Genomic DNA, 57671 nt, shown 5'->3' with positions numbered 1-57671 from the left:
TACTGAAAGCCGGGGATACGGTGAAAGAATATGTCGGAACAATGTTTGTCCATAAGGCGACAGGCTTTCAAAAGGAGTGGAAAAAACCGATATTGAACGCTGAACAGTTTACGGCATGGGACTTCACTTATGCAGCGTATGACCAAAAATCGAATACCGCTACGGTGAGGATAGAAAGCGGAAAAACGCTTGTTAAAGAGGATAGGTTGCCGAGGGGAGGGATAGGAAGCTATGGAAAGACAAATGTAAATGTTGAGCCTCAAAGTTATATACTATCTTGTGGAACTGCACAGGCAATACTGGATGTAAACACTTCATCCCACCCGGACATAGAAGCTATTCTGTCGCCCGATGCAGTATGCGCGTTTGATGCTTTCGGAAGAAGTAATACGGAAAATAATGCAGCTTCGTGGACGAGTGGCAGCAAGTATATGGAATTTGAGGAAGTGCTTTGGAGTGTAAATAATAATGGTGCAGGAAGCGGATGGTATAAGGATAGGCTTCTTTTAAGTAACGGTGCATCCATGACACTTACGGCCGATGGCGGTTATCATCCGTTCAACGAAGCTGATAAACCTATAGGCTACTCTATCCGTGAAGTTGGAATGACGATTGAAATCGAATACAGCACAGCTAACGTAACAGATACGAAAGCGGAGTTGATAACCTGTCTTGGCAAATTGAATAATGGAAACCGTTACGGTCTTGTAGTAACACCGGAAGAAGCCAAGTTCCTTACAGGTGTGGTAACCGAAGCAATGGATAGCGGTGAGATAATCCGTTACGAAGATAGTGTAGGTACAAAATTCGAGCCGGGTACGAATATAAAGATAACTTACGTGTTTTATCCGGATATAGAAGCTAACGAACAGAGAGGATTGATAGGTTTTTATGTGAATGGTGAGGAAAGTGCTGCATCGAAATGGTTGGATAAGGTGAATTTCGACATAACGGAACAATTACGTTTCAAATCGGACGGTGCAGACCTTTTTATCAAGAGTATCCGCATCTATGATAAGGCTTTGGCTTCGGATGAAGTCTTGAATAACTACATAGTAGACCGCAATCACTTGGAGGATACGGAGAACGAACAAGGGGTACGTTCGCTTGACGAGGATAATAGGGTGTTAAGTGAGGGTGATACCGTGAGCATGGATAAACTTATGGGAATGATGGCGAAACGCAAGAATTCGATACTGATGCTTATAGGCACAGGTAGCGTAGGAAGCGAGGTACCGAGCGAAAGCGATACGCTTAATGTTATGGATGCGTTGGCGCAGTTAAATAATAAGAAAGCGAATAAATTGGTGAGAGAAATTCGTTTCTATAATGGTGAGGATAGAAATTTGGATTTTATCCTGAAGAATGCTTATGCAAGAATACAGGGAACGTCATCCGTGAACTATGCGAGGAAGAATCTTCGTTTCTACTTCCAGAAAACAGCACCGGGTGAGACTGTAAGTTTGAGCTATGGTGAGATAGATGGAAACGGTAACCAAAGCAATCCTATAACCACTGAGGGCAAAAAGAATCTTTTCAAACTGCGTAAAAATTCTATCGGTGCGAAACTGGCGTGCCCGAAGTGCGATTTCTCCGATTCGTCCATGACTACCAACACTGGTGGTGCTAAATTCATACATGACGGACTAAAGGAAATGGGGCTTCTTACTCCTGCACAGAGGTATGCACAAGATCACGGAATTACGGACGACATCCGCTCGGCTATAGACGGTATGCCGTGCGACCTCTTTGTTGCGAAATCTGTGGATGATGATTTGACCTATTACGGGCAGTACAACACCAACAATGAGAAGAGCGATAGTTATCCGATATTCGGGCAGGACAAGACCATAGGCGAGGAAACATGGGGAGAGGGCGACACACTGAATTATCTCGAAGCCGATGAAGAGGGGCATAAGCAGTACCTTCCAATCTGCTTTGAAACATTGAACAACTCCAACCCCTGTTGCCTGTTCCAGTGGCTGCCGAGTACGGAAGCCGACCATGCAGACTTTATGGACAACAACTTCGATGGAGGACTGGAGTTTAACCACCCGAAAGACACTTTTTGGTCGGATGGAGGAGGTGATGAGGCCGAAGAACCCAATTTGAAAGACCACCTCGGCACCGGCGACAAGTACGACAAGATGTACAAGGCTGTCGATCGTATGATGGGCTTCGTTTATCGTTGTATGAAGGAAACAGAAGCAGGAAAGAATCTCACATATAACAAGGAAACACATTTGTTTGAAAGCGTGGATTATGAGGATGCAAATGGTAAATTTCCTAAAGCCAAGTGGGCAAGTGGCACTTTCAAGAAAGAAGCGCACAAGTATTTCAACCTGCCATATCTGATAGCTTACTATCTGTACGTGGATTTTAATCTTGGTGTGGACCAATTGGCGAAGAATATGTTGATAAGGACATGGGATGGTGTGATATGGTACACCACTTACTATGACGGTGACTGCCAGCTCGGAAGTGATAACAAGTCGTTCCTTACAGGAAGGTACGATGATAACCGCCAGACCAAACGTGATGGGGCGTATGTGATGCAGGGGCATAACTCTTGGTTATGGAATCTGATACTTGCGAATTTCTCTGAAATGATGACTGAAATAATGGTTAACGGCTATAATGGCGGTACTTCGTTTATGTCAGCTTTCAGCATTCAAAAGGCTTTAGACCATTTTGATACGGAGCAGATGAAAAAGTGGTGTTCAAGGTTGTATAACAAATCGGGTATTTTCAAATATATCTATCCGTTTTTGAATGAAATGCCGGTGGGTTCTGACGGAGCGAAACAGACCTATCCTCAGATTTATGGTTTGAAAGGGTCATTGAAGGCTCATAGAGGGTATTTTATAAAAAGAAGATATGACCTTAAGCAAGTGGAGTATGGTTATGTTTCCACTCTTGGAGCACAGTTTTACCAATCCACTGCATCGTTGGATGCCGGTTATATATTGAAGCCCATGCAGTTCGCTTTAACCATTCCCTATCGTGTACAACTATCAACATCAAATGGTGTTCAGGCTGATAGCGGTGTGGTGGAAGCCGATACACTTCATACATTGCAGTTAAAAGGAATGTTCGGGGAGAATGACCCGCTGAAGATTATCGGTGCGGCCAAAATCAAGGAATTGGTATGGCATGAGGATGCCTTTGCTATTGGCTTTAACTTTGGTCTGTTCACTTCATTGGTTAAGCTTGACATGAGCGTAGAAAAGCCGGGTGGTTATCGTAATGGTTCGTTTATGTCTTCCACAAACGCTTTATTGCTACTGGAAGAACTTAATATGCGTAATAATCTATTGGCCCGCAATGGCGACAACGGCAATGTTACCACTTTAGATTTGAGCTGGCAGGCTCGATTAAAAAGTCTGGATGTACAAGGAACAGGAATAACTCGCCTGCGTCTTGCTACGGGTGCACCGATTGTACGGTTATGTTTGCCGAATACATTGGAAGAATTATTCCTGGAGTATTTGACAAAACTTCCCGAAAGCGGACTCATTTTGGAAGGTATTAATAATATTACGGGGTATCGCTTTGTGGGTTGTCCCGGTATTGATGGTTTTTCTTTGCTCGAAAAACTTCATGCGGCCAAAAAAGCAGGTACGGGAAAGCTGGAACGTTTCAGTATTGACATAGACCGTGAAGATGATGGCTCATTGCTTGAAAAATATTACGAATATGGTACGTACACCTCTACAGGGGCGATTGATAACCGCCATTCCGGACTTCGTGGCACAATACGGCTAATGAAGTACATGGAGGATGAGGAAGCGGAAAAATATCGTGAGAAATATCCTGAATTGAATATTATACAGCCTTCTTATAGTGTCATAGAGTTTGATAATAGTGTATCCGATGATGCTAACATATCAAATCTTGACAATAAGACTGGTTATAAATATGGCAATACATACGTAATGAGTGCCCATGTAGCAGCTATTTTTAAGAATCGATTCCGTGTACTTGCCAAAGTTACAAAGATGCCTACCAGTCGCAAGGAGATTATTGCCGGCCAAGAAGTGGAAGTTAATAATCCCGATGGTGAAATGACTTATTATCCGCTACATGAAAGCAGTTCTAACTTTTATGCTGATGCTGAAAATATTAATGATTGTACGGTTGCTAAGTTGAATGGTAATGAAGGTGAATGGATGATGTATGAGCCTTTCTTCTGGAGTAAAGGGGTAAATGATTATCTGAATAACAGGCATTATAGCTGCTACAGTTCAAATGGGCCGGATAATATGCCGCCGATTCCTGCAGCTACAGTATTGACATTGGATGATATAAAAGGTACACAAGGCGGTTTCTTAGCAGAACGTAAAATCTTGAGCGGCAAACCAACATTAAAGGATTCTTATAGTAGTGATAAGACTTATTCTGTTTGTAAGGTTGATGTTGCTGGATATAAGCGTGTGCGTTTTCCAAGTGTTCCCGGTACTAACCTTGTTGGTAGTGTGTTTGTTGATGTTTCCGGCAATGTGGTGAAAACTATAGTTATTCCTACTATCGGCTTGAATTTTGAAGCGGGTATGTATCTGATTACCGAGATTCCAAGTAACGCTGTTGCTTTGCATTTTTCTATTTTGAATACGGCAGAGTTTGACAAGGTGGTCCTTTCAAACTCCGACAAGATAGAGGACATGGAGCCTGATTGGGTCGCTAACGATGAGCATCTGTGTGCCGTTGTTGGCAGTTCGGTTGTTGGTAGTAAGTTGCGTGCTTGTATTACTGGAGGCTCTACGGCTGCTGCTATGACATGGTCTGATTTTCATTACTACAGCCAGCAAAGAGGAATGCAACAGATAGATGCTTTGATGCACTCACGTATTGCTAATCTGTTCTATGCAAGATACGGACGTCGGGACAGTCAGGAACAATGCGGAGCTGGGCAGCATAATAATAATCGTATTACGGGTGGTACAGCCGGTTATGGAATGCAGGATACTATCGGTTATGATGCAGCCTACGCCATAAATAACAAAGTAACAAATTCGCTTATCGACGGTCTTGTTCACCAATATGCGTGGTATGTGAGTCAAGATGAGTACGGTGCGCCTATGGTTACTCAAGTAAATAATACATGCTGTATCGGTTACGAGGATATCTACGGGAACAAGTACGATATGATGGACGGTGTGGACTTGCCGAATGATAGCGGTAATCAGGGGAAATGGCGTATTTGGATGCCTGACGGTACTACCCGTATGGTGAAAGGTAAGACATCAAGCGACCAGTGGATAACAGGTGTTGCCCATGGTAAATACATGGATATCGTACCGGTAGGAACAGCTAACGGTTCGTCCAGTACCTATTATTGCGATAAGTATTATGTATCTACTGCAGCCAGCCGTGTGGTTTGTCGTGGGTGCTACTATGCGAATGCGAATGGTGGTGTGTCGTATGCGTATACGAGTTACGATGCGTCGAGTTCGCATACGTATGTCGGTTCCCGTCTGGAAATCTAATAAATCGGCGTACAGCACGGGGACGTGTCCCCAAGGCGGAGCCGAGGGAAACAAGCCGCAGCAATAGCACCTTTAAAGGTGGAAAGCTGAAAAATCACGCGTCGGGTGGAGTTTGGTAGGCTGTTATCAGTTCGAAGAAGTCAGACCCGGGGAAAGGAAGGCCCTTATCTTCCATGTTTATTAACCAATAGCTGAATTTGTATGCGCAGGGAAGGATATATCATCGAGGAAATTATCGAATACTCCAATATGTCGGAGGCATTCGATACAGTACTGCGTGGTACAAATCGTAAAAGGTCAAAGCAAGGACGATATTTACTCGCTCATAGGGAGGAAATCATCATTGAACTTACGACTGCTATTGCGGATGGTTCATTCCAGCTTGGCGGTTACCATGAAAGAGAGATTGAGGAGTACGGTAAGAAACGTACTTTACAGATACTTTCTATGAAAGACCGTATTGCTGTGTTTGCTGTAATGAATGTTGTAGACCGTCATTTGCAGAAACGCTATATTCGGACAACCGGAGCAAGTATCAAAAGGCGTGGCACACATGACCTGATGAATCGCATACGTACTGATCTGCAAAAAGACCCGGAAGGCACGTTATATGCTTACAAGTTCGACATCTGCAGGTTTTATGATAACGTGCGGCAGGATTTTGTGATGTGGTGCTTCCGCAGGGTGTTCAAGGATGAAAGGCTATTGGTTTTACTGGAACGGTTTGTTAAGCTGCTGCCGGAAGGTATCAGTTTCGGACTGCGCAGTTCGCAGGGGGCGGGAAACTTGCTCCTGTCTGTTTTTTTAGACCATTATTTGAAAGACAAGTACGGTATCCGATATTACTATCGCTATTGTGATGACGGATTGGTGCTCGGTAAAACGAAAGCGGAATTGTGGAAGATTCGTGATGTTATTCATGAGCAAATGAAGAAAATAGATTTGGAGATCAAGCCTAATGAACGGGTATTTCCGGTAGAGGAAGGCATTGATTTTCTTGGCTATGTTATTCGCCCTAACTATGTAGGATTGAGGAAACGTATCAAACAGAAGTTTGCTCGGAAGATGCACGAGGTAAAAAGTAGAAAAAGGAGGCGGGAACTGATTGCCAGTTTCTACGGCATGACGAAACACGCTGATTGTAATAATTTGTTTAAAAAATTAACAGGCAAAAAAATGAAATCATTTAAAGATTTAAATGTCGCTTACAAGCCGGAAGACGGTAAGAAGCGATTTTCGGGTACGGTGGTAAGTATCCGTGAGTTGGTAAACCTTCCTATCATAGTCAAGGATTTTGAGATGGGAATAAAGACTGAACAAGGCGAGGACCGTTGTATTGTGGCCATAGAGCAGAACGGCGAACCCAAGAAGTTCTTTACCAACAGTGAGGAAATGAAGAATATCCTCAAACAGATTGAAGAAATTCCTGACGGTTTTCCGTTTGAGACCACCATTAAGACGGAAACTTTCGGGAAAGGTAGAACCAAGTATGTATTCAGTTAAGATGAAAAGAGTAGAAGGTACAGCCGATGTGAAACTGATAGAATGCGTCAGTCCGGCAAAGAATAAATGGCGTATCCGTTGGGATATCCAAGAACATGAAGACGGTTCCGCCGACTATATGGAAGCGGAGTTTCTGAATGGCAGACCGTCAGATGAAGTAGTTAAGGCTTTGATTATGGATTGGTATAACCAGAAGGTGGACGAAACTATTTTGAAAGGATTTTCATACGAGGGTGTGCAGGTATGGCTTTCAAGAGAAAATCAGTTCAACTACAAAGCTGCATACGATTTGGCCGTACAGACAAATGGTGCAACCCTTCCGGTTGTATTCAAGTTTGGTACGGATGAAACGCCCGTTTATCGGGAGTTCTCGGCATTGGAGGAGTTGACAGACTTCTATACAAAAGTCATGTTACATATCCAAAAAACGCTTGCTGACGGTTGGAAAAAGAAAGATACGTTCAGTCTGAATAAATATCAAGTTGAATAGTATGTGAATATTCCTTTTTGGGGGGAAGGAAAGAAAAAAGCCCCCGGCCTGTTAAAAATCATCTCACCTACTTTTAACTAAAAACGCTCGTAGCGCACGACCGGGGGCAGATACCCTCGTTCGCACTACGAGCTTTATTTTTAGTTGCTGCGCAAATAATGCGCATTAGTAAGTGAGATGTTGCAAAGATAATCATTAAAAGTTAAAGCAGTCGAATTCCGGCTGCTTTTTTTATGCTTCAATTTCTCTCTTGGCTTATATTTTAGGAGAAAAGAGTTTATGAAAGCGAGTAATGATTTGGTAGAAAAGTATGGCTGGGATAAAATTATTCACGGCTTGGTTGGTCTCTTGATTGTGGCTATTTGTGTGTTGGTTGCTGTATTCTTGTTTGGAAATAAGTTTGTTCCGGTATTGGCTGGTGCTGTTATTGGTACAGGATGCGCTTACATTGTAGCAAAATGGAAAGAAGCGCAGGATGATATTCCTGATGAGAAAGATGTTAAGGCAACTTTACGTGGCGCTTATTTAGCAGACCTTGTTATTGGTGTTGCTTATGTTTTTTCATGGATAATTAATACTGTATTCTAATGGTCGAAGTGATTGAACAGATAGGTGGGATAAAGTTTGCAGACTTACGCTTGTATGCAATCGTATTGTTTACATGCTGTATCTTTATTGTCGTTTCTTCATTCGTGGATATGTGGAGTGGCATTGATGCGGCAAGAGTAAATAAAGAAAAAATTGATAGTAAGGGGTTAAGGAGAACTGTAGCTAAAGTGGTTGATTATTTCCGTGTATTGATATTCGGTACAATGGTCGATGTCTTAGGACTGTTCATTTCTTGGTATGTAGCTCCTTATTGTATGATTTTGATAACAATGGGTATTATCTGCATAGAAGGTCGCTCGGTATTGGAAAATAGCCGCAAAAAGAAGTCTCATGCTGCCGATGTAGCTGATATGGCACAAAAGATAGTAAAATGTATTAGCAGTAAGGATGCAGAAGATTTAATTGAACAGATTAAAACTAAAGTTGAAAGAAAATGAAAGTACTAATTGATAACGGCCACGGTGAGAATACAAAGGGCAAGCGCTCTCCTGATGGAAAATTGCGGGAATATGCTTGGACTCGTGAAATCGCAGATATGCTTGTTCTGGAATTAGGCAAAATGGGTATTGATGCTGAAAGGGTTGTAAAGGAGACAATAGATGTTCCACTATCAGAGCGATGCCGGCGTGTGAATGAGATTTGTGGCAGATTGGGTACATCTAATGTAATCTTGATTTCCATTCATTGTAATGCTGCAGGTTCTGGAATAGATTGGATGCAAGCAAGAGGCTGGTCTGCTTACACGAGCAAGGGAAGCACAAAAGCCGATGTATTGGCATCATGTCTGTACGCATCGGCTGCTGAATGCTTTCCGGCCGGGATAAAAATACGCAGCGATTGGTCGGATAAAGATCCTGACTGGGAAGAAAACTTCTACATCTTGCAGAAAACGAAATGTCCGGCAGTTCTTACCGAAAACTTTTTTCAGGATAATAAGGAAGATGTTGAATTCTTACTTTCCGCTGATGGGAAAGCGCGAATTGTAAAGGCTCATGCCATTGGAATAGCTAATTATCTTAAGGTCTAAGATTATATGAAAAAATGGTTGTTTATAGGTTTAGTAGCACTGGTATCTGTTACTATTGGCTTGATTAAATCTAATCGAAAGCTGCAAAAGGAATGTGAGCGTCAATCCGGTAATATTGCAATCTTAATGAAAGACATAAAGTCCTATAAAATTCGGGATAGTTTAAATGCAGTTTCTGTGTCGGCATTGAACTTGACTATTGATGAGCTGAAAGAGTATCGTGCCGATGATGCTCAAACAATAAAAGAACTCGGCATTAAAAACAAGCATCTTGAGGCTTTGGTTAAAACCGGGATTCATTCAACAGAAACAATCTATGCAGACCGTTGGCATCCACTTCCGGACAGACCGGATTGTTTAGAGGTTAATAGCAAATGGTCTCATGTGATAGCCTGTTTCAAGGATTCTACGGTTTATTATAATATTCGTGATAGTTTGGCGGCTGTTGTTCATCGAATACCAAAACGAAAATTCTTGTGGTGGAGTTGGGGCACAAAGGGGTATAAACTGGAATTGGTTAATTTTAATCCCAACACAAAGATTGATTACAATGAATTTATAAAAGTCTCAAAATAGCAGTGAGGGGGTGTCGTGAATAGCGACCCCCTCATCTTTATAGCAGATACTCCTTTAGTGCGTCAATGCCTTGTTTGACACTGCGGGCAATAACATACTTATTTCGGCAGTTTTCCGCTTGCCTCTGAAATTCTTTTTGTTCTTCCGATTGGATGCCTTTCTTTGTCTTAAACTCTATACATAGCGAAGCGTAGCCTTTCTTTGGGATTAGTAGGATAACATCGGATACGCCGGAAGTTACACCTTGCCGTTTGAGATTAGCGGCTTCCCTTATATGGCGGCTTCCACCATTCGGAACAGCGAAGAGAAGCTTATTGGGTAACTTTGGGAATATCTTTTCCACTTCTTCAAAGAACTTGCATTGCATACGTTCTTCCTCGTTGTTTTTCTTCCTTTTTCTTTTGGATGGATTCTTTTGCTCAGCATAGCAGTTGTAGCAGATATAGCCTGCATCAGTCTTAATGACTGATACAGTTTCTTTTCCGCATACAATACATTTTTCTTTAGTCATTTTTGCTATAAGGTGTCTTAGGTTTGATTCCATATTTTTGCAGTAACCGTTTACTTAAATATATAATGGACAGATTTATTGCATTACAATTACAAGGTTGCTCCCATTAGGCATACGGAATGCTTTATTAAATAGTTTCTGGCATCGTTTGGGTGGATTGATGTATGGTTGGTGCATTTCATTGAAAAGCGTACAAATTCCTCGACCTTTATTTGTGCAAAGATGTGTTGAACCACTAAAGAAGAAAGGGCATGAGCCGCAACTACCGGGTTTGTCATAGAATTTTCTATCATTGATTATTACCATTTATTAATCCTCCAATAACTCACGATTATCATATTGATTACCAATAATCTCGCCGTTTAACACCCCTTCAATATGATAAAATTCTCCTTTTTTGAATCTACCTTTGTCGTGAAGAATGCAAAGTATAGAATGATTATATTCATCTGTATCTATTACAGCTAGTAGTTCATAATCTGTTTTAACATAACCAGAACCGATAATATTTAAGACTTTTGGGGTGAATCTTACAATATCACCAATATAGGCCTCTTTCCCATTCTTATCACGCAAGCCTATGTATTGCCCAACAGTTTCAGACTGAACAAAAAAAGTACCTATCGTCCCGTAAGTCGTATGGATTGCTGGACATTTAGTCATTTTCCCTTTAGGTGTAAGGCTTGTTATCAAATCGCCATCTATCCATAGCCCATTATTAAAGCATTTTCCTCTGAATTTTATTTCATGTTTCATACTCAATCCTCCACTTTTTCAAAGTACACATCTTGTTTATCTTGTCTTTCAAACTTGTTGACTTCAAGTATCTCATTGAAAGACGGGATGGGCATCCAGGCTACAACATTATAGGTTTGCAATCCATACAAGAAGGAATTAGCATCTTTTGCGTAGTCTTTTTCTGTCCTATGAGATATATATACTTGTTTCCCATTATAAACTATTACTTTTTGGTTTAAAGAAGGCAGTTTATCTTCAACGCTTATCCAAGGAGATTGCTTTGCCTGCCATTCTGCACCACATTGAAAATCTTCCATACAATCAGATTTCCGACTAACATAGTTATCTGGATCAACCTCCTTTAAAACCTCTTTTCTAAACTTTGTTTTATTAGTAGCATAGTCGTATGCTGCTTCTTCTAATGTCTGTTTCATAACTGTCCCGTTTTTAATTAATCTTCTTTATTTTCTAAGTCTCTGTATGCCACGCAATAGTCAAGTAAGTTTAAATCTGGTTCATTCATCAAACATTCGTTCAATCGGGCGCAGTTCATACAACACCATTCGTCAGATAATCTCCCCATAGTTTTTTAGCTAATTCGTAATTCTTTTGTGCTTCATTAACAGCTTTCTTGGCATAAGTGAGAGTATAAGCGTGTTCACGTGGATATTTGCCAGACTTAACACCCTCATGATATTCTTTCGCTTTCTCTAACTTGTGTTCGTAGAAATCGATACTTTCCGGCATAGAAAGATTGATAGTGTTTGCCTTTTCTTCCCAATATTTGGCAATTCTTTCGTGTTCGGCAGCCTTGTCGCTAAATTCAACACTTTTTCCCATATTGTTCCAAGCATCATCAATCGCTTTTCGATGCCGTTTCTCGCTATGATGTCCGACTTTGATTGGCTCTCCAAGAGAAAGAAAATCTTTGTCTTTGTTCGAGCGGTTGAAATATTCGTTACTTTTTTGTCCGGCAGACTGGGCCCAACCATGGCGGCGCTCGGCTCTTTGCTTGGCCCATTCCTGCACATTAAATCCGTCAGCTCTGACGATGGAGTAATAATAAAAGCCTTCACGTTCATAGATGAGATTGAATACAATACATTCATTCTCTTTGCCATATTTGGTTGTAACTTCAATAACTTCTCCTTTTTCGTGTTTTTCACTGCATTTTGCGAGAAAAACATTGGGTACATATTTGCTATACGTATTCATATCAATATAATTATCGGTTAAAAACTTCTTTGTGTACTTGGTTTATAGTGCCATTGATTATCAAAGAACCCTTAGCGGCACGGATTTTATTACCTTTTTCTTGAACCTGATAGCCGGCTTTTTTCAGCCGGTCTATTTTTTGTTGTGGTGTTATTTTAGAAACCTTCATCATCATAATCTGTGCTGAAAATATTAGCTACCATATCAACGATATTTTCCTCTATATCTTCCGTGGAACCGGTAACATCTTTGGCAATGGCTTTCTTATTTTGAATGATACGGTAAACCTTCTCGTCAATGGTACGTCGTCCGAGGAAATAGTAACAGGTTACAGAATCCTTTTGCCCTATACGATGCGCACGGTCTTCGCATTGGCAACAATCGGCATAAGTCCAGGGGAATTCAACAAAGGCAACATTGCTTGATGCTGTTAGGGTAAGTCCGACTCCTGCAGCTTTAATGGAACAGATGATAATATCCGTTTTGGGATTGTTTTGAAAAGAATCCACTGCTCTTTGTTTCTCATCTTGTGAGTCCCTTCCAGTTACAGATACAGCCGTAGGAAAATAGCTTTTCAGTTGATCTACCACTTCGTGAAGTGAGCAAAAGAGGATGATTTTCTTTCCATTCTCACGAAAGTCTTTTACGAACTCAATTACATCACGTACTTTCCCTCTGGCTGATATTTGGCGGAGGATATTAATACGTACCATGACTTCACCTCGTAATGCTTTCTCTATCTTTTCATCATCCGCTTCTTTGTATTTTTGTAGGTACATGATAAGATCACGCTCTGCGTCGATATACTCCTTGCGGTTAGTTATCTCACAAGTATTTACTTGTCGTATTTTATCGGGAAGGTCTGTCAGCACCAATGACTTTTCACGCCGGAACATACATTTAGTCCATAGCATATAGTTAAGTTCTTTCAGGTTTGATGCTTCATTTTGGCCGGAACAATATCTATTGACGAATGTCTTATATCCTCCAAAATCTTCCATTCTGGAAAGGATAGATAACTGCGGAATTAAATCTTTAGGCTTATTGACAACCGGAGTTCCGGTAAGTTCAATGACCCATTCCTTACCATTGCATATACCTTTACAGAATTTAGCCTGCTGAGTGGATGATGATTTGCAACGGTGGCTTTCATCAATGATTACAGATTTGAAAAGTTGGATGCTGTTTCTAAATTCCACATCTCTTAAAGTCCAACCAGATTCTTTTTTGATACGTTGTACAAAGTATTTTTTAAGCGATTCATAATTAACGATGAATACCTGATACATGCCAGTCTGATAAAAGAAAGTCCATGTATCTCGTACTTTATCCGTCAGTACCATTGCCTTTTTATCTGTGAACTTATGCCATTCTCTTTCCCAATTAACCTTTAAGGCAGAAGGACAAATAACCAAACAAGGAAAGGCATTCCCAAGATTAATGGTTGCAATGCTTTGCAGTGTCTTTCCAAGGCCCGGCTCGTCGCAATTCATGAATCGTTTGAGCTGTAATCCTCTTGCAATTCCTTTTAATTGATAGGGATATGGGTTTACTTTTAGTAAGTGGGGAATATCAAGCTCCGGCAGCTCCGGTATATTGTACGCAACTTCTTCCTCTTCTTCTTGTTTCTGTTGTCCTGTAACCCATTGGATATTTTCAAATGGTCTGATTTGATAGACCATTTTTTCAAGTTCGACACGACTGGAAACAGGAATAAGCCATTTCTTTCTGCTTCCGTCATATCTCTTGCCTGTGATTTGACGTATTCTGTCAACAATAGTGGGCTTGTACTTGAAAGTAACTTCAAAAACGTTTCCTTTTAATTCTATAATCATGACTTGTAATTTAGAGTTTTATGGGGCTGACAAAAATCAGCCCCGAATTTGATTAAGCGGCAGGAGCTATGGTTTTGGTCTTTCTGCCTTTTCTTTTAGGCTTTTCTTCTTCTGCAGGAAGTTCTTCTGCATCGGTAACAGCTTCATCGGGGATATCGCTATCAAAGTCTAACCGCTCTTGCTTAATGCCCCATTTCTCTTCAAAGAGATATGCTTCCACTTCCGCATCGCAAGCTGCTGCATCTATTTGTAGTTCTTCTGAAAATTTATATTCTTCGTCTCCGAATGGAGTAAAGATTTTCAAATCCACAATTTTACCGGATTGTAGTAATTTGCCTCCCATTATGGTTATACCCGGTACTCCATCGTTGCTATCATTGGCATATCCGGTAATGAAGTAGTTATTCAGAGTTTCATCAAAGCCCGGTGATGTAAAACTTGACTTGTAGATTTTCTCCGCTTCGGGTTGCTCGCATAATACCACAAGATGCAGTTTCAAGTGATTAAAAATCTCCTTCAGTTCGGAATGTACGATTTGGTCGCAATTCTTGGTAACCTTGTTTGTGTAGTTGGCTTCTGTGAATCGCTCGTTGTACACAACATTTAATCTGTCTTTTTTAATGACAGCCTGCTTGATGTCAATTTTTGCAGTTTCCATTGTTCTCTTTTTTAGGCTCATCCTTTGATGTAAGAATAAGCATGTTAATAAATAGATATATGATTATACCGGCTCCCATGATGAATGGGAATCCAGTAATGTTTTCGTCTAATCCCATTAGGATAATGGCTATAAGAAGCCAAAGCAAGTATTTGGGTGCTTCTTGGTCGTTTAGCATTTTTGTCTGTTGTTATTGTTGTACATACCAGCCATTTTCATTTCTTCTTTGGCTTTGCTTATTACTGTCACGCACCATGATAGCTGATGTGTTGCGGTTCGATTGCACCGTTCACACCAATCGACCAAATATCGTTCTTCCCTGCAAAGGGAGTTTACTAAAGCGTTTATTGCCGTAGCTGTAGCCTTGGCATTTTTGGCTGTTTCGGCAAGTGTTTTCATTGTTTCGGAATTCATGGCTTCGTTAAGCCAATATTTAGCATCAGCTAATAACTTGCCTGAACGGGCGACATATACAGCCAAGTCATTTCCGCGCAATACGGCTTCTTCTGCATTTTCGCTCATTGTTATATTGAGGAATGAGTCAATATCTGTAAGTTCCTTGCAGATTTGTTCTTTGGGTGTGATAAGTATGTTCATATCGTTTTCGATTAAAATATATCAAGAAAAGAGCATCCACCATTTAAAAGCCAATTCATCATATTTCTCTTTTCCACGTTTATAGGTATCATCGTCTCGTCTAATGAATGCTTTGAATATTTTCAGGTTCTTCTTGCTGATGGCATAGATAAAGTCCTGTTGACTTCCTGCTATATCCATATACCATGCTCTGGAACGGTCCCAATCAAAAAAATCTATAGCTTCATTGAACTGGTTTTGTGATTCTGCAAAAGTGGTCTTTAAATCTCCACCAAATCCAAAACCAGGTAACCACCAATCCCATTTACATCGGGTATCAAGAGTATACTCAAAGTTTCCGTAGAGAAATCGCTGGGATTTGTTTACCATGAATTTCTGGGTATCGGAGTTGGAAAGAACGGCTCTAAGGAACTCGTCTTTTCTTGCCTCTTTTCTTAAAGCTTCCCTCATGGCAAGGCCTAACTCGAAATCTTCCCGTGAATAGGTTACATCATCCACCATGCGCTTACTATAATGTACCCGTTCGTTTTCGGTAATAAGTGCATCTACCAATGTCCCAAACTTGAAGGCTTTTTCTTTATCCCCATACTGGGTACGGGGATAAAGATAGTTTTTGAGTTCTGTCAGATCGGAGTTGCTGACTTCTGTACGCAAGTAATATGAATCCGGATTTGCCATTACTTTCCTGCTTTAACTTCTTCTTCGTATCGGATATATTTTGATTTGATTTTCATTTCATCATTGCTGTTAGCTTTCTTTTCGCAGAAGGAAATCATCTTTTTGTGGATTTTTTCAAGTTCTTCTATTGTCAGATTCTGACCTTCATTTATCCACCACATCTGATATATTTCCAAGAAGCCGGCAGGGTGTAGTATTTTAATTCTTTCAGTCACTTTGGCTTTGCTAGTCCTTGTTGTAACAGAAGCGGCAGCCGTTGCAAACAGACTATTCATTTGTGCGGATTGTATAGAAGACTCCGCTTTTTGTTGCTGCTCATGTTCTTTTTGCTGTATTTCAAGTTCACGTTGTTTTCGCTCCTCTTCTTCCCGTTGTTTCCTTTCGGCTTCCGCTTTGGCAGCAGCTTCAGCATCTTTCTTGCGTAATTCTTCTTCCTCAATAAGTTCTTGCTTTTTGGAGGAAAGGCGGTCGATAAATGACTGACGTAAATCCTCCATGTCAAACTTATACTGTTGAGAGAAAGCGGAATATTTATTGCTTAGAATTTCAGCCTTGATATTCGCTTTGGTTTGTGCGTCCAGATAATAAGTTGTGATGTCTTGATTGAAAGTGTCGAAGTGCTCACGAGGGTACAGAGTTGACCAACCTCTAATACTCTTTTCTTTCAGCTCAAATGTAGCCAGTGTAATGCTTTCCCAAATATGGCTCAGATTCTTCTGTTGTTCGGCAAAATAGGAACTCATGTGTGTATTGATAGCCTGTTCAATAGCAAGCCGATACGTTCCTTTTTCCTTTTCAATATTGGCTTGTCGTTGCATCTCCTGCTGCTTCCTTCTTTCTTCTTCACGCTTCAGTGCTGCATATCTGTCACGTTCTGCAGCTATTTTGCCCGGAATTGTTGATTTGTCTTTTGGGTCAATAGCTTTTTCATCTGTCGTGAAAATGGATCGGATACGGTCGAATAGTTGGGTAACAGGCGCACGACGGCTTTTCATGTTGGTAATTGTAACATTGACTTTCTTCAGATACTCCGCAGCTTTGGCATCCAGTTCATCAGTCATGCCTTCTCCTTGAATCGTATCTAAGATTGCCTGTCCCGCTGAATTACAGTTGGCTATTGATTTTTGGTTCTTGCCTAAGGCGTCAGGGGCACTTTTCATTAAAGAGGTAAACTCTTCTACTTTTATTAATTCTGTTGACATAGCTTTAAGTATTAATGGTTAGAATCCTTCTTCTTCATCTGCTTTGCTGACATTTACAGATACCGGTTCCGGTGCGGTGAGCTGTTTTTCTTCACCAAAAGGAATGTTTGGGTCTTCCTGTGCAATATTGGCATCTTCCACAATTCCATAATCGATGATTTCTTCTTCCTCCTGGTCGGTTGCCATAATGGTATATTTTCCGGTACGTACTTTAGGGTATGCGTCGAAGGCGTGTTTAATCATTTTGTTTTCAAGGAAACCGGGGTCAATACCGCCATTATTGGAAGTGTATAAAGCATTGGCATTACCAAGTTCTCTCCGTCTGGTCTGCTCATTCCATTTGGAATTTGCTTTTTCGCTATAATGCTTCAAGCGTTCAATATCCCCTTGCATGAGCCATTGATAATCCACTGAATTATCATTGCGTACAATGCGTATGAATGCTGCAATAACCTTGGTTGATGTGCGGGGGCATTGTGCTTCATACTCGATGTTTTTTACTCCATTGACTAAAGATGCCTTGAAATGGTCTCCCTCATAAACGACGACGGGGTTGTCAGCATATTTAATTTGGCCGGCACGCATACGCATGGTAAGTTCACCGTAGCCGGTAACTGAAACGTATGCACGTTTTTCGTAAATATCGTTCCCATGTTCGTTTTTGTACCCAGTTTTGCAGTTGCGACTCAGAATATAGCAGAGCGGATGCCCTGTCTGGTCTAATGTTAGTCCATTGACTGCGATATCAAGGAAACAGCCATAAAGGGACATTTTGCTTGAAGTGGCTACATCGGGGTTATCTCGAAGTAATTTTTGAAAATTGAATACTTCTTTGTGGTACATCTGCTCACCCTTATCCGTACCCCAAATTGCATTGTACATTTGAATAAACTTTGCTTGTACACCTTCATTTTCGACAATTTTCGTTGCTGGAAGCGCATTTAGCTCTTCCATCTTAACTTGAATAATACTGCTCATAATGAGAATTTTAGTTGTTAATATTAAAATCTGCTTTGTCTAACCGTACCCAGACTGATTTGCCGGGACTATTAAACGATTGTTCTAAATCGACATCAACAAGCACCTGATTATAGCATTCCAATTTGCGTATAACCACTCCGGTAATAATGGCGTAGTCTACATCATCCCCGTAATGTCCGCACCGGAAAAAGAGTCCGGCCGTAATGTTCTGCCCTATTTGTATATCTTTTGCAGTCATGGTACTTGCATTAATACTTTGATTATGTTGGCCGGTACTTTGTTATGAATATCCATCATGGCACTTGCTGTTTCCAGTTCGGACATTTTCACATAATACTTGCCGCGTTCCTTGTTCTTTGCAGGATAAAACTTTATCCATTCCTTACTACGCCATTCTGTAATGAGACGACGTCCGTATATCTTTTCTGCTTGGGAGATTGTTACCACCTCCGGCAGTAGCCCTAATGCTTTAAGCGTCTGAATCGTTCCGATTTTTATGCCGCTTGCTACAATTCTTTCTAAATATCTTTCTCCCATTTTAGCTGTTTCTTTGGTTGGTTAATTATTGGTTACGAGCTTTCTTCACTATCTGAAACACATTGCAACTCTATGCTATGCTGCCTGTTTATAATTAGGTTGAGATATTTCTTCTGTCTTGTATCTTTGCGTTCTTCCTCTTCTTGTCCGGTAGTAATAATCGTGATGATTATCTACTGAAAATTGGAATATTACTATTCCCAAGAAGCAAAGAGCTATAATCGTCTTTTGTAGCTGTTGAAAATCTATGTTTAGAGTAAATACTCTATTAGCCCACCATGACCCCAGTTCATTTAATTTGCTGGTTCCGGTCTTTTTGTATGCTTTGTCGAGCAATACGTTGATAGTTCCGTAAGCCACGTGAAGCCTGTCTGCCATTTCTTTCTTTGCGAGTCCGCAAAAGGCAAGTCCGGCGATCTGATTTTCACGCTTGGTTAATTCATTGTTCGCTTGTAGTTCCATTTTGCAATGTTTCTAATTCGGCTGCCGCTTTAGAAACTCCTTTTGAGGCTTCCAAGGCTTCTTTAGCCATTCTGGTTGCTATTGTGAGAACTTTAGCCTTATAAGATGAACGGGCAGATGCAGGCTTGTTGTTTAGGATATTATGTACTGTGCCTTTTGAACATCCTGCTTCTTTTGCAATGCTCCCCTCATAGCCATAAGGGAGATTGGATTTAATAATTTCTAATTGATTTTCCATATACCTGATATTATTGTCTGAGTTCCCGGCAAGGTGGTCAAGCCCGGCTGGGATTGGTTATCTATTTTTGTTTTTTCTTTTCGTATTCCAAACAAGCCCTTCCATTTGCGAGCCATTTTTCGGAACCTCTTTTAGCGCAAAGACCAATAGCTTTATTTTCAGTGCTGCGACTAAAGTATTTGCACGTGGCACATCTTGAATATCCCATGATTATTACTTGCTTAAAATATTATCCAACAACTTCTTATCATCATCCCAGAGGTTATAACCCTTAGCAATCTTTCTTCTGAGGTACTCACGTTCGCCAATCATAGCGATTGCCATTTCTCTCAAATCGCTTGCATTACATTTTTCTGCTTGATCTATCAAAAGGTTAGAAAGGCATTTACGCTCTTCGTATAGTTCACGTACTAATACGGTCTTCCGTTCTATCTCTTTAAGTGCGGTTGGATTTTCAATCCACAGTTTACAAAAAAGGTCTTTATCAAGGTCTGTATTCATATAGCATTCTTCTACTTCTGAATAATCACCTACGAACTTTTCACCGATTCTATCTTCGAATTCTTTTTGTGTCATATCTTGTCTTTTTTAGAGTGAATAATCTATTTTGCTGTTTTTATTCCAACTTTATTTTGCTGTTATTGCACTTTTGCACTAACTTTATGGTGCAAATTAAATGTTTTCTTGAAATATAAACAAGAAAAACTTGAAATATTTTTCAAGAAAATAATGAATATGATTAAATAAAAACTTTAAATGTATGAAAATTGGGTTGGTAATCAAAGAGTTAATGCTTAAACAAAATATTGAAGTTGCAGATTTGGCAAAACGATTGGGTAAGACAAAACAAGCCGTATATGATATGCTTGATAAAGAAGATGTTAACACCTCATTACTTCGTGAGCTTGCTGCTATTTTTAATGTTCCAATAACTATTTTCTTTGATAATTCAGTAAATAACAATCAATCTAATACAGGAAATAATAGTATCGTTTTAGGTCAGAATAATAATGTGGATTCTTTAAACTTGGATTATAAAGAAAAACTTGAAAGTGCATTGGTTGAGATAAAGCATTTGAAAGAAGTTATTGATGCGAAAGATAAACTTCTTCAAGAGAAAGAGAGATTGATTAATGTATTAATGAATAAATAAAATGAGATATTTTTCTTTTATTATAGTTGCTGTTTGTTTATTGGGGTGTGCATCTAAAGAAGATAAAGCTATAGATGCAATAAATAAATATATGTATAAAACCTTGGATGATTATACTGGGTATGAAATTGTAGAAATAAAGATGGATAGTTTCTTTACTTCTATATATAACAACCCTTTAGCTTTAAGGTATGAGGATAGTATTTCCAATAACATTATCAATATAGGAGCTGCCCATGGGACGGTTACGCATTGTGATTTAAATATTCCAAATGAGGATAAAGTATTTATTAGAAGTTTAATAGAAAATAGTAAAAATGGCTTGTTGACAATAAAAAAGTATTCAGACTCTATTAAGTTTATAGGCATGGTGCAGCCCGTTTTTCAAGGTTGGCAAGCGCGTGTTAAATATAGAAGTAAAAACAATCAAGGACAGATTAAGTTAAGCGAGGGTACATATATATTGGATAAGGAAAGTTTGGAGGTTGTGGATAATGTAAGTTCGCATGATTTTCAAAATGCTCATTGGATAAAGGAAATCTTAGAAGATTATGATGGATTTATAAAAGAGGAAGAACGTTTGGTAAAGGAGATGTTAGATAAGGGATTTTAATTTTTTTTATTCTGCATAATATGGAACAAGATATACGTTGGCTTCAAAGATACGACAGCTTTCATCGCGCTAATAAGCGTATTCAGGATATAACGGAATCTGATAAGAAAGCGGATGATTTGTCTGAATTGGAAATGGAAGGGTTGATACAGCGATTTGAATATACTTTCGAACTTGGCTGGAAGGTTCTTCAAGATTTGTTAAAGTATAAAGGCTATGAGTTTGTGCAAGGTCCGAACGGTACGCTTCAGAAGGCTTTCGAAGACGGCTTGATTGCCGACCACGACGGTTGGCGCAGAATGGCGAAAGCCAGAGTAACCACTTCACACACTTACAATGAAGGTGATGCCATTGAAATCGTTCGTAATATATATGATGAGTATTCCCATTTGTTGCAGCGATTGGACGATAAACTCAATGAAGAAAAGTTACGGCTTGAAATGAATACATTGTTTTGATATGTACGGATTAAGTGATACGGTAATAACGGATATCTGCGGTGTATTCCGGCGTTATCCCAATATAGAAAAGGTACTTATTTTCGGTTCCCGTGCCAAGGGTACGTATTCCGAGGGATCGGATATTGACTTGGCTGCGGTAGGGGATGGGCTTACCTTTAATCAGCTAATGGATATCAATATCCAGATAGAGGACTTGGGTTTGTTATATAAGGTTGATGTGGTTGATTACAATAAGAATATAGGTACTCCTATTGGTGAGCATATAAATCGTGTGGGAAAACCTTTTTATGAAAGGAATTTAGCTTGATTTATTTCCCTATAACGGTATCAATATCATAATATACATATTGTACTTTAACCAGCTGTGAAATCAATCTGTGTCTTATTAAACAATAAACTAAATTATCCATACCTTTTTTTCAATAAAATATAAGTAAAAATGGATATTCACTATAGAATACATAAGGGAGTAACAAGAAAGCTTCAGCCCTTGGATCCTCAAAAGCAGTCTTGTGCTATGTATGTGGAGGATATTTGTGATTTTGTAGATAAATGTTTTGATAAGGATGATTTGATTATTCATCCGCTTGCTTTTTATCGGCAATACACACGTAATCAAATCCAGTTGATGATGAAAAAGAAAGATATATACGTTCTTCCGACAGAAGAACTTTGTGCTTTCTTAGATGAGCTTATTTCAGACAAATCTGCTATTGAAATAGGTGCTGGAAAAGGTTATTTGGGACGAGAACTTAGTATTCCCATAACTGATAGTTATGCTAAACGTGATCCTTATCCAATGATGATGGATAGAATATGTGGTGTACCAACAATAATTTATCCGCCAGATGTTGAAAAATTAGATGCTATTAGCAGTGTAAGGAAATATAGACCACACACAGTTATAGCTTCTTTTTTGGTTCATGAACAGACTTATAAAGACGGTAGCAAAAAATTTGGCTTAGATGGAAAAAAACTTCTCCATTTATGTAAGCGATATATTCATATTGGCAATTTGGGTATCCATTGTAATAACCCAATTTTGACTATTCCGCATACTGAGATAGAATTTCCCTATTTAATAACAAATATAATGTCTCCTTTAACGGATCGTATTTTTATATGGGGACAAGACGGAATGAGTGATTTTGAGAAAAACTCCAGTATAGAGAAGTATATTGTCAGATATGAAGCAAAAGATAAAGGAATATTTGAAATCGATTTTATGTCTTCTAATAATAATATTGAAAACCGTGCTCACTATTGGATTGAAGTCGATTTGCATACGCGTTTTATGACCGGGAAAATACCATTTAGATTAATTAGCATAGAACAGCATGAACGACAAGGATGAACTGATAGCTTCCCTTCGGAAACAGCTACGGGAAGCATTGCGAAAGTGCAGTGCTCAGGAGCAGGAAATCGCTCTTTTGAACCATGAGATAGAGTTGTTAAAACAGAAGTCTAATTTGAAATAGTTTATAACAAAAACAGCTTGCTCTGATAATTGTTTGTGAGATAATTAGTTATGTGCCGGACTTTTCTGCCTTACAAGCAGAGGGTCGGCGGTTCGAATCCGTCAACGTCCACTTCAAGAGCTTCATCAGTCCGATGAGACTCTTTTTTTATTTTCCACACTTGAACATTCTTTTCGGAGTTGTTGTTCTATTTATAATTGACATAAATGTATGAAGTCTTTAATTCTGGCAGACAATCAGGTGGTGACACGGTTAGGAATAAAGTTTTTGGCCGTTGAGAATGGAAGAACTGCTTCTTCTATAAAAGAAGCGGGGTGTCTGCATGATTTGTCTCTTCTGCTGGCTTCTTTCCCGGATGCCATTGTGGTTATTGATTATACATTGTTCGATTGTACGGCCGATCAGTTGTGGGTATTGAAAGAGCGTTTTCCTGCATCGGTCTTTATTCTTTTCAGTGAAGCCTTGAGTGAAGATTTTGTACGCCGGATGGTTTTAGGAACCGTACAGTTTAGTCTGTTGCTGAAGGATTCTGATTTATCTGAGCTGCTTGCTTGTATGAAAAGTGCAGAGCAGGGGAAACAGTTTGTGTGTGCAAAAGTAAAAAGCTGGTTGTATACTGAAGAGAGGCGGGTGTCTGCGGGGATTCCTCAGTTGACTGCTACAGAAAAAGAGATACTTCGTTCGCTTGCTTTAGGTAAGAGTACGAAAGAAATTGCAGCCGAACGTTTTCTGAGTGTGTATACTATTATGACGCATCGTAAAAACATTTTCCGGAAACTGAATGTAAACAACGCACAGGAAGCTATCCGTTATGCTTTGCGTGCGGGGATAGTTAATGTGGCAGAATATTGTATCTGATACTGAAAAGAAAGAAGTGAATTACTCCATTATAAAATAACCATATGGTGGGTTTGTAAAAATTCCTCTGTATTTTATCCTCGCAATACATAAATCAAGGATAATACAGAGGAATTTTTTGTGTTGAATACTTTAGACTATAGAATATTAATTTTCAACTTCTGTTTTGAGGTGTTTGATGGTTGTAATGAAAATCTTGGTTATATTTTGTCAAGCGCCTGTTTCAGGTCGGCAATCAGGTCGTCCACATGCTCTGTTCCGATAGACAGGCGGACGGTGCCTGGTTTGATCTGCTGCTCCTCCAGCTCTTTTTCATTCAGCTGTGAATGGGTTGTAGTAGCAGGGTGAATAACCAGTGATTTCATATCGGCCACATTTGCCAGCAGTGAGAATATTTGCAAATTGTCTATAAACCGTTGAGCTTCTCCTATTCCTCCCTTAATGTCAATTGTAAAGATGGAGCCTCCTCCTTGCGGGAAATAGCGTTTGTAGAGGAGATGATCGGGGTGGTCGGGTAGTGACGGATGATGTACAGCTTCTACTTTAGGGTGTTTGTTCAGGAATTCCACTATTTTTAAAGCATTGGCTACATGGCGTTCCACACGAAGAGAAAGCGTTTCCAGTCCTTGCAGCAACAGAAAAGCATTAAAAGGGCTGATTGCGGCCCCAGTATCGCGTAGTAGAATAGCACGGATGCGGATAATGTAGGCGGTGTTTCCGGCAACATCGGTAAATCGTATGCCGTGATAACAGGGGTCTGGTTCCGTCAGTTGTGGAAATTTTCCCGAGGCTTTCCAGTCGAATTTGCCAGAATCAATAATAACCCCTCCAAGACTTGTTCCATGTCCGCCGATAAATTTGGTTGCCGAATGCACGACGATGTCTGCTCCATGTTCTATCGGGCGAATCAGATAAGGAGTACCGAAAGTATTGTCTATTATCAGAGGAATCTGATGAGCGTGTGCTATTTGTGCAATAGCCTCTATGTCGGTTACATTCGAGTTGGGATTTCCCAGCGTTTCTATAAAAATCAGTTTGGTATTTTCCTGCAAGGCTTCTTCGAAGTTTTCTACACGGCTCGGGTCGACAAAAGTTGTATTCACTCCCGAAGCGGGAAGAGTATGGGCCAGTAGGTTGTATGTTCCTCCGTAAATCGTATTGGCGGCAACGATATGGTCACCGGTTCGGGTGATATTTTGAAATGCATATGTAATGGCAGCGGCTCCCGATGCTACAGCAAGAGCTGCAATACCTCCTTCGAGTGCGGCCATACGTTTCTCGAAAACGTCTTGCGTGGGGTTGGAAAGGCGTCCGTAGATATTGCCCGGGTCCTGCAGCGCAAAGCGTGCTGCAGCATGGACGGAGTTGTGAAATACGTACGATGTAGTCTGATAAATAGGGACAGCACGTGCGTCGGTTGTTGGATCTGCTTGTTCTTGTCCCACGTGTAGTTGAAGTGTTTCGAAATGAAGTTTTTTGATGTCCATAGTTGTAATGATTTTGTATGTTGGCTGATTTATAGCTTAAAGAGGATATTCTTCGAAAGCGTAAAGTACAGTCGACAGATAGCGCTCTCCGGTGTCGGGTAACAATACGACAATATTTTTGTCTTTGTATTCAGGCATACGTGCCAATTGTAGTGCGGCGTGTGTCGCTGCTCCCGATGAGATGCCTACCAGTAATCCTTCTTGTAAAGACAGTTCTCTTCCTGTTCGGATAGCGTCGTCGTCTTTTACGCGTATTACTTTGTCTACGACTTCCGGGTGATAAGTTTTCGGGATAAAGCCTGCGCCTATACCTTGTATTTTGTGCATACCCGGTTTGTCGCCTGAAAGGACAGCTGAGGTATCAGGCTCTACTGCGATGATTTCAATCTGAGGGTTGTACGACTTCAGTCCTTCACCTACTCCGCTCAGTGTTCCACCTGTGCCTACTCCGGCGATGAATACATCTACTTTTCCGTCGGTGTCTTGCCAGATTTCCTTGGCGGTGGTCAGGCTGTGTGCTCGGGGGTTGGCTGGATTTTCAAACTGCTGTAGAATGACGGCTCCCGGAATCTGGTCACGAAGTTCCTCGGCCTTTCTTATGGCTCCGCTCATGCCTTCGTTGTCGGGTGTGAGAACCAGCTGTGCTCCCATGGCTTTCAGAAGATTTTGCCTTTCCAGACTCATGGTTTCAGGCATGGTAAGGATAGCTTTATAGCCTTTTACTGAGGCTACCCATGCCAGTCCTACACCGGTATTGCCGCTGGTAGGTTCAATGATTACAGCTCCCGGATGCAGGATACCTTTTTGTTCGGCATCTTCTATCATGGCGAGAGCGATACGGTCTTTTACACTTCCTCCGGGATTAAAGAATTCCAGTTTGGCGATAAGATGTGCTTTTGCCTCGTAAGTTTTGCTTAAATGCTCCAGCTCCAATAGCGGAGTATTTCCAATCAGTTCGGTGAGGCTTTTGTAGATTTTTGCCATAAACGCTTGGTTTTAGTTGCTTCATTGGCAAAGTTAACAGATTGTGGGTGGAATAGCAATACCCCATTTAGGGTATATTGGAAAAGGAAAATAAAAAAAGAGAAGTAATACTTCTCTTTTCTGGTTGCGGAGGCCTGACTCGAACAGACGACCTTTGGGTTATGAGCCCAACGAGCTACCAACTGCTCCACTCCGCGATGTCATTTCTTTTGATTTATTTTGAAGCTTGAAGCTCCGTTTTAGTTGCGGAGGCCTGACTCGAACAGACGACCTTTGGGTTATGAGCCCAACGAGCTACCAACTGCTCCACTCCGCGATGTTATTTCTTAATTGCGGTGCAAAGGTAAGGACTTTATTTTAAAAAGACAAATTATTTAGTGAAATATTTGACTAATTTGCAGCTTTTCTATTGAAAAAAGTCAGATGTATACGTAAATTTTACCTTTTTGCTGTGTGTATGTTTAATTTTTTCCTGAAAATACGACAGATTCTTGTTGGGCTTATGAAGGTTAACATATTGTGATTTGTAGTTCGTAACTGTTTTTTCATAAACTCTTCATCTTCGTGACGGAAAATATACCCCGAATTTGTGTAGATAAAAGAAAAACAGTAATTTTGCTCACAATATACATAGATTGTGCAATAGGAGAGTTAGAATGACTGTACTGAAGACCAGAGCTAAATTGGTAGACGTTGCCCGGCAGTTGTTTGCCAAAAAAGGTGTAGAGGCTACGACGATGAACGACATTGCCATGGCTTCTAAGAAAGGGCGTCGTACGCTCTATACTTATTTTAAAAATAAGGATCAGATTTATATGGCTGTGGTAGAGTCGGAACTCAAGATGCTTTCGGATACAATGGATAAGGTTGCCAGGAAGCCGACTGTACCCGATAAAAAGATTTTGGAGCTGATTACTACTCATTTGGACATCATAAAGATGGCAGTTTACCGCAATGGGACTCTCCGGGCTGATTTCTTTCGTGACATCTGGCGTGTAGAGGCGATGAGAAAATACTTCGACAACAATGAAATTAAGTTGTTTCGTGAAGTGTTGAGGGAAGGAAAGGATCAGGGTGTATTCGATATTGACAATGTGGAGATTACGGCGGATATTCTACATTATTGCATTAAGGGAATTGAAGTTCCGTACATTCGCGGTCAGATAGGGGAGGACCTTGACGATGAAACAGGCTGGCGATATGTATCGAAGATTGTATATGGAGCATTGGGCTGCCAGAAGGAAAAATAAGTTTAATCTTTTAAATATAAAAAAACATGGGATTATTAACAGGAAAAACAGCTATCGTAACCGGTGCTGCTCGTGGTATCGGTAAGGCTATCGCAATGAAATTTGCTTCAGAAGGTGCAAATATTGCGTTCACAGACTTGGTAATTGACGAAAACGGAAAGAATACAGAAGCTGAAATCGCTGCATTGGGTGTAAAGGTAAAAGGTTATGCTTCGAATGCTGCCAGCTTTGAAGATACAGCAAAGGTTGTAGAACAGATTAAAGAAGATTTCGGTACGATCGATATTTTGGTAAACAATGCCGGAATTACTAAAGACGGATTGATGATGCGTATGAGCGAAGGACAGTGGGACGCTGTTATCAATGTTAACTTGAAATCGGCTTTCAACTTTATCCATGCCTGCACACCTATTATGATGCGTCAGAAGAGTGGTAACATTATCAACATGGCTTCTGTTGTAGGTGTACATGGAAACGCTGGTCAGTGCAACTATTCTGCTTCAAAGGCAGGTCTGATTGGTCTGGCTAAATCTATTGCTCAGGAACTTGGCTCTCGTGGTATTCGTGCAAACGCTATCGCTCCGGGTTTCATCATTACAGACATGACAGCTAAATTGTCTGACGAGGTGAAAGCTGAATGGGCTAAGAAGATTCCTTTGCGTCGTGGTGGTACTCCGGAAGACGTTGCAAACATCGCTTTGTTCCTGGCTTCTGACTTGTCTGCTTATGTATCAGGACAGGTTATCCAGGTAGACGGTGGTATGAATATGTAATAGATAAATAGTAAATAATCGGGGATGAAGGATGGGGAATCTTCGTGCTGGCATATGATGCTGCACATGTTCTTCATTCTTCATCTTTTTATTTCAGGGTATTATGACCGTAGTATACGAAGACAACCATATTATAATAGTAAATAAAACGGCATCCGAGATTGTACAGGGTGATAAGACGGGAGATGTTCCATTGTCTGAAACTGTAAAACAGTATCTCAAGGAGAAGTATGCAAAGCCCGGTAATGTGTTTCTGGGTGTGACACATCGTCTGGACCGTCCGGTAAGCGGACTGGTTGTATTTGCCAAAACCAGCAAGGCATTGAGCCGTCTGAACGATATGTTCCGTAACAGTGAAGTGAAGAAGACTTACTGGGCCATCGTAAAGCAATGTCCCCCTGCCGAAGAAGGCGAACTGGTCAACTATCTGGTGCGTAATGAAAAACAGAATAAATCGTATGCTTACGATAAGGAGGTGAAAGACTCCAAGAAGGCTGTTCTCGACTACAGGCTGATAGGGCATTCGCAGAATTATTATTTGCTGGAGGTAGATTTGAAAACAGGACGACATCATCAGATTCGCTGTCAGTTGGCAAAAATGGGATGTCCTATCAAAGGCGATTTGAAGTATGGCTTTCCTCGTTCCAATCCTGACGGAAGCATTTGTCTGCATGCACGGCGGATTCGTTTTATCCATCCGGTGTCGAAAGAGCTGATAGACGTTACGGCACCTGTACCTTCGGGTAATTTGTGGAATGGCTTTGAAATGGACTGATTAAAAGAAAAACGGAAACGCTTCACAGCGTTCCCGTTCTTTAAAAAACACATAGGCATCTTCATTTTTTTAGATGGTTGCATTTCAGGGGGATGAAACGCAACTTTCTCTCTTTTGTTTTTTATGGGGTTGGGTTTATAGTTTAGTTTCTGCCTCTTTTATGTTGTATGGAGTGTGTGTTTATCAATTCTCTCTATTATATATTGCAATCGGCGTGCCAAACTGTGTGCTGTCTGTAACTTGCTGTATTTCTTATAGTTGAAGAAACGGAGCTTTTTGTTAAAGTGTGGAAAGTGTGGAATGAGTGGGGAGTATTGTGGAATTATTCCACACTTTTGTCATATTTGCCTTTGTATATAACGGCTTTGTATTGAACTTATCCTATATTATACAATTTCATTTTATTATATAATGTCTTACGGTCGATGCCAAGCAGAAGCGCAGCCTTGGTCTTATTGTTACCTGTCTGTTGCAAAGCATTCAAGATACGCTGTTTCTCTACTTCTTCATCATGCAGGACAAACGATGAGGCTGGCTGGTGAGTCGACGGTTGGAAAAGAATTTCATCCCCCAGATCGTGTACCGTGATAAACTCTCCCCGTGCCAGTAAGGTAGCACGTTTCACGATATTTTTTAACTGGCGGAGATTACCGGGCCATGAATAGCGCTGAAGTGCCTCGCTGGCAGCAGCATCGAAACCAATCAAATCGCGTTCCAGTTCACGGTTGGCCTGATCCAGGAAGAAATTGGCAAAGAGCAGAATATCCTCAGGGCGTTCTTTCAGGTCGGGCATACGCAGAGTAAATTCATTGATACGGTGATACAAGTCCTCGCGGAAGTTGCCTTTGGCTATTGCTTCCGTCAAGTTTTCGTTCGTTGCACTAATAAGTCGTACGTCAACTTCTATTTCCTTTGTTGAACCAATACGGCGGATGCGCCGTTCTTGCAAGGCACGCAACAGTTGTACCTGTACCTCGTAACTCAGGTTACCTATTTCATCGAGGAACAATGTTCCACCGTTCGCTTCTTCGAAAGCACCTACTTTATCGTTCAGGGCGCCGGTAAATGAGCCTTTTATATGGCCGAAAAATTCGGAAGCAGCCAGATCCTTAGGAATCGAGCCGCAGTCGATGGCAATAAAAGGTTTGCCACTTCGTTTGCTTAGTTCGTGTATTCGGTGTGCTACATATTCTTTTCCCGTACCGCTTGCTCCGTTTATCAAAACAGACATCTGAGTAGGAGCTACCAGACGTACATAGCTGAATAACTGATGTGCAGCTTCACTTTCTCCCTCCAGAAAGCTTTGTGGAGCTGTCTTTTCCAGTTGTACTTCGGCAGCCGCCATTTCCTGTTCCGGTTTTTGTATGGCTTCTTTTATTTTTTTCAGCAGTTCATCAGGCTGCACCGGTTTGGCGATATAATCGCTTGCTCCTTGTTTGATAGCCTGTACGGCTGTCTGGATTTCTGCATAGCTTGTCATGATAATAAAAGGAGTGGTACACGACTGGCTGCGAAGCCATGCCAGCAAATGGATTCCGTCCTGATCGGGCAAACGCAAGTCGGACAGAATAAGGTCATAAGAACGTGCCGAGAGTTGCTTCTTGGCTCGTGAGCTGCTGCTTGCCGTATCAACTTCAAACCCTTTTTTCCCCAGCCATGTTTTCAGCATGGTAGAAAAAGTCAAATCATCTTCAATTATTAGAATAGACGGAACCATATAATTTTCTTTATCCGGTGTGTTTACTATTTAAAAACGCCTTGTTCTTTTCGATGGATTCTTGTCTGCATTTAGCTCCAGATATCGCCATGCGATTATCGGAATGGCATTTCATTCTTTGGTTTATTTTCCATGTATATCAAGGCAATATTTATACAAAGATAGTGTTTTTTCGCTATTGTATTTTAGAGCCTGTTCGAATTTTTCGAAATGTGGTGACGAACAGGCTCTTTTTCTAAGTTTTCTTTAGATATCGGGAAGTGTACATTAGTCTTCTTTATCACCGTTTATTGCCTTACGTGCCTGCTCTATTACATCGGCAATGCAAGCCAGTGCAGTGTCAGCCTGTTCTCTTGCTTCATCAGTCATTTCCGTTTTTCCCCGGTGGAATTCCAGCCATTGCAATGCCGGAACAGCTTTTTTAGCTTCGATCATGGTAAATGTGGGAAGCATTTTATGAGCTACAGCACACAAATCTTCCATATTCCCGGTTTCCAAAGCCTGTTTCATCCGTTCGTAATTTTTGGAACTTTCTCCGATGAAGGTTTCCAAAATCTCGTGTGCCGCTTCCGGATCATCTCCCGAAAAAGCTGTCAGGGGAGAAAAATTGTATCTGTTGCAGGCTGTTGCAGGCATGTACCTGTTTTCTTCCCGAGAAGGGACTTCTTTCCAGTCTGCCGATGTATGAGTCTTGAAAATCTTAAGCAATTCATCTTGGTTGAACGGCTTATGCAGGCAACCGGAAAAACCTTTGGCCTGAAAGTCCGTTTCATCCATATCGCTTCGGGCGGTAATGGCTATTACGGGGATTGTCTTTGCCTGCGGTACGTCGAGGCTGCGTAGCTTTTGAAGCAGTTCGAAACCGTTCATGGCTGGCATTTGTATGTCGGTCAGTACTACGTCGAAAGGCTCGGAAGCTATCAGTTTAAACAGCTCTTCGGGCTGTTCACAACTTTTTATGACGGGAGGAATACCATGTTTCGTATGATTGAACAAGTCGTAAATCATCACTTCCGTCAGATTTCGTTGAATACGGTCATCGTCTATCAGCAGAATACGCCATTGCTTTTTATCGTCGGGCAATGTCTTTTCCTGAGGAACAGGAGCTTTGGTTACCTTAGGAAGGTACAATATTACCTGAAATGTACTTCCTTTTCCCGGAATGCTCTCGATGGAAATCTCTCCGTTAAGCAGTTCTACCAACTTCTTGGTTATGGATAATCCCAGTCCGAAACCTTCCTGTCCCTGAGCACTCCTTAAGCGTGTGAATGCTTGGAACACACGCTGCTGCTCTTGTAAGTTCATTCCGCATCCAGTATCTTTCACACTGAAGCTGAATCGGTTCTGTCCATAATCTATTTCTATGGTGATACTACCTTCGGCAGTAAACTTCAGTGCATTCGATATCAGGTTTTCTGCAATCTGCCGTATGCGGAACGGATCTCCTTCCAGATTGAGGGTATGCGATATATGCTCTTTCAGGTTAAGAGAAAGTCCTTTCTTTTCGGAACTGGGTAGAAAACTGGTATAAATGCTTTCGAATAGTTCATGGGGATTGAACGTGACCGGGTGGATATCCATTTTTCCGGCTTCCAGCCGATGATAATCCAGCAATGAAGTAACCAAATCCAGCAAATGATGTGCCGAACTTCTCATGTTATGCAGGTAGAACTGTTGCCGTTTGTCCTGCACCAGTCTGATTAATAAATCAATATATCCTATGATGGAACCGGCTGGAGCCTTTATGTCGTGCGTGATGGTCAGCATCAGTTTTTCTCGTGCTACGAGTAAGTTTTCGGCATACAGCTTAGCCTTCTCCAGCTCTTTGCGGTAATGGTTGCTGCGTGTAATGTCCCGCCAGATGATGGTAAAGAATATCAGTACCAGCAGAACCGCAAGGATGGCGATGGTTGCCATGGTCCATGCCGCCTGTTGCCGGATATTTTGTTCATGTTCGATTCGGCCTTCCATAGCCTTTTGTTCGTCATCTTCTATTGTTTCCAGCAACTGGTTGACCCGCTGGCTGACCCTTCCTCCCGCAATGCGTAACTGGTTGATTCGCGCGTCGAGGGTACGCTGGCTTTCTTGTCTTGTCTGAAAGACCTTGTGCTGTATGGAAGTCAGCATTGTGGCAATGGTATCTACCGGGTTGTAAGCTTCGTCTATCGTATCGGTATACTCCTCTTGTATGATGTTGTCTACCTGTGTGGAATCGGGCTTGCCGGGTGAGAATACATCGGCCAGTCGCCTGAAAAACTTTTTAGGTTTGTGATGAATGGTATAAGAATTATGATGTGTAACGACACGTCGTCGCACATGTGTGCTGCCCAGTATGGAATCTTGCTGCATGATCAGGCTGTCCAGTTGCTGGCGATACAGTTCGTCAGTCGGACTTTGCCGCATGGCCTCGAGTACCAGTATCATGTTCTGCTCTTTGTTGCGTACCAGTGAGCGTACGGTATCCAGACGCATTTGTTGCAGCGTATCGGTCAGAAGTTGCTGGAGTGAATCAATAAGGGCGCTGGCTTCCTTCATTGCTTTTTTGTATTTGGGGTATTCATTCAGGCGCCCGATACGCAAGGTCTGACCGATAATTTCCGCTTCGTACAGTTGCGTCACAATCTGGTGCGTCGTTTTCCGCCGGGTACTGATAGTTTCCTCCAGTCCCGTAGGAGTTGTAAGCAGCGTCATTTGCTGGTAGATGTATCCGATAGCCCCGAAGAGCAGACAGATAAGTAATATATATCCGAAGGCAATTTTAGTAGAAGTAGAAAACATAATCAGACTCCTTTCCCGGTTTTATACCTGAACCTGAGGTAATACATGATACCGGCGCTGGTCAGTCCGAACGGGAAAGCCATCCATATGCCGGTTATTCCCCAGTCGAAGACAAAGCCGAATAAATATCCCAAAGGCAGTGATATGATAAAATAAGCGATAAACGAGAACAGCATCATCAGCCGTACATCGGCGATGCCTCTCAGAGAATTGGCGAAATTGATTTGCAATCCGTCGCCGAACTGATAGAGGAGGAACGGGATGATGACCTGAGCCACCATGGCAGCTACAGTTGCGTCATCGGTAAACCATCCGCCCAAGTGATTGCGCAGCAGGTAAATAGGAATGGAAGTGCAGACAATCATAATCAGAATGATGTGGAAACCTACGTTTGCCGTACGCCTTACGTTTCCTATATCTCCCTGTCCGAGGAAGTTGCTGATACGGACCGAAACGGCAGCTCCCATGCCATAATACATCATGAAGCAGATTTGTGATACAGCAATCATAATCTGATAGCTGGCAAGTTCTGCACTTCCCAGCCAACCCACCATAATGGCACTTAGACTGAAAGAAGCCGTTTCCATGCCCATCTGTGCGGCAATGGGCCAGCCCAACCTGTTCAATAGATTAAAGTCGGACTTGTTGATTCTTCCTCGGCGAAAGCCTTCCCGGAAAGACAGGTAGCGGTGGGTTCCGAAAAATAAGACCAGATAGGCTATTACCATAAGGATACGTGATACCAGCGTGGAGATACCGGCACCCAGTAATCCCAGTTCGGGCATACCAAGCTTACCATAAATAAGAATGTAGTTGCCGATGATATTCAGAATATTGCCGCTTAGCAAAATCCACATCGAAACCTTGGTATCGGTGATGCCGTCGGAAAATTGCTTGAATCCGTTGAACCATAAGACGAAAGGCAGGGAAACCAGCAACACCATGAAGTAAGGCCGCATGTGAGGTATCAGCTCGACTGGCTGCCCCATGTGGTCAAGGTTCAGATAAAGCATTGTCATTACCACGCATACGATGACTGCCAGTAAGGTGTTGGCTGCCAGACTGTTCTTGAGGGTTCTTCCTACTTCGCTCACTTTATGCTGCCCGAACAGGCTGCCTACTACAGGAGTCAGTCCATAGGCAAAGCCTGTACTGAAAATGATGGCAAGGTTGAACATATTGTTTACGAAGCTGGCAGCAGCCAGTTCCGTAGTGCTATGGTGACCAATCATCAGCGTATCGGCAAATCCCAGTACGATGACTCCTATTTGTCCGATGACAATCGGAAGTCCCAGTGACAATAATGCGCGGTAATGTGACTGATTCATTTGATTGCTTTATAGTATAGAATGTTACAGTTTTCGGGTACAAATGTCCGGCGTGCCGTATCCTGTATCTGTCCGACCGTAACCGAACGGTATTTCCCGACTTCCAGATTTATGTCCTCTGCACGTCCCAGCAACTCGAAGAATGCCAGGTTTGTCGCTACGTTCAGGTAATTGATGTTATTGAAAATCTGTTCACTTTCGTAGCGGTTCTTTACCTTCTCCAGTTCATCTTCCGTTACCGGAACCGTTTTTAACTTATCGAGTTCCTGCCATACGGCTTCTTCTGCCTGTTCCAGTGTGACGCCCGATGCCGGTTTGCCCGTAATGTGCAGCAGCCCTTCGTCGAGGCTTCCCGAAATGTAGGCATCGATGGAGGTAAAGAGTTTTTTCTCTTGTACCAGTGTCTGTATGAAACGTGATGAACGTCCGTTCGACAGCAGGTCGGTGATGATGTCGAACACGTGATATTCACGATGGTAACGGTTGCACATGTGGAAAGCCATATACAAGGCATCCACCGGCACTCTTCGTTCTACACTGCGGCGGCGGATGGCTGTCTGAGGACTTTCGGCAGGCAACTGGCGCTTAGGAATCTCGCGTGCCGGTATCGGACCGAACCATTTTTCTGCCAGACGGACTGTTTCGTCGAAGGAGATGTGTCCGGTAACAGCCAGAATAGCATTGTTCGGAGCATAAAAACGGTAGAAAAAACTCTTGACTTCGTCCAGTGTTGCATTGGCAATATGACTGATTTCCTTTCCGATAGTTGGCCAGCGGTACGGGTGAGTCTGGTAAGCCATTTCGCGCAACAAGTGTGACGCGTCGCCGTAAGGCTGGTTCAGATTGCGCTGTTTGAATTCTTCGATGACTACCTGACGCTGTACTTCCAGACTTTGCGGGCTGAAGTCGAGGCTCAGCATCCGGTCACTTTCCAACCAGAATCCTGTTTCCACGTTCTGATAGGGCAGTGTAATGTAGTAATTGGTTATATCGTTATTGGTCCATGCGTTGTTCTCGCCGCCGGCATTCTGTACCGGAGTGTCGTAGTCGGGAATATTCACCGATCCGCCGAACATCAGGTGTTCGAACAGATGAGCAAAGCCGGTGTGCTCCGGATCTTCGTCGCGTGCTCCTACATCGTACAACAAATTGAGGGCAACCATTTGGGTAGAGTTGTCCTCATTGTGCACGATACGCAGCCCGTTGGGCAATGTATAATGGTTTACTTGTATCATTCTTTGTCCGATTTCTCTATTACAGAAGCCTTCAGTATGCGTACATCCTTTTCAGGACGGTCGCTACGGTTCGTCTTTACTGCTTCGATGCGTGCTACTACATCCATTCCGTCTACCACTTCTCCAAAAATCGTATAGCTGCCGTCCAGATGTGGAGCTCCGCCTACTGTGGTATAGGCCTCTATCTGTTCACGGGTAAACTTCAGCGCCGGTTCTTTTTTCACTTCGGCACGTGCCTGTGCTTCGAGGCTGTCTTGCAGTGCCATCAGACCTTCCATGTCGTTGGCTTTACGCATTTTATAGATTTCTTTCATGTGCTTGCGTGCCAGTGCCTGGAATACTGTGTCGAGTCTTGCCTCGTTCAACTGGTTTTCCATGTTGATCATCTGAGCTTCGGAGAACTTTCTACCGGTTACGATATAGAACTGGCAGCCTGATGATTCTCTGTTTGGGTTGACATCATCGCCCTGACGTGCGGCGGCAAGTACACCTCTTTTATGGAAAAACTTCGGATTGATTTCTGCCGGAATGGTATAACCTACGTCACCGGTACCTAAAGTAGTCGTTGTATCGGTAGCAGTCTTGCTCTGCGGGTCGCCTGCCTGAATCATGAAATTCTTGATTACACGGTGGAAAAGTGTGCTGTCGTATACACCTTCTTTCACCAGCTTGATGAAATTGTCACGGTGTTTAGGCGTTTCGTCATACAGCTTTACGGTAATATTTCCCATCGTCGTTTCCAAGCATACAAGTGTTTCGTTTCCTGTTATCATAGAATTTTCTTTTTTTTGACTTCCGGTGCATGCGGTCATGCAGCAGAGAATCAGGGTGAATAAAATGATTGTTTTTTTCATACGGGGTGTGTTTTGTCTGCAAAGGTACAAAAAAGACGTGGCATTTCGGGATATTGTTTTTGTTTTTTGGAAAGGTCGACTTTGTCTGTCGGAGGTTCCTTTACATCTGTTATCGGTTGAAGAATAGCTGTTGTCGCGGGAATATAAAAAAGATGTCAGCACATTTGGAAAAAAACGTGCCGACATCTTTTTATTTTTTGTACAAAAAATTTTTGTTTTTGTACAAATTATGTTGAAATATCTTGGGTACTTGTGCTCAATGCCTTATTCTGCCAGACTAAGCATCTGCGCTTCCTGAGGAACATAATCTCCCTGGAAGAAACGGCTGGCACGGAGCAGGTGACGCCAGATGCTGACCAACTCCTGTGTTTCCTGAAGGATGTTCAGGTAAACCATCGAGGCTTTCAGGCTGGCATTGTCTGCTTCCTGCATGCGATTCATCTGCTGCTTGCGCAGAGCTGAAATCTTATTTTTCAGGGCATCACCTTTTACCAGAATGTCATCGGCCTCGGTATAGTTGTTGTTTTCTATCGCTGTACGTGTACGTTCCATTAACTGGCAGAGTTCTTCGCGTATCGGAAGGAATTCTGTTATACACTCTTTCGAAATCGGGTTGAAGTTATTGTCAACATGTTCCTTGCAAGGTTCGCAGATACGCTTCAAGCAGTAAAGCATCTGTTCGCAACTGTTGCTTCCCAGATGGAACCACGTGTTCTTTTCGATAGCTATTGGAATAGGAATACGACGCAATCCTAAAATCTCTTTACGACGGCGTTTTTTCAACATCTTCTTTTGCTCGTCGGTAGAGTTCATGACTCTTTTCAGTTGCTTCAGGTCTTCGTTGATGAAACCGTCGGTTACTTGCATGTAAGCCTGTTCGGTGTAAGCGATATAATCTGTCAGGGTACCTTTTACATGCTGGCGGAGCAGTGACAGAATCTCTGCCTTGTCTTTGCTTGCCATCATACGTTTGAAGATATCATCCTGCTGTTCCGACTTTTCTTTCTTGCTGTACTTGATGTTGCTGCGGATAAGCAGGAATACAGCTACACAGATAAAGATGAACATGCCCACAAAACTTGTGTAGAACATGATGGCAGTTACCAGTGCACAGATGGTAAAGGCTACGAAAGCAGTGATGAACCATCCGCCAATGACCGACAACATTCCGGTGATACGGTATACGGCACTTTCACGTCCCCACGCACGGTCGGCAAGTGAAGAACCCATTGCCACGATAAAAGTTACATAGGTAGTAGAAAGGGGCAACTTCATGGTTGTACCGATGATAATCAGCAAACCGGAAAGAACCAGGTTGACTGCTGCACGGACCATATCGAATGCAGCTCCGTTTTCCAGAATGACTTCGTCTTTATTGAAACGGCTGTCTATCCAGCGGCGCATGCCTGCCGGAATCACCTTAACCAGAAATTCGTTGATTGCTGTCGCGCGGCGGACGATGGTACGTGCCAGTGCCGACGAACCGAACATTTCGTCACCCTCTTCCTGACGAGCCAGATCGACAGATGTCTTGATTACATTCTTCGCTTTCTTAGAAGTAGCCAGCGCATAAACCATGATGATACCCGAAGCCAGCAGGAAGATTGCTGGAGTCTTGGCTGATGACATCAGTGAGGTCATCATAAAGTCGTGTATGCCTGCACCGTTTGAGTTGGCTACATAGTCGGTATAAGCTGAGAAACCAGCCAAAGGCACACCGATAAAGTTTACAAGGTCGTTTCCAGCAAAAGCAAGAGCCAGCGAGAATGTACCCAGCAATACGATGATGCGGAATACGTTAACCTTGCACCAATGTAAGATTTGCATCAATATAGTGAAGAAAACAAAGCATCCTGCTACAAGCAGTGTTGTGTTTTCGTCTATCCACGCAAGTGATTCGGCACTCATGAACGGTGCACTTTTCAATCCTTTTATCAGGACGAAGTAGGCAAGTGCAGTTACAGAGATACCACCAAATACGCCAATGGTCCACGAAAGATGTTTCTTGTAATTAAAGCTGAAGATAAGACGGGAAATGTATTGTACTACAGTTCCGGCGATGAACGCAATGGCAACTGAAAGGAAAATACCCATGATGACAGACAATGCTTTTTCGGTATTCATCATATCTCCCAGAGAAAGCAGTCCGGTATGGTCGCCGATTATTTTCAGAATAGCAAGAATAAATGTACCTCCCAATAATTCGAAAACCATTGATACGGTAGTCGAGGTAGGGAGTCCGAGAGTGTTGAATACATCCAGCAGCACGACATCCGTTACCATAACGGCAAGCAGAATACACATAATTTCATAGAAACTGAAATTGGCTGGTTGGAAAATACCATGTCGGGCGATGTCCATCATGCCGTTGCTCATGATTGCACCTACGAATACGCCGACTGCCGCAACGATAATAATCGTTCTGTACCGGGCAACCTTTGCACCTACGGCGGAATTCATGAAGTTAACTGCATCGTTGCTGACACCTACTAGCAGGTCGAATATTGCCAGCATGAAAAGGAAAATAACAATTCCTAAATAAAGAGTTTCCATATAATACTATAAAAATGATTTTTTAGCGTGGCAAAGTTATGGAAAATCTGTCAGATGGCTGTTGTTATACGTGTTACATTTCTGTTACAAAATGCGCAGGGCCTATGTTATGAGGGGAAATTGTTTTTTTTAGATTTTCTTCGCATGTTTATCTATTGGAAATTCGTAACTTTGTGCCCTAAACAGGGAATTATTATAGTAATTACTAAAATATTATAGCAATGTCAGAGTCAAAGAGAATAAAAACGGCCTTGGTATCGGTATATCACAAGGACGGTTTGGATGCGATCATTCGTCGTTTGGCGGAAGAAGGTGTAGAATTTTTGTCGACAGGCGGTACACGTCATTTTATTGAGAGTTTGGGATATTCTTGTCATGCAGTAGAAGATCTGACCGGATACCCTTCTATTCTGGGCGGTCGTGTTAAGACACTTCATCCGAAAGTTTTCGGTGGTATTTTGTGCCGTCGCGAACTGGAAGAGGATCGTCAGCAGGTGACTAAATATGAAATTCCTGAAATTGACCTGGTGATTGTCGACCTTTATCCGTTTGAAGATACCGTTGCTTCGGGAGCCGATGCTCAGTCTATCATCGAAAAGATTGATATAGGTGGTATCTCGTTGATTCGTGCCGCTGCAAAGAACTTCAATGATGTTGTTATCGTAGCAAGCAAGGCTCAGTACAAGCCGTTCCTCGACATCATTACAGAAAACGGCGCCGTTACTACACGTGAAGAACGTCGCTGGTTTGCAAAGGAAGCTTTTGCCGTATCTTCTCATTATGACTCGGCTATCTTCGGATGGTTCGACGGAGGCGAAGATTCTGCTTTCCGTTATGCAGCTGAACAGCCGAAGGTGTTGCGCTATGGTGAAAATCCTCATCAGAAAGGTGTTTTCTTCGGAGATCTGGACAAGATGTTTGAACAGATTCATGGAAAGGAAATCTCTTACAACAATCTGCTCGACATCAATGCGGCTGTCGACTTGATTGATGAATTCAAGGGTGAAACCACATTCGCTATCCTGAAGCATAACAATGCTTGCGGACTGGCTTCTCGTCCGGTATTGGTTGATGCATGGCGTGCGGCACTGGCTGGCGATCCTGTTTCTGCTTTCGGAGGTGTGCTGGTGACAAATGCGGTAGTAGACCGTGCTACTGCTGAAGAAATTAACAATTTGTTCTTCGAAGTAATCATCGCTCCCGATTACGATGTAGATGCTTTGCAGATTCTTACCCAGAAGAAGAACCGCATTATCTTGGTCCGCAAAGATGCTGAAACTCCGAAAAAACAGTTCCGCTCTTTGCTGAACGGTGTATTGGTGCAGGATCGTGACTTGAAGACTGAAACTCGTGAAGACCTGAAACAGGTTTCCGAAAAGGCTCCTTCGGATGCTGAAATAGAGGATATGCTGTTCGCCAACAAGATTGTAAAGCAGAGCAAGAGCAATGCTATCGTGCTGGCTAAAGGCAAACAATTGGTTGCCAGCGGTGTAGGACAGACTTCGCGTGTGGATGCTTTGAAACAGGCTATCGAAAAGGCTAAATCGTTCGGATTCGACCTGAACGGAGCGGTAATGGCAAGCGATGCTTTCTTCCCCTTCCCCGACTGTGTGGAACTTGCCGATAAGGAAGGTATCAAAGCTGTTATCCAGCCGGGTGGATCGGTGAAGGACGATCTGACATTCCAGTACTGCAATGCGCACGGTGTGGCTATGGTGGTGACTGGAGTGCGTCATTTTAAACACTAAAATAACTGGATAATCAATGAAGAGTGATTCTTCGTTCATTATTTAAAAAAGATTCTTCAATAGGAAAATTATGGGATTATTCTCTTTTACACAAGAAATAGCAATGGATCTTGGAACTGCCAATACGATTATATTGAGCAATGACAAGATTGTGGTAGATGAACCTTCAGTGGTGGCACTCGACCGCCGTACCGACAAGATGATTGCCGTGGGCGAACGTGCCAAGCTGATGTATGAAAAGGAAAACCCAAACATCCGTACCGTTCGTCCGTTGCGTGATGGCGTGATTGCCGACTTTAACGCGTGCGAACAGATGATGCGTGGTTTAATTAAGAAGGTAAATACGGGACACCGCTTGTTTACTCCTTCACTCCGTATGGTTATCGGTGTGCCTTCAGGTTCTACCGAGGTTGAGTTAAGAGCGGTGCGCGACAGCGCTGAGCATGCTGGTGGACGTGATGTCTATCTGATTTTTGAACCGATGGCTGCTGCTATCGGTATCGGACTGGATGTGGAAGCTCCCGAGGGTAACATGATTGTTGATATAGGTGGTGGTTCTACTGAAATTGCTGTCATTTCATTGGGAGGTATCGTTTCGAATAACTCTATCCGTATTGCCGGGGATGATCTGACTGCCGATATTCAGGAGTATATGAGCCGTCAGCATAATGTAAAGGTCAGTGAACGTATGGCCGAACGTATTAAGATTCATGTAGGTGCTGCCCTGACCGATTTGGGTGAGGAAGCTCCGGAAGATTATATCGTACGTGGACCAAATCGTATCACGGCATTGCCTATGGAGGTTCCGGTTTGCTATCAGGAGATTGCTCACTGCCTGGAAAAGAGCATTGCTAAGATAGAAACAGCTATCCTGAGTGCATTGGAAAATACACCTCCAGAACTGTATGCTGATATCGTAAGCAACGGTATTTATCTGGCTGGTGGCGGCGCGCTGCTGCGTGGACTTGACAAACGTCTGACTGATAAGATCAATATTCCGTTCCATATTGCAGAAGACCCTCTGTTGAGTGTTGCCAAAGGAACGGGTATTGCATTGAAGAATGTCGATCGTTTCTCATTCTTGATGAGATAAAATATACTTGTGCCTTCGGGCATTTGTGAAAATTGCGGAGCCTTTTTTATAATGGCTCCGCATTAATCTTGATATTTTTCTTCTCCGAAGTTGTAGGTATGCGAAATCTGCTGAACTTTTTATTGAAATATGACTACTGGTTGCTCTTCGTCTTGCTGGAGATTGTAAGCTTCATTTTGCTGTTTCGCTTCAACAGCTATCAGGGAAGTGTATTTTTTACTTCCGCCAATCGTGTTGCTGGCAGCGTTTATGAGGTGGCAAGTGAGATAACCTCTTATTTCGGGTTACACAAGGTTAACCGTGATCTGGTACGCCGTAATGTGGAACTGGAATTACAGGTGGAATCGTTGAGTAAAGCTTTAAAGAACTATACGCGCGACACTACGGATGTAGAAAAACAGATGTATACGGATGTGCTGGCTGATTATTCTATTTATCCGGCTGAGGTGGTGAATAACAGCGTGACACATGTGGATAACTATATCACAATCAATAAGGGCTCTGTTGACAGTATTCGTACCGAAATGGGAGTAGTGAGCGGAAATGGGGTAGTCGGCATTGTATATCAGACTTCGGCTCATTACGCTATTATATTGCCGGTATTGAATTCTAAAAGCAGTATCAGTTGCAAGATTCAACGGACGGATTATTTCGGATCGCTGAAATGGAACGGTGGTTCTTCACTTTATGCATGGCTGAAAGATATTCCCCGACATTCAGAATTTTCGCTGGGTGATACGGTGGTAACCAGCGGACATAGTGCCGTCTTCCCGGAAGGAATTCCTGTTGGGGTAGTCGATGATATGGCAGATAGTCATGATGGATTGTCGTATGTGCTGAAGATCAAACTGTTTACTGATTTCGCGCGTTTGAACGATGTGAATGTGATAGCTTCTCGTGCACGGACGGAACAGGCTGTGCTCGAAGATAATATAAAATAAAGGATATGGTATTGTTCTTACATAGATTGGTATGGTTTGTCTTTCTGGTACTGCTTCAGGTACTGGTATTGAATCATGTGCATATCCTGGGCTATGCAACTCCTATGCTTTATGTCTATTATATATTGGTGTTGAATGCCGAGATACCTCGCAAGTCGTTGCTCTTGCAGGCTTTTTTCCTGGGACTGTGCGTGGATATATTCAGTAATACACCGGGCATGAATGCTGCTGCTGCCACTATGATGGCGTTTGCTCGTCGTCCTCTGCTGCGGATGCAGATGCTTCGCGATGTGACGGACGATTATATACCGGGTATCCGTTCAATGGGATTTTATCCTTTTTTCCGGTATGTATTAAGTGGAACGGTCGTGTTTATGGTGACTTTGCAAATAATTGATGCTTTTACTTTTTTCCGCATGAGTGAACTATTGTGGAAGATTGTAACAGATACGCTAATGACGGTAGTGGGTGTTATCTGTATAGACACTATAAGGAGGAAGAAATAGTGGATCGGAATTATAAGCTGTCAAAAAGAAGATATGTCATAGGTGGTGTCGTCCTGACGGTAGTTGCTCTTTTTATTATTCGCTTGTTTGCCTTGCAGATATTGAATGATGACTACCGGAAGAATGCCGACAGCAATGCATTTCTGAAAAAAATTCAATATCCGAGCCGGGGCGTGATATACGACCGTACCGGAAAGTTGCTGGTTTATAATCAGCCGGCTTACGACATAACGGTTGTCATGAAAGAAATTACCTCGCTGGATACTGCCGATTTGTGCAGTACACTGCGGATAACGCCCGAGTTTGTACGCCGTAAGTTTCACGACATGAAGGACCGGCGTTTGAATCCCGGATATTCTCCATATACCAATCAGGTCTTTCTGACTCAGCTCTCTGCTGAGGATTGTGGTATCTTTCAGGAAAAACTTTTTAAGTTTCCCGGCTTTTACATACAGCGGCGTACTATCCGGCAGTATAATTATAATGCGGGGGCGCACATCTTAGGTGATATTGCCGAAGTTTCCAAGCAGGAGATGGAGGATGATGACTATTATCTTCCGGGTGATTTCATCGGAAAGCTGGGAGTTGAGCGTTCGTATGAGAAACAACTTAGGGGAGAAAAAGGGGTGGAAGTCCTGCTTCGCGATGCACACGGACGTATACAGGGGAATTATATGGATGGAAAGTTCGATAAGGCACCTGTACCGGGAAAGAACTTGACGCTGAGTCTGGATATTGAACTTCAAATGTTGGGCGAGAGATTGCTGGAAGGTAAAATTGGCAGTATTGTAGCTATTGAGCCCTCTACGGGTGAAGTGCTTTGTCTGGTATCATCACCTACTTACGATCCCAGTCTGATGATTGGCCGTAGCCGAGGCAAGAATCACATCGAGCTGTCGAAAGATCCGTGGAAGCCTTTGCTGAACCGTGCAATCATGGGAACGTATCCACCGGGATCTACGTTTAAGACCACTCAGGCCTTGACCTTTCTGCAGGAGGGTATCATTACTCCGGGTACAATGTATCCGTGTAGCGGAGGATTTTCGTACCGGGGACTTCATGTCGGTTGTCACTCTCATCCGTCTCCTTTGGCTTTGATACCTGCTATCGCTACTTCTTGTAACGGATATTTCTGCTGGGGATTGTTTCATATGATTGGAGCCCGTCAGAAATATGGTTCCGTGCAGAAAGCCATGAATACATGGCGCGATTATATGGTATCTATGGGATTCGGTTATCAGTTGGGTATTGACTTGCCGGGTGAAAAGCGTGGTATGATCCCTAACGCACAATATTATGACAAGGCATATCGCCGTTCGTGGAATGGTTTGACCATCATCAGTATTGCAATCGGTCAGGGAGAGGTTACGGCTACGCCTTTGCAGATTGCCAATTTGGGAGCAACCATTGCTAATCGGGGATATTTTGTAACTCCTCATGTCGTGAAGGAAGTAGAAGGAGAAGCGCTTGATTCGATGTATGTGACCCGACGTTATACGAAAGTAGAAAAAAGCCATTACGACGAAGTTGTGCAAGGTATGCGTGCGGCTGTATTGGGAGGTACGTGTAGTTTGGCAAATATTCCGGAACTGGAGGTCTGTGGTAAAACTGGTACGGCACAGAATCATGGGAAAGACCACTCTGCATTTATGGGATTTGCTCCGATGAATAATCCGAAAATAGCCATTGCCGTTTATGTAGAGAATGGTGGATGGGGTGCTACATACGGAGTACCTATCGGGCGACTGATGATAGAAAAATATTTGACCGGGAAGCTGACCGAAGCAGATGAGGCATTGGCTACCGATATTCAAAACCGTAGAATTGATTATGGCTTACAGGAAAGATAGTTTATGGAAAACGGTTGACTGGTGGACGATAGCTCTTTATTTCGTCTTGATCGTATGTGGCTGGTTCAGCGTATGCGGAGCCAGTTATGATTACGGTGATCCGGATTTTCTGAACTTTACGACACGTGCTGGAAAACAGTTGATGTGGATTGGTTGTTCTTTCACATTAGGTTTTGTACTGCTGATGCTGGAAGATCGTTTGTATGATACATATGCTTATCTGATTTACGGAATCTTGTTGCTGTTGCTTTTCGGAACGATATTCAATCCGCATGAGATTAAGGGATCGCGTTCGTGGATTGTATTGGGCCCGGTTAGTTTGCAGCCTGCCGAGTTTGCCAAGTTTGCTACAGCACTGGCTTTGGCCAAGTATATGGGCGAATATACCTTTTCCATGGAACGGGGACGGAAGATGCTGGTTGCCCTTGCCATTATCCTTGTTCCGATGTTACTGATTATTTGCCAGAAAGAAACAGGTTCGGCTTTGGTCTATTTGTCATTCTTCCTTGTTCTGTATCGGGAAGGAATGACAGGGTCTATTTTGTTTGCCGGGGTATGTGCCGTAATTTATTTTATTGTCGGAATCCGTTTCAGTAATGAACTGATGGCCGATGGCTTTACTTCGTTGGGAGAATTTGCCGTATTGGGATTGATTGTACTTTTTACGTCATTGCTGGTAAAGGCATATTGTAAAAACAGCGAACGGGCGGTAATTTATATTCTGTCTTTTGGCATTGGTTCGATGTTGTTGGGGTGGCTGTTCTCTTTGTACGTCATACCGTTTAATGTCGTTTATTTGCAAGGTGTAGTATGTGGAGCCCTATGTATTTATTTGGTTTATTTATTTCTGCATGAGCGCATTCGCAACTATCTGTATATATTGGTTTTTGCAATAGGTTCGGTAGGATTTCTTTTCTCTGCCGATTATGTGTTCAATGAAGTGCTTGAACCTCATCAGCAGATACGTATTAAAGTATTGTTAGGAATGGAAGATGATCCTACAGGTGCTGGTTATAATGTAAACCAGAGTAAGATAGCTATTGGCTCGGGAGGATTTCTGGGAAAAGGATTTCTGAACGGTACTCAGACCAAATTGAAGTATGTACCGGAGCAGGATACCGACTTTATCTTTTGTACCGTAGGAGAGGAGCAGGGCTTTGTAGGCTCCTCTATCGTGATTTTGCTGTTTGCCGCATTGATATGGCGGTTAATCTACCTTGCTGAGCGGCAAAGCACGCGTTTCGGAAGGGTATATGGCTATAGTGTGTTAAGTATCTTTTTCTTCCACTTGTTTGTTAATATTGGAATGGTTCTCGGACTGACTCCTGTTATTGGTATTCCTCTTCCTTTCTTCAGTTACGGAGGTTCTTCGCTTTGGGGATTTACCATTTTACTGTTTGTCTTTCTGCGTATTGACGCTGCCCGTGAAAGTTGATAGACGCATACCTACATCACTGATTCCCTTCAGCGATTTGTCGCGCATAATATGAACTATTTGCAGCATGCTGTCGGCTGTCGAGAGATAGATCGGTTCATTGGCAGTAAAGGTAAACTGGTATAAGTTTCCCGATGTGCCTTTTCCTTTCCAGTTTCCCCACTTGTCAGCCAGTTTCAAATGTAATGTGTCTGGGCGTTTGTCGGGAGTGAGCGGGTAAAGTACTTCCAGCCATATATCCTGATATGGATAGTTTTCTGTATGTCTTAATCCTATTTCCAGACTATAATGATGTCTGGTTAGTTGTGATGGTAGGGTATATTTCAAGGTATCTTGTTTAGGCCATCCATTTTCACTTAGGTTCTGGTAAGTATGGTAGACGGTATCATCATTGCAGGCCGCCAGGGAGAATAATAAGATTAATATTCCCCCCGCGGTGCGGATATATGATGAAGTTTTTAGTGTGGTCATGCTATTTCATTGTTGTTTTTTCGTACCTGCCGGCGTGGACGGTTAGGTTGTCTGTTGCCTCCTTCCGGCTGCTGTTGCTGGGTACGTGCTTCCGGCTGGTTAGGCTGTTGTTTGTTGTCGGCTGGACGCGGAGTGTTTCCTTGTTTTTTCCCTTCCGGCTGCTGTTGCTGGGCACGTACCTCCGGCTGGTTAGGTTGTTGTTTGTTGTCGGCCGGACGGGGAGCGTTTCCTTGTTTTTTCCCTTCCGGCAGCTGTTGCTGGGCACGTACCTCCGGCTGGTTAGGTTGTTGTTTGTTGTCGGCTGGACGCGGAGCATTTCCTTGCTTCTGAGGACGATTTCCTCTGTCATTCCGGCGTTTTTCTCCCTGACGGTCTTCTTTCCGTCTTTCTTTTCCGTTGGTTGTAGGGATATTTGCAGAAGCTGCTGTATTATTTTCTCCCTTTACCTGATTCTCAACCTTTTCCTGATTAGGCATATCCTTGTTGGGTAGAAGCTTCTGAGCATTGTTATCCTGTTGTACATTAGCCTGACGAGCCTCTCCGTTTCTTTTTTTCTTTCGGTTCTTATTATTCCGGCTTTTATCGAAACGGGTTACACTTTCCTGTTCCAGCAAATCTTTCGGACGTGCTGGCTCATGCATCCCATTGTCATTTAATTTTTCAGGCTTTTCACCACGACGGTTCATGTTGATTACTTCGAAGGCACGACGTGCAGTAAGAGTAACTTCGTTGGCAAGGAAACTCTTGTCGGTAGAATAAATGATTTCTCCTTTCAGAATATCAGCCTTGAAATAATAGTACGTCGCATCCATTGTTTCGAGTGTAATCTCTTTGCTGGGAAGTCGTTTCTGGCATTCTACGTAGGCATCTACTTCGTAGTTGAGGCAACATTTCAGCTTGGCACATTGTCCTGCCAGCTTTTGAGGATTTAACGAAATATCCTGATAGCGTGCGGCCCCTGTAGATACAGAAATGAAGTTTGTCATCCATGTAGCGCAACACAGTTCCCGTCCGCAAGGACCGATACCGCCGATGCGTCCTGCTTCCTGACGGGCACCGATCTGTTTCATTTCGATGCGCACGCGGAAAGCTTCGGCCAGTACTTTGATAAGCTGACGGAAGTCTACTCGTTCATCAGCGATATAATAGAAGATAGCCTTGTTTCCGTCGCCCTGATACTCCACATCGCCAATTTTCATTTGCAGTCCCAGTTCGGCAGCAATCTGGCGTGAACGAATCATTGTAGCATGTTCACGGCTTTTAGCTTCCTCATATTTTTCCATATCCACCGGTTTTGCCTTGCGGTATACACGGCGTATTTCAGCATCCGGCTTTATATTAGCCTTGCGCATCTGTAACGGTACAAGGCGTCCTGTCAGCGTTACAGTACCTATATCATGCCCCGGGCTGGCTTCTACGGCTACGATGTCACCTTTTTCCAGTTTCAGGTGATTGCTGTTCTTGAAATATCCTTTCCGGGTATTTTTGAACTGTACTTCCACCATATCCTGTTCTTCGCTGTTGCCCGGTATATCTGCCAGCCAGTCGTAGGTATTCAGTTTATTATCTTGTCTTCCGCAGCCCTTGCAACACAATGAGCCACTTCCGTTTTTCAGTATAAATTTGTTCATAGTTTCAATTCTTTAGTAGTACAATCATTTTCAGGGCGAAATCGAAGAATACGAATTTAGGGTTTACATTCTGTTCGATATGTCGTCCGGCTTCCTCCAGCTCATCCATGATACCCATGACGTTTCTTTCGTTGACGAAAGGAGCAAATCGAGAAGCAAATTGAGCTTCTTCACGTCCCAGAAAATTCATTTCCGAACAGTGGAAGTTATATATAAAGTTTTCCCGTATCATGCGCTGGCAGTATGCCAGTAGATTTTTCTGTCGTTCTCTGCCTAATGCAGCAACTTGTTCACTCCAGGCTTTCATCTCCTTTAAGCGTCGTGCGTAAGCCAGTCGCATCAGCGAAGTGAACAATTCGAAGAAGAGGCGGTTCTCTTCTCCCAGATGTATGTTTTCTATTGCCCGCAATACACTTCCCGCAGATAGGTGTGCGATATCGGCTGCATCGTCCGGCTGGAGCATGTATCGTGTACGTAATAGTCCGGCTATGTCATCCTCACTCAATGGAGGCAGATTGAAGCGCTGCATACGGCTGGTCAGGGTAGGCAGGATATTTTCAGGTGCTTCACTCACCAGTAAGAACAAGGTATAGGCGGGCGGCTCTTCAAGTAGTTTTAGTAACTTGTTTCCGCATTCTGCATTCATCTTTTCCGGAAGCCATACAATCATGATTTTATAACCTCCCTCTCCCGCTTTCAGAGAAAGTTTCCGTTGAATTTCATCACTCTCGCGTACAAAAATCTGTGCCTGTTGGTTTTCTGCTCCCATGCGTGCCAGCCAGTTGGCAAGCGAAAAATAAGGCGAATCGATAATCTGCTGTCGCCATACATCAATGAAATCGTCGGATACGGTGTCGCGTCCGGCTTTTTTCTTGATGACCGGAAAAGCAAAATGAACGTCGGGATGTATCAGTTTGTTCATTTTTATACACGAAGGACATTTACCGCAGGCGTCTTCTTCACCCGGATTTTCGCAACACAGATAGCGTGCCAGTGCCAATGCCAGTGGTAATTTGCCTGTACCTTCTGCACCACAGAACAGTATAGCGTGTGGCACTCGTCCCTCGTGAACGAGTGTCAGTAAATGGCGTTTCGCCTCATTTTGTCCTATGACGTCTTTAAAAAACACGGTTAATAAATTTCTTTTGCTACGCGGCGTACGCTTTCTGTAGCTCCAACGGTATAAAAATGAATGCTGGGAACACCGTGAGCTATCAGTTCGCGGCACTGGTTAATACACCATTCCACTCCCAGTTGACGGGCTTCTTCGTCCGTCTGGCATTTTAAGGCTTCCACAGCCAGCTCCTGAGGTAAGTCTACTTTAAATGTTTTGGGGATGACAGACAACTGAGACAGTTTGCTGAACGGTTTGATTCCCGGAATGATAGGAATGTCAATTCCTTCTTGACGCACACGGTCTACAAAATCGAAGAACTTGCGGTTGTCGTAAAATAACTGTGTTACGGCATATTCCGCTCCCGCTTCGACCTTTTTTTTCAGCCAGTAGATATCCTGTTCCATGTTAGGAGCTTCTTCGTGCTTCTCCGGATAGCAGGCAACTCCATAGCTGAACGGTCGTACTGGTGCTTTGATCGGTGAACCATCGACAAACACTCCACGGTTGAAGTCATTGATTTGCTGTTCCAGTTCTACGGCGTGTGCATAGCCTCCTGGCTCGGGAGTAAAGACTTGTTCGTGTTTAGCCTTGTCGCCGCGTAAAATCAGCAGGTCGGTAATGCCCAAGAACTGCAGGTCCAGTAGTACATATTCGGTATCCTCACGTGTAAATCCGCTACATAGAATATGCGGCACTACCGTGATATTATACTTGTTCTGTATGGCTGCTGCCACTGCTACCGTACCCGGACGGCGACGGATTCGCTTACGTTCATATAGCCCGTTGCCCAGTTCGCGGTAAACATACTCGCTACGGTGCGTAGTTATGTTAATATATTTCGGGTCGAATTCGCGTAAGGAATCGATGGTTTCGTATAATTTTTCTATCCCTGTGCCTTTTAATGGAGGAAGTATCTCGAATGAAAAGGCAGTCTTTTCAGGTGATTTGATTAAGTCAATTACTCTCATTTCACTATTTTTGCGCCTTGTTAAGGGGTTACATATTTGGCAAAAATAAGAAAAATATTGTACTTAACGGGAGAATGTTTCTTAAAAAATTTAATTTGGTTGCCGATACATCAGAGCACGGGGGTAAACAGATGAGCGAACCATCCGACAAAGCGTTTCCACGGCGTTCGTTTCTTGTAAACCTCCTTGGTCATAATCGTACTGTTTTGCTTGTCGGCACTGAATATGTCAGTCAACTGTGAGGTTATCGGAAGGTCGAATACAAAAGCATTTATCTCGTAGTCATATCTCAGGCTGCGGCTGTTCAGGTTTGTACTTCCTACCGTACAGAAGCGCTCGTCTACCATCATAACCTTCGAATGGTGAAATCCTCCGTTGTAAACATAAATATGGGCTCCCTTTTTTCTCAGCTGATTGGCGAGATAGAATGCTGCATCGGGGGTAAAGCTGATATCCGACTTACCGGGAATCATAATTTCTACTCTGACTCCACGGTCGACGGCTCTTTCGATTGCACGGCGTATGCTGGCAGTGGGAGTAAAGTATGGATTAATGATTTGTATCTTTCGTTCTGCTGTATTGATGGCTGCAATGTAGGCGTGCCTCATTGCTTCCGGAGATATTTTCGGAACTCGTTGTACAATAGCTACCTGATGACCGGCATGTACGGGTGCTGCATTCAGAGAATCTTTTCCAAAAGGGAAAAATTCATCACCTTCTATATGCTGTTTGGTTTCTTTGTTCCACATGGTAAGAAAAGCCTGTTGCAGTTTTTCCACGGCAGGTCCTTTGATGCGGATATGCATATCTCTCCAGGCTCCGATTTTGGGCAGTCCATTGATATAATAGTCTGCAATATTCATACCTCCCGTATATCCGACCTTTCCGTCTATTACAACGATTTTCTGGTGGTCGCGGCTTGCGGCATGATTTACGTATGGAAATGTTATCGGGTCGAATGTGACGATTTCTATACCTTCCTTACTTAGTTTTTTGAGCAATCTTTTTCGAAGTGGGCGGTTGTTCGACATGTTTCCAAAAGCATCGAACATGGCTCTGACCTTTACTCCCTCTTTAACTTTCAGTGCGAGCAGGTCGAAAAGTGCATTTCCGATGGAATCATTTCTGAAATTAAAATATTCCAGATGAATGTGATGCTTTGCCTTTTTGATTTCTTCAAAAAGGTCATTGAACTTTTCTCTTCCGCTTGGTAAAAGTTTCAGTTCATTATTGTTGATGATTTCTACGTTCTGCTCACGCAGATATCTTGCAAACAGAGAATCGGCAGGCAGGTATTCGGCTATTGTATCCTCTTCTGCCACATATGATTGTGATTGTGCATATCCGGGTACGCCGAATTTCACAATCAATAGGATTAAACAAAAAAATATTTTGTGAAATCTGTAGTCATTCATGCATCGATAGTTTTTGTGAGGTGCAAAAATATGGATTTTAATTAAGAATTAATAATGACTATGCCAGCTTTTCTGCAAATAGTTACTATTTGACTGTAAAATCAGATGAAAAGACCGTTTCTTGCAATCTGTTGTAAGATTTGAAAGTGTATGATTATATAGTCATAATATCTAACCTTATACGACTTTGTATGTGTAATAAAAATTGAGAAGAAAGTTGTTAGATACATATTTACTGAGAATAATTACGTTTGGTATCTTTACAAAGTAAGAGTAGATTATTAAAATTTTCTATAATTTTGTAATAAAGAAAATACGTATTTGTGAGATATACCTAAAATGAAAATTAGATGAAAAACTTGCCTTTGTTGATCTGTTTATGGTTATTTGCTGTAGTACAGCTTAATGCTCAGACTTCTTCATTGGATCGTTTGTTGTTGAGTCTGGATACTATTTTAATACATAGTGAGGATTATGCGAAAGAAAAAGAGATGAAGATAAAGCAACTTCGTATGCGTAAGGTTCCTTCTAATTTAGAAGAAAAATTCTGGTTCAATAAAATGTTTTATGATGAATATTATGTGTATAATGCCGATACAGCAATGGTGTATGTAGTAGATAATATTCGTATTGCCCAGCAACTTAATAAGTCGGAATGGGAGCAGGAGTGGAGGTTGAACCGGGTTTTCTTGTTGGTCGCTACCGGATTATTGTATGAAGCAGAAACCGAGTTGAAGCAGATTGATGAAAACCGTTTGCCTTCGGATTTGCGCTTGCAGTATTATGACCGTAAGATTTATTTATATTCTCATTTAAGTCAATATGTAGGAAAGCCTGAATATGCCAAAATCTATTATGAGGATGAAATAAAGCTCAAGGAAGAAGCTCAAAAGATGGTCAATACAGGAACCCCTTTTTATTATTGGTTTAAGGCCATGTTTTATCGGGATTTCCCTGATTCGATGGAATATGATACATTGAAAACCCAGTTAAAAGCAATTGTTGAACACTCTTCATTGAATACCCGTATGGATGCGATGAATTCGTACGTATTGGCACGTATGTACATGAACGAAGGAGATGAAGATAATTACATGCGTTATCTGATTTATTCTTCCATTGCTGACGTGCGCATCTGTAATCGGGATATAGCGTCGATGGAAGAGTTATCGTCCTTACTCTATAAACGTAATGATATCGACAGAGGGTATACCTACATTAATTATTGTTTGCAGATGGCGCTTAAATATCCCAACAGAGTGCGTGTGGTAGGAATTTCTACTGTCTTGGATAAATTACATCAGGCCTACCAGGAACGAAATATTTTACAGGAAAAGCGGCTGAAGAATTTTCTTTATACGGTGAGTATTCTGTCGGTCGTATTGCTGGTGGCAGTGTGTCTGATTTATATTCAGTTCAGGAAGTTGGCAAAGTCAAAAGCTCAGCAGCATGAAACCAATAAATTGTTGAATTCACATGTGGAAGAATTGTCGGAAGCCTATAAGATGCTGGCCAATGTCAATGAAGAACTAAGTCGTGTAAATGAACAATTGAAGTCTACCAATAATCAGTTACTGGAAGCAAACTATGTAAAAGAAGAATACATTGGCTACGTTTTTTCCATTTGTTCCAGTTACATCAGTAAACTGGAAGAATACCGTAAAAATGTCAATCGTAAGTTAAAGACCGGACAAGTGGAAGAGTTGAAATCATGGTCTGCCAGTACCAGTATTGTTCAGAGTGAGCTAAAAGAGTTCTATCATAGTTTCGATGCTATTTTCTTACATGTTTATCCCGATTTTGTCGATGATTTTAATGCTTTGCTTCGTCCAGAAGAAAGAGTTGTATTGAAAGATGGAGAACTGCTGAATACTGAACTGCGTATTTACGCACTTGTTCGTTTGGGTATTAATGATAGTGTGAAAATTGCTGAGTTTCTCCATTGTTCTCCCCAGACCGTTTATAATAACCGACTGAGAACACGAAATAAAGCTGTCATTCCGAAAGAAAATTTTGCGGAAGTGGTACGTTCACTTGGGAAAATGCAACGGTAATACCTGTTGAATTTTCTTCTTTTAGTCTGAAGAAGTTTACCTCTTGTATAATTTACCTACTTGAAAATCAGCGTTCTTCTCTTGTTTCCCTTTACTTGTGCTTTTTACCGAGTCATACACGGTGATATTTCTGATTTTAATTTTGCCGCAGAGATTCAAACCGTAATGTTAACTTTAAAAACAGATTTATGAGCACAAGAGTAAATCAATCGCAAGCTGTGAGATATGTTGTGGCTGTCTGGGGCTTGCTGTTTTTCTTCTCATTCAGTCTGTATGCACAGAAGCTGAATGTGACAGGAAATGTAAAGGATGCTACTGGTGAAACAATTATTGGAGCCAGTGTCCTGGTGAAAGGAACGACCAACGGAACCATTACTGATTTCGATGGAAATTTTAGTCTCTCCGATGTTGACCAAGGTAGTGTTATCGAAGTTTCTTATATCGGTTATACTACTCAGTCCATAACCGTTAAGGATGCTTCTCCTCTAAAGGTCATTTTAAAGGAAGATGCCGAAACATTGGAAGAGGTCGTGGTGGTAGGATATGGAGTTCAGAAGAAAGCCAATCTTACGGGAGCTGTGACTTCCATGAAAAGTGATGAACTGATCAAGTCGCGTGCGGCCAATGCGACGACGGCACTTGTAGGTCAGATGCCGGGATTGATTTCCAAACAGGCTAAGGGAGAACCAGGTGCCGATGATGCCAATATTTATATTCGTGGTATTGCTACCTTTCAGGGAGATACATCACCGGCCTATATTATCGATGGTATCGAACGTTCTGCTTCCGATTTTGCCCGTATGGATCCGAACGATATTGAGTCCATTAATGTTTTGAAGGATGCGGCTTCGGCAGCTATCTTTGGTATGCGTGGTGCCAATGGCGTCATTGTGATTACTACCAAGCGAGGAAATACCGGAAAGGCGTCCATTAAGTATTCGGGAAGTGTTTCCATACAGAGCCCTACCAAACTTCCTGAATTTGCCAATTCGTATGATTATGCCCGTCTGTCAAACCAGTATTTCGGTCGTGAGTTGTATACACAAGAAGCTATCCAGAAATACCTCGATGGTTCCGATCCGGAACTTTATCCAAATACCAATTGGTATGATGAGATGCTGACCAAGAACGCTATCCAGAATCAGCATAATATTTCTATCTCGGGTGGCTCAGAAAAAATCAATTACTATGTAAGTTTAGGTTATCTGAATCAGGGAGGTCTGTGGGATGATTTGAACTATCGTCGTTATAACCTGAGAAGTAACATCGATGCACAGATTACCAGTACTACCCGTTTGGGAGTAGACATTTCCGGTCGTCTGGAAAATTCCCTGAATTCGGGAAGTAGCGAAGGCGTGTTCCAACAACTGGTACGAAATACGCCGGTTCTGTTATGCCGCTATCCAGACGGAACGTTTGCCGTGCCCGATGCGACTCATCCCAATGTAGTGGCTTCCAACCAGCCGGGTGGCAGTTACAGCAAAGGAAATACTTTTGTGGTAGATGCCAGAGTACAACTCGAACAAAAACTCGATTTTATCACAGAAGGTCTGTCGGCTAAAGGTGTGATGTCTTATAGTAAAAATACCTACGACAATAAAGCATGGAGTGTTTCTCCTTATGTTTATTCAAAAGATGCCGACGGAGAGTATGTTCTGAAACCTCGTTCTAGTGCAAGTCTGGGGCTGACTCAGAATAACAGTAACTATCAGGAATATCAGTTGCAGTTAAATTATGACCGTTCATTCGGCAACCATAATGTTACGGCCATGGCGATGGTACTGGCCCGTAAGGGATTTACAGCCAATTCGTATATGCAGCGTAATTCTTTTGATTCGGAAATCTTGGATCAGATCAATGCTGGTAATACCGAAGGACAGACCATGAGTGCTGTCGACAGTGAAACAGCCCGCGCAAGTTATATGGCACGTATCAATTACAACTACGCTTCCAAGTACCTCGTAGAATTTAATATTCGTCGTGATGGTTCTGAAAACTTTGCTCCTGATAAGCGCTGGGGTACCTTTGCTTCTGCATCTTTGGGATGGGTTGTTTCGGAAGAGCCTTTCTTCCAGTCGTTGAAAAATACAGTCGATTTTCTGAAGGTACGTGCTTCCTACGGTACACTGGGTAACGATAATACCGGTGGTGTTTCATTCCCGTATTACAGCCGCTTCGAATTATATGGCAGCGATGTAATGGCGAGCAATGGATTTATGAATAACTTGGGTGATTATGCTTTCGGTGATTTGGTGACGAAAGGTCTTGTTCCCGGTGCTATTGCTAATCCACTTGCTACATGGGAGAAATCGAATAAAGCGAATGTTGCCATTGATGCAACTTTGTTTAGCAAGCTCAACTTTACAGTCGATTTCTTTACAGAAAGAAGAACCAATATTCTTACCCAACGTACATCAGAGATTCCTTCTTCATTTGGAGGTACCTTACCGTTGGAAAACTTGGGGGTTGTAGACAATAAAGGTATCGATCTTTCTATCAATTACCATAATACGATTGGAAAAGTAATGTACTCGGTAGGTGGAAACTTCACTTTTGCCCGTAACAAGATAATCGAAATGGCAGAAGCGGAAGGCACTTCCGAGCTGATGAGAAAGACCGGACGCTCAATTAATGGATATTATGGTTACAAGACAGACGGTATTTTCCAGTCACAGGAAGAAATAGACAATTATGCAAAGCAGGAAGTAGCTGGAGCTGGTTATGTTACCCAAGTGGGTGATATCAAATATGTGGATGTCGATGGTAACGGGGTAGTTAATTCCGACGATATGACGTATTTAG

The 57671-nt window shown here is 42.3% G+C and carries 53 protein-coding genes, 2 tRNA genes and 1 pseudogene (1 of these 56 running past the window's edge); 25 read left to right on the top strand and 31 right to left on the bottom strand.

What is annotated here, in order from left to right; genetic code table 11:
• The 7 genes and pseudogenes from WKT12_RS12285 to WKT12_RS12255 all read left to right on the top strand — a co-directional run.
• A pseudogene (locus WKT12_RS12285) lies at positions 1–5477 on the top strand (hypothetical protein); its annotated part reaches 752 nt to the left of the window's first position; the annotation flags it as partial.
• A gap of 210 nt (positions 5478–5687) precedes the next feature.
• Positions 5688–6989: a reverse transcriptase domain-containing protein gene (locus WKT12_RS12280; protein WP_234241318.1), complete on the top strand. Its 1302-nt coding sequence runs from the start codon at positions 5688–5690 to the stop codon at positions 6987–6989.
• Between the two features lies 1 nt (position 6990).
• Positions 6991–7479, top strand: coding sequence for a hypothetical protein (locus WKT12_RS12275; protein ID WP_224262943.1), 489 nt, complete (start codon positions 6991–6993; stop codon positions 7477–7479).
• A 279-nt stretch (positions 7480–7758) separates the two neighbouring features.
• On the top strand, positions 7759–8067 hold the full coding sequence (locus WKT12_RS12270) for a hypothetical protein (protein WP_340319852.1): 309 nt from the start codon (positions 7759–7761) through the stop codon (positions 8065–8067).
• Positions 8067–8525 (top strand): phage holin family protein, encoded by a 459-nt coding sequence (locus WKT12_RS12265; RefSeq protein WP_008782015.1) that lies wholly within the window; start codon positions 8067–8069, stop codon positions 8523–8525. The genes WKT12_RS12270 and WKT12_RS12265 overlap by 1 nt, the downstream gene beginning before the upstream one ends.
• Complete coding sequence (locus WKT12_RS12260) at positions 8522–9115, top strand: N-acetylmuramoyl-L-alanine amidase (RefSeq protein ID WP_007557988.1); 594 nt, start codon at positions 8522–8524, stop codon at positions 9113–9115. Before WKT12_RS12265 ends, WKT12_RS12260 begins: the two co-directional genes overlap by 4 nt.
• Before the next feature lie 6 nt (positions 9116–9121).
• Complete coding sequence (locus WKT12_RS12255; RefSeq protein ID WP_224262945.1) at positions 9122–9691, top strand: DUF6549 family protein; 570 nt, start codon at positions 9122–9124, stop codon at positions 9689–9691.
• A 37-nt stretch (positions 9692–9728) separates the two neighbouring features.
• On the opposite strand, the gene WKT12_RS12250 is transcribed toward WKT12_RS12255, so the two are convergent.
• The 16 genes from WKT12_RS12250 to WKT12_RS12175 all read right to left on the bottom strand — a co-directional run bounded on the left by WKT12_RS12250 (position 9729) and on the right by WKT12_RS12175 (position 19919).
• A complete protein-coding gene (locus WKT12_RS12250; protein WP_081458087.1) occupies positions 9729–10202 on the bottom strand; it encodes a VRR-NUC domain-containing protein in 474 nt (157 codons plus the stop codon).
• Between the two features lie 309 nt (positions 10203–10511).
• Positions 10512–10958, bottom strand: coding sequence for a YopX family protein (locus tag WKT12_RS12245; RefSeq protein ID WP_224262946.1), 447 nt, complete (start codon positions 10956–10958; stop codon positions 10512–10514).
• Positions 10959–10960: 2 nt separating this feature from the next.
• Positions 10961–11374, bottom strand: coding sequence for a DUF551 domain-containing protein (locus WKT12_RS12240; protein ID WP_007557982.1), 414 nt, complete (start codon positions 11372–11374; stop codon positions 10961–10963).
• A 115-nt stretch (positions 11375–11489) separates the two neighbouring features.
• Positions 11490–12155 carry a DUF3560 domain-containing protein gene (locus tag WKT12_RS12235; protein ID WP_117985449.1) on the bottom strand — a complete coding sequence of 222 codons (666 nt, stop codon included), beginning with the start codon at positions 12153–12155 and terminating at the stop codon, positions 11490–11492.
• Positions 12156–12165: 10 nt separating this feature from the next.
• Complete coding sequence (locus WKT12_RS12230; protein WP_153881318.1) at positions 12166–12330, bottom strand: hypothetical protein; 165 nt, start codon at positions 12328–12330, stop codon at positions 12166–12168.
• Complete coding sequence (locus tag WKT12_RS12225; RefSeq protein ID WP_016661630.1) at positions 12311–13990, bottom strand: DEAD/DEAH box helicase; 1680 nt, start codon at positions 13988–13990, stop codon at positions 12311–12313. The genes WKT12_RS12230 and WKT12_RS12225 overlap by 20 nt, the downstream gene beginning before the upstream one ends.
• A gap of 52 nt (positions 13991–14042) precedes the next feature.
• A complete protein-coding gene (locus tag WKT12_RS12220) occupies positions 14043–14648 on the bottom strand; it encodes a hypothetical protein (RefSeq protein WP_151870741.1) in 606 nt (201 codons plus the stop codon).
• Positions 14649–14819: 171 nt separating this feature from the next.
• Positions 14820–15245 carry a hypothetical protein gene (locus tag WKT12_RS12215; RefSeq protein WP_007557967.1) on the bottom strand — a complete coding sequence of 142 codons (426 nt, stop codon included), beginning with the start codon at positions 15243–15245 and terminating at the stop codon, positions 14820–14822.
• A gap of 21 nt (positions 15246–15266) precedes the next feature.
• Positions 15267–15923 carry a PD-(D/E)XK nuclease-like domain-containing protein gene (locus WKT12_RS12210; RefSeq protein WP_016661628.1) on the bottom strand — a complete coding sequence of 219 codons (657 nt, stop codon included), beginning with the start codon at positions 15921–15923 and terminating at the stop codon, positions 15267–15269.
• Entirely contained in the window at positions 15923–17125 is a 1203-nt protein-coding gene (locus WKT12_RS12205; protein ID WP_224262947.1) for a hypothetical protein, read from the bottom strand. The genes WKT12_RS12210 and WKT12_RS12205 overlap by 1 nt, the downstream gene beginning before the upstream one ends.
• A gap of 18 nt (positions 17126–17143) precedes the next feature.
• Entirely contained in the window at positions 17144–18103 is a 960-nt protein-coding gene (locus tag WKT12_RS12200) for a recombinase RecT (RefSeq protein ID WP_008782028.1), read from the bottom strand.
• Positions 18104–18113: 10 nt separating this feature from the next.
• On the bottom strand, positions 18114–18344 hold the full coding sequence (locus tag WKT12_RS12195; protein WP_008782029.1) for a hypothetical protein: 231 nt from the start codon (positions 18342–18344) through the stop codon (positions 18114–18116).
• On the bottom strand, positions 18341–18643 hold the full coding sequence (locus WKT12_RS12190; protein WP_007557958.1) for a hypothetical protein: 303 nt from the start codon (positions 18641–18643) through the stop codon (positions 18341–18343). Before WKT12_RS12190 ends, WKT12_RS12195 begins: the two co-directional genes overlap by 4 nt.
• 75 nt (positions 18644–18718) lie before the next feature.
• Positions 18719–19105, bottom strand: coding sequence for a helix-turn-helix transcriptional regulator (locus WKT12_RS12185; RefSeq protein WP_008782030.1), 387 nt, complete (start codon positions 19103–19105; stop codon positions 18719–18721).
• Complete coding sequence (locus tag WKT12_RS12180) at positions 19083–19343, bottom strand: hypothetical protein (protein ID WP_007557953.1); 261 nt, start codon at positions 19341–19343, stop codon at positions 19083–19085. The genes WKT12_RS12185 and WKT12_RS12180 overlap by 23 nt, the downstream gene beginning before the upstream one ends.
• Positions 19344–19556: 213 nt before the next feature.
• Complete coding sequence (locus tag WKT12_RS12175; RefSeq protein ID WP_224262948.1) at positions 19557–19919, bottom strand: hypothetical protein; 363 nt, start codon at positions 19917–19919, stop codon at positions 19557–19559.
• A 184-nt stretch (positions 19920–20103) separates the two neighbouring features.
• Between WKT12_RS12175 and WKT12_RS12170 the strand changes: the two genes are divergently transcribed.
• The 7 genes from WKT12_RS12170 to WKT12_RS12140 all read left to right on the top strand — a co-directional run bounded on the left by WKT12_RS12170 (position 20104) and on the right by WKT12_RS12140 (position 23906).
• Positions 20104–20496, top strand: a complete 393-nt coding sequence (locus WKT12_RS12170) for a helix-turn-helix domain-containing protein (RefSeq protein ID WP_007557951.1) — start codon at positions 20104–20106, stop codon at positions 20494–20496.
• A gap of 1 nt (position 20497) precedes the next feature.
• A complete protein-coding gene (locus WKT12_RS12165) occupies positions 20498–21109 on the top strand; it encodes a hypothetical protein (RefSeq protein WP_224262949.1) in 612 nt (203 codons plus the stop codon).
• A gap of 20 nt (positions 21110–21129) precedes the next feature.
• Positions 21130–21567, top strand: a complete 438-nt coding sequence (locus WKT12_RS12160; RefSeq protein ID WP_007557949.1) for an HI0074 family nucleotidyltransferase substrate-binding subunit — start codon at positions 21130–21132, stop codon at positions 21565–21567.
• A 1-nt stretch (position 21568) separates the two neighbouring features.
• The gene (locus WKT12_RS12155) at positions 21569–21877 is read left to right on the top strand and encodes a nucleotidyltransferase domain-containing protein (protein WP_007557948.1); all 309 of its coding nucleotides are present in this window, start codon (positions 21569–21571) and stop codon (positions 21875–21877) included.
• 132 nt (positions 21878–22009) lie between these two features.
• Positions 22010–22924 carry a hypothetical protein gene (locus tag WKT12_RS12150; protein WP_224262950.1) on the top strand — a complete coding sequence of 305 codons (915 nt, stop codon included), beginning with the start codon at positions 22010–22012 and terminating at the stop codon, positions 22922–22924.
• Entirely contained in the window at positions 22908–23048 is a 141-nt protein-coding gene (locus WKT12_RS12145; protein WP_016661619.1) for a hypothetical protein, read from the top strand. The genes WKT12_RS12150 and WKT12_RS12145 overlap by 17 nt, the downstream gene beginning before the upstream one ends.
• Positions 23049–23258: 210 nt before the next feature.
• Positions 23259–23906 carry a response regulator transcription factor gene (locus tag WKT12_RS12140; RefSeq protein ID WP_340319851.1) on the top strand — a complete coding sequence of 216 codons (648 nt, stop codon included), beginning with the start codon at positions 23259–23261 and terminating at the stop codon, positions 23904–23906.
• A gap of 200 nt (positions 23907–24106) precedes the next feature.
• On the opposite strand, the gene WKT12_RS12135 is transcribed toward WKT12_RS12140, so the two are convergent.
• The 4 genes from WKT12_RS12135 to WKT12_RS12120 all read right to left on the bottom strand — a co-directional run bounded on the left by WKT12_RS12135 (position 24107) and on the right by WKT12_RS12120 (position 26693).
• Positions 24107–25393, bottom strand: a complete 1287-nt coding sequence (locus WKT12_RS12135; RefSeq protein ID WP_340319850.1) for an O-acetylhomoserine aminocarboxypropyltransferase/cysteine synthase family protein — start codon at positions 25391–25393, stop codon at positions 24107–24109.
• A 36-nt stretch (positions 25394–25429) separates the two neighbouring features.
• The gene (gene cysK / locus WKT12_RS12130) at positions 25430–26377 is read right to left on the bottom strand and encodes a cysteine synthase A (protein ID WP_340319849.1); all 948 of its coding nucleotides are present in this window, start codon (positions 26375–26377) and stop codon (positions 25430–25432) included.
• A 121-nt stretch (positions 26378–26498) separates the two neighbouring features.
• A tRNA-Met gene (locus WKT12_RS12125) sits at positions 26499–26574 on the bottom strand.
• A 46-nt stretch (positions 26575–26620) separates the two neighbouring features.
• Positions 26621–26693, bottom strand: a tRNA-Met gene (locus WKT12_RS12120).
• A gap of 340 nt (positions 26694–27033) precedes the next feature.
• Between WKT12_RS12120 and WKT12_RS12115 the strand changes: the two genes are divergently transcribed.
• The 3 genes from WKT12_RS12115 to WKT12_RS12105 all read left to right on the top strand — a co-directional run bounded on the left by WKT12_RS12115 (position 27034) and on the right by WKT12_RS12105 (position 29175).
• Complete coding sequence (locus WKT12_RS12115) at positions 27034–27627, top strand: TetR/AcrR family transcriptional regulator (RefSeq protein WP_340319848.1); 594 nt, start codon at positions 27034–27036, stop codon at positions 27625–27627.
• A gap of 26 nt (positions 27628–27653) precedes the next feature.
• Entirely contained in the window at positions 27654–28400 is a 747-nt protein-coding gene (fabG, locus tag WKT12_RS12110) for a 3-oxoacyl-[acyl-carrier-protein] reductase (protein ID WP_021970139.1), read from the top strand.
• A gap of 103 nt (positions 28401–28503) precedes the next feature.
• The gene (locus WKT12_RS12105; protein ID WP_021970138.1) at positions 28504–29175 is read left to right on the top strand and encodes an RluA family pseudouridine synthase; all 672 of its coding nucleotides are present in this window, start codon (positions 28504–28506) and stop codon (positions 29173–29175) included.
• 376 nt (positions 29176–29551) lie between these two features.
• Here WKT12_RS12105 and WKT12_RS12100 read toward each other — a convergent pair whose 3' ends face one another.
• From WKT12_RS12100 to WKT12_RS12075, 6 genes are all read right to left on the bottom strand, one after another.
• Positions 29552–30892 (bottom strand): sigma-54-dependent transcriptional regulator, encoded by a 1341-nt coding sequence (locus WKT12_RS12100; RefSeq protein ID WP_340319847.1) that lies wholly within the window; start codon positions 30890–30892, stop codon positions 29552–29554.
• A gap of 267 nt (positions 30893–31159) precedes the next feature.
• On the bottom strand, positions 31160–33670 hold the full coding sequence (locus tag WKT12_RS12095; protein WP_340319846.1) for an ATP-binding protein: 2511 nt from the start codon (positions 33668–33670) through the stop codon (positions 31160–31162).
• A gap of 2 nt (positions 33671–33672) precedes the next feature.
• Positions 33673–34998: an MATE family efflux transporter gene (locus WKT12_RS12090; protein ID WP_340319845.1), complete on the bottom strand. Its 1326-nt coding sequence runs from the start codon at positions 34996–34998 to the stop codon at positions 33673–33675.
• The gene (locus tag WKT12_RS12085) at positions 34995–36233 is read right to left on the bottom strand and encodes a M16 family metallopeptidase (protein WP_340319844.1); all 1239 of its coding nucleotides are present in this window, start codon (positions 36231–36233) and stop codon (positions 34995–34997) included. Before WKT12_RS12085 ends, WKT12_RS12090 begins: the two co-directional genes overlap by 4 nt.
• Entirely contained in the window at positions 36230–37087 is an 858-nt protein-coding gene (locus WKT12_RS12080; RefSeq protein ID WP_445323145.1) for a peptidylprolyl isomerase, read from the bottom strand. The genes WKT12_RS12085 and WKT12_RS12080 overlap by 4 nt, the downstream gene beginning before the upstream one ends.
• Positions 37088–37351: 264 nt before the next feature.
• Positions 37352–39640: an inorganic phosphate transporter gene (locus WKT12_RS12075; protein WP_021970132.1), complete on the bottom strand. Its 2289-nt coding sequence runs from the start codon at positions 39638–39640 to the stop codon at positions 37352–37354.
• 221 nt (positions 39641–39861) lie between these two features.
• On the opposite strand from WKT12_RS12075, the gene purH reads away from it, so the two are divergent.
• The 6 genes from purH (at position 39862) to rodA (ending at position 47213) form a co-directional block, all read left to right on the top strand.
• The gene (gene purH, locus WKT12_RS12070; protein WP_021970130.1) at positions 39862–41388 is read left to right on the top strand and encodes a bifunctional phosphoribosylaminoimidazolecarboxamide formyltransferase/IMP cyclohydrolase; all 1527 of its coding nucleotides are present in this window, start codon (positions 39862–39864) and stop codon (positions 41386–41388) included.
• Positions 41389–41458: 70 nt separating this feature from the next.
• Entirely contained in the window at positions 41459–42481 is a 1023-nt protein-coding gene (locus tag WKT12_RS12065) for a rod shape-determining protein (protein WP_340319843.1), read from the top strand.
• 98 nt (positions 42482–42579) lie between these two features.
• Positions 42580–43422: a rod shape-determining protein MreC gene (gene mreC, locus WKT12_RS12060; RefSeq protein WP_021970128.1), complete on the top strand. Its 843-nt coding sequence runs from the start codon at positions 42580–42582 to the stop codon at positions 43420–43422.
• 5 nt (positions 43423–43427) lie between these two features.
• Positions 43428–43928: a rod shape-determining protein MreD gene (mreD, locus tag WKT12_RS12055; protein WP_021970127.1), complete on the top strand. Its 501-nt coding sequence runs from the start codon at positions 43428–43430 to the stop codon at positions 43926–43928.
• Positions 43928–45778: a penicillin-binding protein 2 gene (gene mrdA, locus WKT12_RS12050; RefSeq protein WP_340319841.1), complete on the top strand. Its 1851-nt coding sequence runs from the start codon at positions 43928–43930 to the stop codon at positions 45776–45778. The genes mreD and mrdA overlap by 1 nt, the downstream gene beginning before the upstream one ends.
• The gene (gene rodA / locus WKT12_RS12045; protein WP_021970125.1) at positions 45759–47213 is read left to right on the top strand and encodes a rod shape-determining protein RodA; all 1455 of its coding nucleotides are present in this window, start codon (positions 45759–45761) and stop codon (positions 47211–47213) included. Before mrdA ends, rodA begins: the two co-directional genes overlap by 20 nt.
• On the opposite strand, the gene WKT12_RS12040 is transcribed toward rodA, so the two are convergent.
• The 5 genes from WKT12_RS12040 to cls form a co-directional block, all read right to left on the bottom strand.
• Complete coding sequence (locus WKT12_RS12040; RefSeq protein WP_340319840.1) at positions 47169–47684, bottom strand: gliding motility lipoprotein GldH; 516 nt, start codon at positions 47682–47684, stop codon at positions 47169–47171. The genes rodA and WKT12_RS12040 overlap by 45 nt on opposite strands.
• Positions 47681–49315 carry a regulatory iron-sulfur-containing complex subunit RicT gene (gene ricT, locus WKT12_RS12035; protein WP_340319839.1) on the bottom strand — a complete coding sequence of 545 codons (1635 nt, stop codon included), beginning with the start codon at positions 49313–49315 and terminating at the stop codon, positions 47681–47683. The genes WKT12_RS12040 and ricT overlap by 4 nt, the downstream gene beginning before the upstream one ends.
• Positions 49316–49319: 4 nt before the next feature.
• The gene (locus WKT12_RS12030; RefSeq protein WP_021970122.1) at positions 49320–50444 is read right to left on the bottom strand and encodes a DNA polymerase III subunit; all 1125 of its coding nucleotides are present in this window, start codon (positions 50442–50444) and stop codon (positions 49320–49322) included.
• A gap of 2 nt (positions 50445–50446) precedes the next feature.
• Entirely contained in the window at positions 50447–51400 is a 954-nt protein-coding gene (metF, locus tag WKT12_RS12025) for a methylenetetrahydrofolate reductase [NAD(P)H] (RefSeq protein ID WP_340319838.1), read from the bottom strand.
• Positions 51401–51510: 110 nt separating this feature from the next.
• The gene (gene cls, locus WKT12_RS12020) at positions 51511–52815 is read right to left on the bottom strand and encodes a cardiolipin synthase (protein WP_340319837.1); all 1305 of its coding nucleotides are present in this window, start codon (positions 52813–52815) and stop codon (positions 51511–51513) included.
• 350 nt (positions 52816–53165) lie between these two features.
• Between cls and WKT12_RS12015 the strand changes: the two genes are divergently transcribed.
• Together WKT12_RS12015 and WKT12_RS12010 are read left to right on the top strand one after the other, a co-directional pair.
• A complete protein-coding gene (locus WKT12_RS12015; RefSeq protein ID WP_340319836.1) occupies positions 53166–54869 on the top strand; it encodes a DUF6377 domain-containing protein in 1704 nt (567 codons plus the stop codon).
• A 188-nt stretch (positions 54870–55057) separates the two neighbouring features.
• Positions 55058–57671, top strand: a 2614-nt coding sequence (locus tag WKT12_RS12010; protein ID WP_340319835.1) for a SusC/RagA family TonB-linked outer membrane protein, incomplete at its 3' end; no start/stop codon positions are given.

It is taken from the genome of Phocaeicola sp. HCN-6420, from assembly GCF_037890145.1.
Lineage (GTDB): Bacteria > Bacteroidota > Bacteroidia > Bacteroidales > Bacteroidaceae > Phocaeicola.
This window is presented reverse-complemented; position numbering and strand designations above follow the sequence as displayed.

Excerpts from the sequence above, each read along its gene's own strand:
- WKT12_RS12280 (WP_234241318.1), top strand. The coding sequence starts at position 5,688 with ATGCGCAGGGAAGGATATATCATCGAGGAAATTATCGAATACTCCAAT.
- WKT12_RS12275 (WP_224262943.1), top strand. The coding sequence starts at position 6,991 with ATGAAAAGAGTAGAAGGTACAGCCGATGTGAAACTGATAGAATGCGTC.
- WKT12_RS12270 (WP_340319852.1), top strand. The coding sequence starts at position 7,759 with ATGAAAGCGAGTAATGATTTGGTAGAAAAGTATGGCTGGGATAAAATT.
- WKT12_RS12265 (WP_008782015.1), top strand. The coding sequence starts at position 8,067 with ATGGTCGAAGTGATTGAACAGATAGGTGGGATAAAGTTTGCAGACTTA.
- WKT12_RS12260 (WP_007557988.1), top strand. The coding sequence starts at position 8,522 with ATGAAAGTACTAATTGATAACGGCCACGGTGAGAATACAAAGGGCAAG.
- WKT12_RS12255 (WP_224262945.1), top strand. The coding sequence starts at position 9,122 with ATGAAAAAATGGTTGTTTATAGGTTTAGTAGCACTGGTATCTGTTACT.
- WKT12_RS12250 (WP_081458087.1), bottom strand. The coding sequence starts at position 10,202 with ATGACTAAAGAAAAATGTATTGTATGCGGAAAAGAAACTGTATCAGTC.
- WKT12_RS12245 (WP_224262946.1), bottom strand. The coding sequence starts at position 10,958 with ATGAAACATGAAATAAAATTCAGAGGAAAATGCTTTAATAATGGGCTA.
- WKT12_RS12240 (WP_007557982.1), bottom strand. The coding sequence starts at position 11,374 with ATGAAACAGACATTAGAAGAAGCAGCATACGACTATGCTACTAATAAA.
- WKT12_RS12235 (WP_117985449.1), bottom strand. The coding sequence starts at position 12,155 with ATGAATACGTATAGCAAATATGTACCCAATGTTTTTCTCGCAAAATGC.
- WKT12_RS12230 (WP_153881318.1), bottom strand. The coding sequence starts at position 12,330 with ATGATGATGAAGGTTTCTAAAATAACACCACAACAAAAAATAGACCGG.
- WKT12_RS12225 (WP_016661630.1), bottom strand. The coding sequence starts at position 13,990 with ATGATTATAGAATTAAAAGGAAACGTTTTTGAAGTTACTTTCAAGTAC.
- WKT12_RS12220 (WP_151870741.1), bottom strand. The coding sequence starts at position 14,648 with ATGGAAACTGCAAAAATTGACATCAAGCAGGCTGTCATTAAAAAAGAC.
- WKT12_RS12215 (WP_007557967.1), bottom strand. The coding sequence starts at position 15,245 with ATGAACATACTTATCACACCCAAAGAACAAATCTGCAAGGAACTTACA.
- WKT12_RS12210 (WP_016661628.1), bottom strand. The coding sequence starts at position 15,923 with ATGGCAAATCCGGATTCATATTACTTGCGTACAGAAGTCAGCAACTCC.
- WKT12_RS12205 (WP_224262947.1), bottom strand. The coding sequence starts at position 17,125 with ATGTCAACAGAATTAATAAAAGTAGAAGAGTTTACCTCTTTAATGAAA.
- WKT12_RS12200 (WP_008782028.1), bottom strand. The coding sequence starts at position 18,103 with ATGAGCAGTATTATTCAAGTTAAGATGGAAGAGCTAAATGCGCTTCCA.
- WKT12_RS12195 (WP_008782029.1), bottom strand. The coding sequence starts at position 18,344 with ATGACTGCAAAAGATATACAAATAGGGCAGAACATTACGGCCGGACTC.
- WKT12_RS12190 (WP_007557958.1), bottom strand. The coding sequence starts at position 18,643 with ATGGGAGAAAGATATTTAGAAAGAATTGTAGCAAGCGGCATAAAAATC.
- WKT12_RS12185 (WP_008782030.1), bottom strand. The coding sequence starts at position 19,105 with ATGGAACTACAAGCGAACAATGAATTAACCAAGCGTGAAAATCAGATC.
- WKT12_RS12180 (WP_007557953.1), bottom strand. The coding sequence starts at position 19,343 with ATGGAAAATCAATTAGAAATTATTAAATCCAATCTCCCTTATGGCTAT.
- WKT12_RS12175 (WP_224262948.1), bottom strand. The coding sequence starts at position 19,919 with ATGACACAAAAAGAATTCGAAGATAGAATCGGTGAAAAGTTCGTAGGT.
- WKT12_RS12170 (WP_007557951.1), top strand. The coding sequence starts at position 20,104 with ATGAAAATTGGGTTGGTAATCAAAGAGTTAATGCTTAAACAAAATATT.
- WKT12_RS12165 (WP_224262949.1), top strand. The coding sequence starts at position 20,498 with ATGAGATATTTTTCTTTTATTATAGTTGCTGTTTGTTTATTGGGGTGT.
- WKT12_RS12160 (WP_007557949.1), top strand. The coding sequence starts at position 21,130 with ATGGAACAAGATATACGTTGGCTTCAAAGATACGACAGCTTTCATCGC.
- WKT12_RS12155 (WP_007557948.1), top strand. The coding sequence starts at position 21,569 with ATGTACGGATTAAGTGATACGGTAATAACGGATATCTGCGGTGTATTC.
- WKT12_RS12150 (WP_224262950.1), top strand. The coding sequence starts at position 22,010 with ATGGATATTCACTATAGAATACATAAGGGAGTAACAAGAAAGCTTCAG.
- WKT12_RS12145 (WP_016661619.1), top strand. The coding sequence starts at position 22,908 with ATGAACGACAAGGATGAACTGATAGCTTCCCTTCGGAAACAGCTACGG.
- WKT12_RS12140 (WP_340319851.1), top strand. The coding sequence starts at position 23,259 with ATGAAGTCTTTAATTCTGGCAGACAATCAGGTGGTGACACGGTTAGGA.
- WKT12_RS12135 (WP_340319850.1), bottom strand. The coding sequence starts at position 25,393 with ATGGACATCAAAAAACTTCATTTCGAAACACTTCAACTACACGTGGGA.
- cysK (WP_340319849.1), bottom strand. The coding sequence starts at position 26,377 with ATGGCAAAAATCTACAAAAGCCTCACCGAACTGATTGGAAATACTCCG.
- WKT12_RS12115 (WP_340319848.1), top strand. The coding sequence starts at position 27,034 with ATGACTGTACTGAAGACCAGAGCTAAATTGGTAGACGTTGCCCGGCAG.
- fabG (WP_021970139.1), top strand. The coding sequence starts at position 27,654 with ATGGGATTATTAACAGGAAAAACAGCTATCGTAACCGGTGCTGCTCGT.
- WKT12_RS12105 (WP_021970138.1), top strand. The coding sequence starts at position 28,504 with ATGACCGTAGTATACGAAGACAACCATATTATAATAGTAAATAAAACG.
- WKT12_RS12100 (WP_340319847.1), bottom strand. The coding sequence starts at position 30,892 with ATGGTTCCGTCTATTCTAATAATTGAAGATGATTTGACTTTTTCTACC.
- WKT12_RS12095 (WP_340319846.1), bottom strand. The coding sequence starts at position 33,670 with ATGTTTTCTACTTCTACTAAAATTGCCTTCGGATATATATTACTTATC.
- WKT12_RS12090 (WP_340319845.1), bottom strand. The coding sequence starts at position 34,998 with ATGAATCAGTCACATTACCGCGCATTATTGTCACTGGGACTTCCGATT.
- WKT12_RS12085 (WP_340319844.1), bottom strand. The coding sequence starts at position 36,233 with ATGATACAAGTAAACCATTATACATTGCCCAACGGGCTGCGTATCGTG.
- WKT12_RS12080 (WP_445323145.1), bottom strand. The coding sequence starts at position 37,087 with ATGAAAAAAACAATCATTTTATTCACCCTGATTCTCTGCTGCATGACC.
- WKT12_RS12075 (WP_021970132.1), bottom strand. The coding sequence starts at position 39,640 with ATGGAAACTCTTTATTTAGGAATTGTTATTTTCCTTTTCATGCTGGCA.
- purH (WP_021970130.1), top strand. The coding sequence starts at position 39,862 with ATGTCAGAGTCAAAGAGAATAAAAACGGCCTTGGTATCGGTATATCAC.
- WKT12_RS12065 (WP_340319843.1), top strand. The coding sequence starts at position 41,459 with ATGGGATTATTCTCTTTTACACAAGAAATAGCAATGGATCTTGGAACT.
- mreC (WP_021970128.1), top strand. The coding sequence starts at position 42,580 with ATGCGAAATCTGCTGAACTTTTTATTGAAATATGACTACTGGTTGCTC.
- mreD (WP_021970127.1), top strand. The coding sequence starts at position 43,428 with ATGGTATTGTTCTTACATAGATTGGTATGGTTTGTCTTTCTGGTACTG.
- rodA (WP_021970125.1), top strand. The coding sequence starts at position 45,759 with ATGGCTTACAGGAAAGATAGTTTATGGAAAACGGTTGACTGGTGGACG.
- WKT12_RS12040 (WP_340319840.1), bottom strand. The coding sequence starts at position 47,684 with ATGACCACACTAAAAACTTCATCATATATCCGCACCGCGGGGGGAATA.
- ricT (WP_340319839.1), bottom strand. The coding sequence starts at position 49,315 with ATGAACAAATTTATACTGAAAAACGGAAGTGGCTCATTGTGTTGCAAG.
- metF (WP_340319838.1), bottom strand. The coding sequence starts at position 51,400 with ATGAGAGTAATTGACTTAATCAAATCACCTGAAAAGACTGCCTTTTCA.
- cls (WP_340319837.1), bottom strand. The coding sequence starts at position 52,815 with ATGAATGACTACAGATTTCACAAAATATTTTTTTGTTTAATCCTATTG.
- WKT12_RS12015 (WP_340319836.1), top strand. The coding sequence starts at position 53,166 with ATGAAAAACTTGCCTTTGTTGATCTGTTTATGGTTATTTGCTGTAGTA.